The organism is Sulfuriferula sp. (assembly GCF_054605375.1).
In genome coordinates this window covers 1-55746 of the sequence record NZ_JBTSEG010000007.1, presented here as the reverse complement: position 1 = coordinate 55746, position 55746 = coordinate 1, and the positions used below count along the sequence as shown (strand labels likewise).

Below are 55746 nucleotides of genomic sequence, written 5' to 3'. Positions count from 1 at the left end.
GGGTAAATCGCGATGCCAATGCTGGCCCCGGTGCGCACACCCAGCCCGTTGATAACAAATGGCGCAGACAGGGCGTCCAGTATTTTTTGCGCCACCCGCGCAGAATCCTCGGCGGTGCTCAGGCTTGCCAGCAACACAATGAACTCATCGCCGCCCTGCCTGCCAACCGTATCATCCGCGCGCAAGGATTCGGTGAGCCGTTGGGCGACCATTTGCAACAATTGATCGCCCGCATTGTGCCCGAGGATGTCGTTAATGTTTTTGAATTTATCGAGATCGACGAACATGACGGCGAACTGAATACCGGCTCGCTGTGCCCAGGCGATGGTTTGCTGGATACGATCCTGCACCAGGCGCCGGTTAGGTAAATCGGTCAGTGCGTCGTAATGCGCCAGATGCAGAATTTTTGCCTCTGCCGCTTTACGCTCGGTGGTGTCGCGTATGGTTCCAATGAACTGCCTGCGCCCGGTCAGGTAATATTCGGAAACCCGCAAATCAATCGGAAAGCTTTCACCATTGCTCCGCTGTGCGGTGACCTCCCGCCCGATGCCGATCACGTGCGCCTCGCCGGTCCGCAGATAGCGTTCCAGATAGCCGTCATGCTCGCTGTGATAAGGTTCCGGCATCAGGATGGATACATTCTTGCCGGTCAACTCCCCGCTGCTGTAGCCGAACATGCGTTCCGCCCCCGGGTTGACCAGTTCGATCTTTCCGGTAGCGGAGATGCTGACAATACCCTCATCCACATTCTCCAGCACCGCCCGTACACGATTTTCACTGTCCTGCAGCCGCATGATTGCATCGCGTGCTTTGCGTTCCGAGCGTACCAGCCCGAGCACCAGGGGGCTGAGTTGCCAGCGCAGCAAAAAAAGCGCCACAGCGAGTATGCCGGCCATCAGCGGCAACAGGTAGCGAAGCTGGTTCCAGACTGGCGCATACAATTCGGCGCTATCCGTTTTCAGCACCATGCCGAGCCCGAGATCGCCAATCGGGCTGTAAGCCGCCACCACGTTCTGATGGCGATAATCGCGTGTGATACTGAATCCGGTAGCGCCCTCCAGCGCATACACCATCGGCAATGGCACGCCTTTCGACGACCTTTTAGGTAAGGTCATGACATGCGGGTTCAGCGTCGTTGGAAAACAGTGCATATTGGCGCCGGAGGACGCGCACAATGCCAGCTCCGCTGTTTTGCCAGAGCGCCTGACGCCCATGAACATGCCGCTGAGCGTAGACAAAGGTGTCTCCGTGACCACCCTGCCGACGACGCGTCCGGTTTTCATGATGTTCAGATCCGCCCGTAAAAAGAACCTGTCCTTAAACAGCAGTTGCACGTGTCCGGGAAGATTGATGGGAACGGTCAGTACGGGTTGTTGCGTAAAGGAACCTGCGTGCGCCAGTTCTTGCCCGTCCCTGGCAAACAGCGCAACCGCCGAGAGTCCGGTGGCAAGAAAGGATTGGGCACCCCTGTTGAGCGCACCCAGGGCTGTGCCGTCGCCATCATGCATGTCCACGTGCTGTAGTTGATCCATCAGAAAAGGGCGTGTGGCAACCGTCATGCCTTTCTGAAAACTGCGCCGTATTTCTGAGGTTGCTAAAGCCACATGGCCTTGCAGGGACGACTGGAGGCTGCTTCTCAGCAGGTTTTCGGCATGACGCTCCATGACGTAAAACACCATTGCGCCGGCCAGAATGGCGACCACAATCATGATCGCTCCTGCAACAAGGCCAATCCGTTGTTGATCGAACTTTTGTTGTTGCATGCTTCTCTGGTCCAAATAGATAAAGAGAGCAGTAAGGTCTCAATAAACGATGCGGAGCACGGCTTGTGTTGAGCCCGAATAGATGGGGCCAACCGTCGAGTGAATTGCGGACAACCGTAGCATGGAAATGCGCCACAAAACAACACTATTGCAATTGTGGATTTGGGTATCGGCGTATCCGGCAAGGGTAAAGCCGGAACCCGGCCAATCAATCAGGCAGCAGTTTTGGTACGCTTGGCCGCAGTTTTCGGCTTGGCCTTAGGCTTGGCTTTGGCGGCAGGTTTTTTGCGGGTAGCCGGGCCTTTGGCGGCGCGGGCAGCCAGCAGGGGAAGCGCCTCTGCCAGCGTGCAAGTTTCCGGATCGGCGTCCTTGGGCAGGGTGGCATTGATTTTTCCATGCTTGACGTACCAGCCGTATTGGCCGCTATGCAAGGTCACGGGTTTGTCGTCATCTGGATGGTTACCCAGCGGTTTGCCGGCAGGCGCGCCGCCGCGCGGTTCTTTCGCCATGGCCAGCACTTCCAGCGCGCGCGCCAGTTCGATGCTGTAAACATCGTCGGCCTTGGGAATGGATTTGAACTTGCCATCGTGCTGTAAATAGGGGCCGAAGCGGCCAATGTTGGCGACGATGGGCAGTTGGGTGTCGGGGTGCATGCCCACTTCGCGCGGCAGCGACAATAGCTTCAACGCGGTTGGTAGATCGGCGTGTTCGGCGGGCAGCGTTTTCGGCCACGAGGCACGCCGCGGTTTAAGCTTCTTGTCTTCCGGCGTGGCGCCAATCTGCACGTACCAGCCATAGCGGCCATTCAGCAGCAGGATATCCTGCCCGCTGTCCGGGTCTTGTCCCAGTACGGTGGGGCCGTTTTCATTTCCGCCGTGCAGCGGGCGCGTGTAATCGCACTCGGGATACGCCGAGCAGCCGATGAACAGGCCGCGCTTGCTAGCTTGCAGGAACAAACGCGCGCCGCATTTTGGGCAAGGCTCGTCCGGGATCGGGCAGCCGCGCTCGACGTCAGCCTTGGCGGCCAGCGTGCCGGAAAACTCCTGCCAGAAGTCATCCAGCAGCGGGATGTATTTGAGCGTGCCGTTGGACACGTCGTCTAGCCGGTCTTCCAGTTTGGCAGTGAAGTCGTAATCCACGTAGTGGGTGAAATGGGTGGTGAGGAAGCAGTTCACCAGCTGCCCGATCGGCGTGGGCATGAAGCGCTTCTTGTCGAGGATCGCGTATTCGCGATCCTGCAGTGTCGAGATGATGCTTGCGTAGGTAGAAGGGCGACCGATACCGTACTCTTCCAGCGTTTTTACCAGGCTGGCTTCGGTATAGCGCGGTGGCGGCTGGGTGAAGTGCTGCTCGCCGGAGAGTTTATCCACCGGCACGGTTTCACCTTCCGCCAGCAGCGGCAGCTTGGCTTCTTCCTCGCTCTCCTCGTCGTCCTGGTTTTCCTGATAGACGGCGATGAAACCGGGGAATACCAGGGTCTGGCCGGTAGCGCGGAATAGATTATCCGGGCCGCCCACGGCGATATCGAGGCTCACCGTGTCGAATTGGGCCGGGCTCATCTGGCATGCCAGCGTGCGTTTCCAGATCATTTCGTAGAGACGCGCCTGATCGATGGTCAGGAATTTGCGTATCGATTCCGGGCTGCGTGAAATCGCGGTGGGGCGGATTGCTTCGTGCGCTTCCTGGGCATTCTTGGATTTGTTGCGGAAATATACCGGTGCCGCGGGCAGATAGCCGGCGTCGAAATTTTGAGCGATATAGACGCGAATGTCTTCAATGGCTTCGCGTGCCAGATTCACCGAGTCGGTACGCATATAGGAGATCAGGCCGACTGCGCCGCCGCCGATATCAATACCTTCATACAACTGCTGGGCGGTGCGCATGGCGCGATCGGTGGTCATGCCGAGCTTGCGTACGGCCTCCTGTTGCAGCGTGGAGGTGGTAAACGGCGCGGCGGCGCTGCGCGATTTACGTTTCTTTTCCACGCGCGTGACGCTGCCGGTTTCGGCATTGGCGAGGGTATCGAGCACGGACTGCTGCGCATCACCTGTCGCGATACTGAACTGATCGAGTTTTTCGCCTCGATACTGCACCAGGCGTGCAGAAAAAGCCTGCTTGCCCTTGTGGCTGTCGAGGTGGATGGTCCAGTATTCGCGCGCCTGGAATTTTTCGATTTCCAATTCGCGCTCGACGATCAGGCGCAGTGCCGGGCTTTGTACGCGTCCGGCGGACAATCCCGGGCTGATTTTGCGCCACAGCAATGGCGAAAGATTGAAACCCACCAGATAGTCCAGCACCCGTCGCGCCTGTTGCGCGTCTACCAGCGGCATGGCGATTTCCCGCGGATTATCCACGGCATGCTGAATGGCGCTCTGGGTGATTTCGTGAAATTCGATACGGGCGATGGGTTTTTTCGGCGTGATTTTTTTCTCGCGCAGGATTTCCGCCAGATGCCAGGCTATCGCCTCGCCTTCGCGATCCGGGTCAGTCGCCAGCAGGATGCGGTCGGCCTTTTTGGCTGCCCGCACGATGGCGTCGACGTGTTTTTCGTTGCGTTCGATGAGTTGGTATTTCATCGCGAACTCATTGTCCGTATCCACCGCACCGGTTTTCGGCACCAGATCGCGTACGTGACCGTAGCTGGCGAGGATTTCGTAATCATCGCCAAGATATTTTTTAAGGGTTTTTGCCTTCGAAGGCGACTCGACAATAACGAGAAATGACATGTGTATCTGCGCGCCGCAGGGGCGTTAGTGGATGGAGAGGTTATGGCCGTCGTTAAACAACATATCCTCTAGTAATAAGTAGTCCTGGTTCGGGTTTTGACTCCACAACACCATCAGTGCGATCCACTTGATTTTGTCCGGGGTGATTTCATCCTCATCCAAAGCCAGAACGCGATCAATGACCCACTCACGCTGCAACGGGTTGAGGATGCCGGCCTGCTCCAGAAATATCAGCAAACCCCGGCTCTCGGTATCCAGCCGGTTCTGTTCCGGTTCGGCATAAAGCCGGGTCGCACGACACTCCGCCAGACTGGTGGGGTATTCTGTGCTGTTGAGCGTGCCCAGATCAGAAAACCAGTCCAGTGCGTGATCAATTTCATCCCCGTTGAAACCGGCGGCGGTCAATTTGAGCGCTAGCGCATCGCGGTCCGGCGCCAGTTCAACATGCGGATAATTTTCAAATAAGTAAATTAGGATTTCTAACATTATCTTTTTTAAACAATACGTTGGTAGAAACCGCCCGGGAGCGTGGCCACACAGCCCTGCAGCTCCCTTTCCAACAGCATGGCGGAAAGCCTATCGGGCGTCAACCCGCAACGCTCGGCCAGCACATCCAGGCTGACAGGTTCAAATCCCAGCGCAGATAGTAATGGGTCATCTCCTGCAGCGCTGGCGACAGAGGCGGGAATGGCCACCTGCCAGTGCAATTCATCCAGCACGTCCTGCGCCGATTCAACCAGTTTGGCACCTTGCTTTATGAGCGCATGACATCCGCGTGCCACGGGTGAATGGATCGAGCCGGGAATGGCAAACACTTCTCTACCCTGTTCTGCCGCCAGCCTGGCGGTAATGAGCGAACCGCTCTGCAAGGCGGCTTCCACGACCAGGCAGCCCAGGCTTAAGCCACTGATGATGCGATTCCGGCGCGGAAAATTGGCGGCAATAGAAGGCGTGCCGATGGGAAATTCCGAGACCAGCGCCCCACCTTCGGCCAGCTGATGGGCGAGCATCTTGTTGCGCGCCGGATAAACGATATCCAGCCCGGTACCGACCACCGCCAGACTGCCCGCCGCTCCAGCCAGGCCGCCGCGATGCGCGGCAGCATCAATGCCCAGCGCCAGACCACTGACGATGGAAAGTCCGGCTTGGGACAAGGTGCTAGCGAAAGCTTCGGCATTGGACACGCCCTGGGGCGTGGCATTGCGGCTACCGACGATGGCGAACATCGTAGCGCCGAGCAACTCGCGGCGCCCTTTCAGGTACAACAATGGCGGCGGATCGGGGATTTCCAGAAGGCGTGGCGGATAATCGCTGTCGGCCAGGGTAACCAGATGATTGCCGGGCGCATCGAGCCAGCGCAAGGCAGGCTCGATGGCTGCGTCATCCACACCTGCGCGGACGTGCTGGATTACCGGCTGGGCGAGATAGGGTTTCAACGCGCTGCCGGAAGCGGCGTACACTTGCTCCGGGCCGCCAAATGCGCTCAGCAAGGCACGATAGGATTGCCCGCCCAGCCCGTGCGTGAGCGCCAGACCCAGCCACGCGCGGCGTTCAGCCTGGTTCAAGGATTGCGCACAGTATCCAGTATGTTAACCGGGCGATGTATCTGCATCACCAAGGCGTAGGACACCTTGTCAAACACGCGGTATACCATCAGCAGCCCGCTACGGGAATCAGGTAGCCGGACTTTGTCCACCACGTTGCCTTTTTTGTACACGGCCAATACCGTGCCGACATCCAGGCCGTTGCGACTGCCTTGGTTCAGCACCACGGTGGCATACTGTCCCGCTTCGGATACGCCGCCATAGATCGAAATCACGCGGCCTTGAATGCTGGTTGCCGGGGGATGGGGAATATAACGGAACGAGTAGGTATCGGTAGCGGGTTTGAGCCTGTCGCCCGCCTGAATCTCTTCTGTCGCGCTGGTAATCAGGATGCGTTGCGGGTTGCCCGGTGCGACGGTATGCGCGTCGCCCAGATATTCAACCTGATGACCCAGTACTTCCTGAGTGTCAGGATCCTTGAGTTCCTTGCCGGGGCGTAAAATTTTCCAGTTCAGAGTATCGGTTTTACCGTTGGTCGCGTAGGCCTGATCGCCGGTTGCCAGAACCATGCGGTCGTCCTGTGCGCCAATGATGCGAGGTGCGTCTTTGAGCGCGCCTTCGTCCATCACGAAGGGCTGGCTGATGAATGCATTCACCGCTGATGCCGGAATCGACGGGACGCCCTGTTCGGCCTCGGGTTCAACGCGAATCTTGGGCAACAGTTTCACCGTGTCGAGTTTTTCTGTCTTGAGCAGGGAAAGCCGCGGGTTGGCCCCGCTGCGGTCAAGCACAATCACGTCCCCAGGATAAATCCAGTGAGGATTCTGGATTTCCTGCTTGTTCATGCCCCAGATTTGCGGCCACTTCCAGGGATCCTTGAGGAATTTTCCGGAAATGTCCCACAAGGTATCACCCTTGACCACCACATAGCGATCCGGCGCGTCGGGTTGCATTTTAAGCGTGTCGGCATGGCTGGAAAGTGCCATAAAACCAGTCAGAAACAATGATAAAGCGAGCTTGCGCATAACATCCCCTTGGCGCGGATTGAGTTTAGACCTTGTCTATCACAAGTGCCGTGTAGTAATCTGGCAGCTTGAAATTCTAACCCGTGTTTTAACGGTCGATTCGGCAATTAATTTAGAGACTTGATCCGGATTCTGCATGGAATGGTTTATGCAGGCAAGCAATTATGGCGCTATTAAATATTATTCACTACCCTGATCGGCGCTTGCATACCGTCGCCAAACCCGTTGCGCAAGTTGATGAGCGCATCCGCAAACTGGTCGCCGACATGGCACAAACCATGTATGCAGCGCCTGGTATCGGCCTGGCGGCTACCCAGGTCGATGTGCACCAGCAGGTGATTGTGATCGACATTTCGGAAACGTGCGACGATCTGCGCGTATTCATTAATCCTAAATTACTTAAAGCCGACGGCAGTGCAGTGCACGAAGAGGGCTGTCTATCGGTACCCGGCATTTACGATAGAGTTACCCGTGCCGAGCATATTACAGTCGAAGCGCTGGATACGGACGGCGTTTCGTTTACGCTTGACGCCGATGGTTTGCTGGCAGTGTGCATTCAGCATGAAATGGATCACCTGCTGGGCAAGGTGTTCGTGGAATATCTGTCCAGTCTGAAACAGACCCGCATCAAGAACAAACTTAAAAAACATCTGCGCGAAACCATGTGAACGCAGACCTCGCGGTCATCCCAATGAAAATCATTTTTGCAGGCACACCGGATTTTGCGCGGGTCGCACTGACCGCGCTGCACGCGGCGGGCCACACGGTCGCGGCGGTGCTGACGCAGCCTGACAGGCCTGCCGGGCGCGGCATGAAGCTCAAGGCCAGCCCGGTCAAACAGGAAGCATTACGGCTGGGCTTGCCAGTACTGCAGCCCGCTTCCCTGAAGACGCCCGTGATTCAGGATGCGTTGAGTGCATTGAATGCCGAGTTAATGGTGGTCGCGGCTTATGGCCTGATCCTGCCTCAGGCGGTACTGGACATGCCGCGCCACGGCTGCCTGAATATCCATGCCTCGCTGCTGCCACGCTGGCGTGGCGCCGCGCCGATCCAGCGTGCGATCCTGGCAGGCGATGCGGAGACCGGCATTACCATCATGCAGATGGATGCGGGGCTGGATACCGGTGCCATGTTGTGCTGCGATGCCATTCCGATCGCGCCGGACGACACGAGCGCGAGCCTGCATGACAAGCTCGCTGCGCTGGGCGGACAGGCCATCGTTGCGGTACTTGACCAGATGAGTAAGGGCGCACTCGCGCCAATACCGCAGCCGGATGAGGGCGCGTGTTACGCCGCCAAAATCAGCAAAGCCGAAGCCATGCTGGATTTCAGCCGGCCCGCCACCGAGCTGGCACGCGCTGTACGGGCATACAATCCTGCGCCGGGTGCAGCAACCATGCTGCATTGCGCACCGCTGAAAATATGGTCAGCATATATCGCTGCCGGCCAGAGTGGCGTGCCGGGCAGGGTTGTGGCAGTGGATGCACAATCCATTGTGATTGCCTGTGGCACGGGCGCGTTGTGTATTACGGAAGTGCAGCCAGCCGGGGGCAAGCGTCAATCGGTCAGCCAGTTTCTAGCCGGTCACCCGCTGTCGAAAGGCACGCAATTGGGCGATTGAATTTTGCGTCGCGCCCACCATCTAACTGGTGGTCAATTTCGACGGCTGATTAGGAATTCAGACAATGTTTGGCAACTGGTTAAAAACTTCCATCCTGATGGCAGGTATTGTGGTGTTGTTCGGCACAGTAGGTATGTTGCTGGGCGGCCAAAAAGGCATGCTGATTGCGCTGCTGTTTGCCGGAGGGATGAATATTTACGCCTACTGGTTTTCCGGCCAGATGGTATTGAAGATGTACAAGGCCCAACAGGTCGATGCCGCTACTGCGCCCGAGTTCTACGGAATCGTGGCGGATCTGGCCCAGCGTGCCGGGCTGCCCATGCCCAAGGTGTACATTATCGACGAGGCCCAACCAAACGCATTTGCGACCGGACGCAACCCCGAGCACGCTGCGGTGGCGGCGACAACCGGAATAATCCGCCTGCTCAACCATCGCGAACTGCGCGGGGTAATGGCTCATGAGCTTACCCACGTCAAACATCGAGACATCCTGATTTCCACCATGTCGGCCACCGTGGCCGGCGCGATTTCGGCGCTGGCTCAGTTCGGTTGGTTGTTCGGTGGCAGCAGTAACAATGGCGAGCGTAACGTGCATCCGGCGGTGGCAATTATTATCATGATCGTGGCACCCATAGCCGCGATGCTGATTCAGATGGCGATTTCACGTGCGCGCGAATTCGGTGCGGATCAGGGTGGAGCGGAAATTTCCGGTGACCCGGAAGCGCTGGCTGCCGCGTTGCGGAAAATCGAGGCGTATGCGCATGGCACGCCTCTGGAGACGGCGGAATTGCACCCGGAAACCGCGCAGATGATGATCATCAACCCGCTGTCCGGCGACGGCGTCAAGAGTCTGTTTGCCACCCATCCTTCCACCGATGAACGTGTGGCGCGCTTGCTGGCGATGCGCGGTCGAATGTAGTTGTATCTGGCCGCCTGACTAATCAAGACAGCAGGCCGGACACAGGGCGGGCGGCGAGTCGTTTATTGAAAAAATGGCCTGTTGAATTCAGCCTTGTATTTGCGCGTCTCGCCCGATGGTTTCGCGGTGACGCTAAATTTCAGCGTATCGGGCGGTGTAATGCGGAATTCACCCAGATAATAGACTGCGCCCCCCTCTTTGACTTCGCGCATGTCAATTTCAGCCAGCTGCGAGTTGAGGTTGACTACCGTGGCGGTCAACTCGGCAGGTACCGGTTCGGAAACCCCCAGCTTGTTTTTACGCAATACAGCGATCGTGAGCATCCCTCTATTATGGCTGCGTTCGATATGGTAGTTTTTCGCCACCGCCGGTTGCAGTTCATCGGTGGGCATGGCGTTGTAATGGATTTCAACATTGCCATATTTGATTACCTGCTCAGCGGGATTTGCCTGGGCGGCATGGGCTGTAAAAGATAAGGCCATCAGGCTGGCGGCCAAGGTGAAGTTGGCGAATACATTCATGCGGCACTCCTTTTATGGTTATGGTGGTTGATACCAATATAGACAAAATCCACCTGGATGGCTAAGGAAGCTTGCTCCCAATCGCCGCAGATTCCTGTGAGGGCAGGGTTTCCAGCCAACCCCCGATGTCATCCAGCAACTTGCCGGTCGCAGAATTGAAAGCGGACACTGCGCCTGCTGCATTGTAGGTCGGCGCGGGTATATCCACAGTAAACAATTTGCGGGCAACAAGCGTCCGGTGACGTAAATCCGTTACCTCGGCTCGCAGCTCGACACGGACACTGCCGGGGGGGGTGCTGGCTTGATGATAGAACGCCAGCAGGCGGGTATCAAGCAACCAATCGCCTTTGATCCCGCTGCCGCTCGAGGCGACTGTGGCGAAAATGCGATCTGCATCGAGACGCGCCAACAATAGTTCGTTAAAACGTTTGCCAGGACGCTCCGCCCAGCGCGCATATTGATACAGGCCGCGCGTGCCTGGCGCACGGCTAAAGGCAATGCTGTCGGTATTATAAAAAGCATTGGTCGCGGTATCCAGTATCAGCAGTGTGCGCGGATTGGTCGTTGTGGCAAGACTGGGATGCCCCGCGTCCTCAAGCACATAGGAGGTAATGAGCGGCGCATTCTGATTGCCTGCCAGGCTAATGCATCCACTCAGGCTTAGCGTCACCATTGCTGCTATCAGGTAATTTTTCATGCTCATTGTTCTCCCGGCCCGGGTTGGGGTTTGCCCGTACCGAACAGAACGCCGCGTGGATTGGACAGGCTTTGCCCGGCAGTGCTGACGGCGTCGGCACTGTTGCGCAGATCGCGGCTGACTGCGGTAAATTCCATTGTTCCGACTTCTGCGAGCCCCTGCAGACTGTCCGATGCCTGGGTTGTTTGCCGTTGCAGGTTGAGCATGGTGCTGGTGGCTTGCCTGAGTGCGATGTCGGCATTTTTGCTGATGTCTAAAACACTTGTTTCGGCACTATTGGCCGCACGGGAGACGCTTACTCCGGCTGCACCAAATTCATCGGCTGCCTTATGAATACTTAATATTGCGGTATTGAGCGCCTGTTTGTTGTCGGCCAGATTGGTGGAAATCGCCTGTAAATTCTGTATGGTATCGGCAATATTTTTACGGTTGGCATCTGACAGCAGCAAGTTCACCTTGTCCAGCACCTGTGCGCCACTCGATGCCATTTTTGACAGCGCATTGGCTACGTTATCCAGATTCGATTTGCCTTCGGCGATCACCGGGTAATGCTCATCGGGCAATACTTCCGTCAACAGTGGGCTGCTTGCATCGGGATTGCGAATTTCGATAGTCGATAACCCGGTCACAATATTCCGGTTGACGATCGCCTCGGCGTTACTGCGTATAGGCGTATCCTGCGCCACCTTGATGTCCATGCGCACCGCATCCTTCCCGCCGCCGGCGAACTGATAGCTATCCACCGAGCCGACCTTGATGCCGCGCATTTTGACGGCGCTGCCTATATCCAGGCCATCCATGGATTGATGGCTGAAGTAAATGGTGAAATGGCGGTAAGCGACCCGGTCTGCTCCGCCAGCCAGCCAAACCAGCCCCGCAACCAGCAGCAGCACGACGATGAGTACTATGGTACCGACCAGGGTGTAGCGGGCTTCTGCTTCCATTAGTGCTCCTCAATCCGGGCACGCGCAGAAAAATAATCGCGCAGCCAGGGATTATCAATTTGCTGCAGGGTTGCGACTGATCCGTCAGCAAGTACCCGGTGATCCGCCAGTACAATCACACGATCAATAATGGATAAGAGTGTATCCAGATCGTGGGTAATCAGAAAGACGGTGAGTCCCAATCCATCCGACAGCACACGGATAAGCTGATCAAATGCGCGCGCCGATATCGGATCCAGGCCGGAGGTGGGTTCATCGAGGAACAGCAGCTCCGGGTCCAGTGCCAGTGCGCGTGCCAGCGCGGCGCGCTTGCGCATTCCACCCGACAGTTCGCTGGGCATTTTCGTGGCGGCTGATTCCGGCAGCCCTGCCAACGCCAGCTTGAGCCGCGCCAGGCGCATGCATTCGGCTTTATCCAGATTTGTATGTTCGAGCAATGGTACGGCGACATTCTGCGCTACATTGAGTGACGAGAACAATGCGCCGTCCTGAAACAGCATGCCAAAACGCTGACGAAGGCGATTGAGCTGCTCGCCATTTGCCGCCCACACGTCTTCGCCAAACAGGCGGGCGGTGCCTGCTGTCGGTTTAATTAACCCCACCAGCTCCTTGAGCAAAACCGATTTGCCGGAACCGCTGCCGCCGATCAGTGCAACCACCTCGCCACGATTCACTTTCAAGCTCACCCCGTCGTGTATGCTTTGTGTCCCGAATCGGGTCACGATATGATCCAGCTCGATAACCGGTTGGGCAGCCATCAAAAACCCAGCTCGACAAAGGCAACGGCGAACATTGCATTGATAATAATGACCGCAACAATGCTTTGCACCACAGTGGAGGTGGTATTGGCCCCCACGCTATGGGCGTCATGGGCGACGGTCAGCCCCATGCGACAGGCAATCACGCCGATAAACAATGCAAATACAGGTGCCTTGATCAGACCTAACAGAACGGTTTTGAGTGGCAATACCTGATCCAGGCGGGCAATGAATGCGAACGCTTCGATTCCCAGCTGGCGTTCGGCGACCAGCATCCCGCCCAGAATACCCGCCACATCGCCGATGAATACCAGCAGGGGTAATGCAATCAGCAGCGCAAGAATGCGCGGCACCACCAGCACATTGTATGGGGATAGCCCCAGCACGCTGATTGCGTCAACCTCATCGTTGACTTTCATCGCCCCGATTTGTGCAGTCATGGCTGCTCCCGAGCGCCCGGCCACCAGAATCGCCACGATCACCGGCGCCAATTCACGTGACATGGCCAGTGACACTCCGTCCACTACAAAAATGCTGGCGCCGTATTGTTCCGCCTGAATGCCCAGCAGGTAGGCGAAAACCACACCCATCAGAAACATCATGGCGAACGCCAATGGAATGGCATTGACGAATACAGTCTCGATTTGCGCAATAAATTCCTGGCTGCGGAACTCGCCGGGATGACGTAGCAATTGAAATACTTGATGACTTATTTTGCCGACAAAATTGATTGTGCCGCAGATATGTTGCCAGTTTGCCAGGGAGCTGCGCCCGATATGGGCAAGCACGCCTTCCCGTGCCGGCAGTGCGACAATCATGCTGTCGCCAAAATTGCGTGCGACCAGTTCGAATACGGCTGCATGCGTATCCGAAAAATTGACGTGTGTAATTTGTTGCGGATCTGCACCGGCGTTCCGCATGATCTCCAGCAAGCGCAGCGCGCCGCTGGTGTCCAGCGCGGCAAGCTCCGCGCCATCGAGTAGCGTGCCAGCGGCCGGCAAGGCAGGTAATATTGCTGGCGCAAGGTTCGCAAGATTGGACAGCAGCCAGTCACCCGACACGCGTACTACGGTGTTATCCGCCTGATGTTCAGAGCTAATGCCGGGGGCATTCATCGTTTATTGCGCGCGTTCGAACCGATATACCGCAAGGCTGCCAGCCAGATTGGGCAGAATGCGCACCGGCGTTCCTGCGGTCATGACGATACGCTCTCTAATGCGAAAATTCAGCTTGACGCACAGGGCTTCGAAATCGTGCATGGTACAAAGATGCACGTTAGGCGTGTCATACCACTGGTAAGGAATGTCATCCGATACGGGCATTGTGCCACGCAGTACCTGCAGCCGATTTTTCCAGTAGCCAAAATTTGGAAACGTCACGATGCCTTCGCGTCCAACGCGTAACATCTCGCGCAGTATGGCCTCGGTATGCCGCATGGCCTGGAGCGTTTGCGACAGAATAACGTGATCGAAGGAATCGGATTCAAATACCGAGAGCCCCGATTCAAGATCGTTCTGGATGATGTTGACGCCATTTTTCACCCCGGCCAGGATATTGGCATCGGTCAACTCCACGCCATAGCCGCGCACCTGTAGTTTGTCATGCAAAAATTTGAGCAGGCTACCGTCGCCGCAGCCGAGGTCCAGTACTTTGGAACCGGGCTTGACCCAATTGGCGATAGTATGGAAATCATGACGTGTCATGAGGTAACCCTTTCCATATAGGCGCGCACCAGGCTGTGGTAATGCGCATCGGGCATCAGAAAGGCGTCATGGCCGTGGCCGGAGGTAATCTCGGCATAGCTTACGCGACGCTCATTATCCAGCAAGGCCTTGACGATTTCTTGCGAGCGTTCCGGTGCAAAACGCCAGTCGCTGGTGAATGACAGCACCAGAAAATCCGCTTGCGCAGGTTTGAGGGCATCTGCCAGCTTGCCATTGGAATGGTGATGGGTGGGGTCGAAATAATCGAGTGCCTTGGTCATCAGCAAATAGGTATTGGCGTCGAAACTTTCAGCAAACTTGTCGCCCTGGTAGCGCAGATAGGATTCAATCTCGAATTCCACATCGTAGCCGTAATTGAATGCACCGTTACGTAATATGCGGCCAAATTTGCTGCCCATTACATCGTCGGAAAGATAGGTGATGTGGCCGAGCATGCGGGCCAGGCGCAGACCGCGTCGCGGGCGGGTATTGTGCGCGTAAAAATTCCCACCGAAAAAGTCCGGATCGGTAAGGATGGCCTGTCGTGCCACATCGTTGAAAGCAATATTCTGTGCAGTGAGCTTGGGTGCCGAGGCGATCACCAGGCAGTGGCGTATGCGTTGCGGGTGCTGAATGCTCCAGTGCAGCGCCTGCATGCCGCCCAAGGATCCGCCCATGACCGCCGCAAATTGCCGGATACCCAGACTATCCGCCAGCCGCGCCTGACTTTCCACCCAGTCTTCCACCGTTATCAGCGGAAAATGTGAGCCGAACGGTTGGCCAGTGGCCGGGTCAATCGAAGCCGGGCCGGTGGAACCGTGACAGCCTCCCAGGTTATTCAGGCCGATTACGAAGAAGCGCTCGGTATCAATCGGTTTGCCCGGCCCCACCATGTTGTCCCACCAACCCGGCTTTTTGTCATGTTCTGCATACACACCGGCAACGTGATGGTTGCCAGAGAGTGCATGGCAAACCAGGATTGCGTTGGTTTTGTCCGCGTTCAACGTCCCGTAGGTTTCATATACCAGGTCGTAGGATGACAGCACTGCGCCACTTTTCAGAATAAGCGGGGTAGAGAAATGGGCGGTTTGGGGTGCAACAATGCCAACAGATGAAGCAGGCTGCATGTCTGGTTATAATTTAGCCATGTTAGCGAAGATTATAGCCGCATTCCGTCCCGATCCCACAGTCTTGCGCACCCGCTTTTTACAGCGCTTTGCAGGCAAGACGATTATCGTCCATGACGGCCTCAGTATTGGCTGGGTGGGCGAACTGAATAAAGAGGCCGGGGGCGGGGCGCATTTTCGTATTGATGCGCGGAATACGCCGGGCCGCAAACCCACCCCGATTGAATGGGTGGTCCATCACCACATATTGCCGCATAAATTGCCGTTGCCATTGCTGGTAAAAGTGGATGGCGAGCAGTTGTTGATTCGCCATCTTACGCGCGACCATGCTCCGGTTCACCCCTCCGAAATTTACTGGATGCTGGGGGAATTCCCCGGGCGCGCCCATCTGCTGCTGACAATTGGCGGCAAGGGATTTGCTGTCCAGCGCGGAATGCCTGTATCGGATAATGCGGTAGATTTTGACGCCGCATTCAGTGAGCCTGACTGAGGTGTTTCTGTGAACCCGCCACGCTTGGGCATGTTGCGGCATTGGCGGTAATCAGGGCATGCACAATAAAAAACGCCCCTTTCGGGGCGTTTAGCGTTTTGAGTAGACCATAGAGTACCGGCGATAATTTACAGTACTCTATGCTGCTGCCCGCCTACTCCAGTTTTTCGCCGTGCAGGCTGATATCCAGACCTTCGCGTTCCTGATCTTCCGTAACGCGCAGGCCAATGACCATGTCGACCACCTTCAGAATGACGAAGGTCACGACCGCGTCATAAACGATGGTAAAGCCGACACCTTTGGCCTGGATCATGAGTTGGGCAACATTGCCTTCAAGCATGCCGGCAGTACCGCCGATGGCTTTGACAGCAAACACGCCGGTCAGCATGGCGCCCACAATGCCGCCGATGGCATGTACGCCAAAGGCGTCGAGCGAGTCGTCATAACCGAGCATGTTTTTCAGGTATACCGCCGCCCAGAAACACACCACACCGGCAGCAAGTCCGATAAACAGTGCGCCGGAAGGACCGACAAAACCCGAAGCCGGAGTGATGGCAACCAGACCGGCGACCGCGCCTGAGCAGATACCCAGAACGCTGGGTTTGCCTTTGGCCATCCATTCAACAAACATCCAGCTCAACGCTGCAGCGGCAGTGGCGATCTGCGTCGCGGCCATCGCCATACCGGCACGGTCGCTGGCGGCAACGGCTGAACCGGCGTTGAAGCCGAACCAGCCCACCCACAACAATGCTGCGCCAATCACTGTCAGCACCAGGTTGTGCGGAGGCATAGGCTCTTTGCCATATCCCACGCGTTTACCAATCACCAGTGCAGCGACCAGACCCGCCACACCCGCGTTGATATGCACCACCGTGCCGCCGGCATAATCCAGCACGCCATCGGCGCCCAGCCAACCGCCCGGGCCCCATACCATGTGTGCAATCGGTGCGTACACGGCAATCAACCAGGCACTGATAAACCATAAGAGCGCGGAAAACTTCATGCGCTCAGCGAACGCTCCGACAATCAGCGCCGGGGTGATGATCGCAAACGTCATCTGGAAGGTCATGTAAGTTGTTTCCGGAATGGTCGGCGCCAAAGCGTTCACGCTATCCAAACCCAGACCTGACAGGAATACCCGGCTCAACCCTCCCATGAACCCGCTGCCTGGGGTAAATGCCAGGCTGTAGCCGATGATCATCCACAGCACCGTGACCAGGCAGGTGATTGCAAAGCTCTGCATCACCGTGGCCAGCACATTTTTCTTGCGCACCATGCCGCCGTAGAACAAGGCGAGACCCGGGATGGTCATCATGAGCACCAATGCGGTGGAGGTCAGCATCCAGGCATTGTCACCGGAATTGATGAACGCTGCCGGGTTGGGCGCAGCAGCCGGAGCGGCAGTGGCCGGAGGTGCCGCCGCCGGTGCGGCCGCGGTATCAGGTGCCGGAGCCGCTGCCGGGGCAGCAGCGGACGGTGGCGCCGTCGCGTCGTCTGCGCTGGCCATGCCGGATAAGCCCAGCGTGCACAGCATACTGATTGCAATGAGCCATTTCTTCATGTTGCTCTCCCTTAAAGTGCTTCAGGCCCGGATTCGCCGGTGCGGATACGCACGACTTGCTCCAGGTTGAATACGAAAATTTTGCCGTCACCGATTTTGCCGGTGTGTGCGGATTTCTCGATTGCCTCGATCACCTGATCCAGCAGGTCGTCCGCAATCGCCGCTTCGATTTTGACTTTAGGCAGGAAATCCACCACGTATTCCGCACCGCGATATAACTCGGTATGCCCCTTTTGCCGTCCAAAACCCTTTACCTCGGTTACCGTTATGCCCTGCACGCCAATGGTGGACAGCGCTTCACGTACCTCGTCGAGCTTGAACGGCTTGATGATTGCCGTAACGAATTTCATGTTATCTCCTTGGTAAGGACGCGGCAGCCGGGTGCTGCCGCGCCGAAACGGGTTGGATGCTCAATTAGAAAGTCTTTGATATAGCAGCTACGAAATGGCCTTCACCCAGATTTTTTCCATTATTTACATTTGTTCCGGTGGTAATTATGTAACCGGTGTCGCTGGCGTTGGTATCGGTGTAATAGGCAGTCGCGCTCCAGCCAGTGCCGAGGTCTTTAGTCACGCCAAGCTTCCAGTCGGTGTAGGAGTAGATGTCGTTTCCTGTGCCGTCATATTTTTGACGGCCGACGTGCGCATTCAGGGTCCAGGTATCTGCAACAGGCACATTGGCGGACAGATCCAGATAGTAGGAACCATCCGCTTTAGCGACGCCAAACAAGGCATTGGACACGACATATGAAACTTTACCGGTCAACCATTTGTAGGACACGGCACCGTAAACTTCCGTGGTATCCGGCTTGGTTGTTCCAGAGGTATAGCGGCCTGGATAGTAATACTGCAACACGCCTACATCATAGCCAAAGTCACCGATGGACTGCCGGTAACCACCATAAATGTCCCATTCCATGCTGACCGAATTGCTAGGAGCCGCATCCGAAAACCAGCTGATGTTGGAACCCCAGGTACCCAGATATAAGCCGCTCGAATGCGTAAAATCCGCACCGCCCTGGATAGCTGGTTTCTCTGCGGTTTGTGTAATTCCACGATAGACATATTGGCTGGTCAGGCCGACGTTAGCAGTTAAAGTATAAGCAGGTGTTGGCGCAGGGGCAGCATCGGCGGCCAGCGCAGGAATCGCAGCGCAGGCCAAGGTGACGGCCAGAGCGGTTTGAGTGAATTTGTGCATGAGTCTTTTCTCCTTAAAAGGCTTCAAAATCGCAACATTGCAAAATTGCGACAATTCATAAAGCATGCTCCATGCCATATTTTTTATATTTTTATAACAATGACTTAGTCTGGCTGTTCTGCGCAGCTTATTTTTGTATGCACAATTAAAGTGCATATAATTTTCTCTGTGCACTGCGTAAGGGCGTAGTGGATTAGGCCATCTGGCGGATTGATTTATGTGATTTATGTTCGCCAGACTTTAAACATTCAATGGCCGCTTATTTGGTACACTGCTGGGAGTTACTGTCAGGAGAACATAGGATGCTGCCCAACCAGAAACTGCTCGACGAAATCGGCGGGAAAATTAGTCAGGCAATCAGCAATAGCCCGGCCAGGGACATTGAGAAAAATATCCGTGCGCTGATGCAGAGTGCGCTGCAAAAGCTTGATCTGGTGACGCGCGAGGAATTCGACGTACAGCAGGAAGTGTTGCTGCGCACGCGTGAAAAACTCACCGAACTGGAAACCCGCCTGGCACAGCTGGAATCTCTGACTCCAGTCTCCGATCACCCGCAACAGCTGGAGCCCTGACTTTCCTGATGGGTATCGCCGTTCTCCACAGCCGGGCGCTGTCCGGCATGGACGCACCCGAAGTAGTGGTGGAAGCGCATCTCGCCAACGGCCTGCCCAGTTTTACGATCGTCGGTTTGCCCGAGGCCGAGGTCAAAGAAGCCCGCGACCGGGTGCGCGCCGCGATCCAGAACGCACGCTTCGAATTCCCGGCGCGGCGCATCACTGTCAATCTCGCCCCGGCAGACTTGCCCAAGGAGTCCGGGCGTTTTGATCTACCCATCGCGCTCGGTATCCTCGCCGCCTCCGGGCAGATTCCCGCCAATAAGCTGAAGGACTATGAATTCGCAGGAGAGCTGGCGCTGACTGGCGAGTTGCGTCCGATTCGTGGCGCCTTGGCGATGACGCTGGGCGCGGTTTCCAGCGGACGTGCTTTTATCCTCCCCACTGCCAGCGCACAGGAAGCAGCGCTAGTGGAAAATGCTGTCGTCCATCCCGCAGATTCATTGCTGGCGGTATGCGCCCATCTTGCCGGGCAGACGCAACTGCCATTACAAGCAGCCCCACCAGCCGGATTCCCGCTTGCATCTGCACAGTATCCGGATTTCAGCGAGGTTAAAGGTCAGTTAGGCGTGAAGCGTGCATTGGAAGTGGCTGCGGCTGGAGGTCACTCGGTGCTGATGGCTGGGCCGCCGGGCACCGGAAAATCCATGCTGGCGGCCCGCTTTCCCGGCATTCTGCCTGGCATGAGTGAACAGGAGGCGATCGAATCGGCTGCATTGCTTTCCTTGAACGGGGGTTTTCGCATTGAGCACTGGAAGCGCCGCCCCTACCGCAGCCCGCACCACACCGCCTCGGCAGTGGCGTTGGTAGGCGGCGGCGGAATCCCGCGCCCGGGCGAGATTTCCCTGGCGCACCACGGCGTGCTGTTTCTCGACGAGCTGCCGGAATTCCCGCGCAGCGTGCTGGAAGTCTTGCGCGAACCGCTGGAATCCGGGCGCATCACCATTTCACGCGCCGCCCGGCAAGCGGATTTCCCGGCGCGCTTTCAGTTGATCGCGGCAATGAACCCATGCCCATGCGGCTATCTCGGTCATCCGGCAGGCAAATGCCGATGCACACCGGACCAGATTGCGCGCTATCGCGGGCGGATCTCCGGTCCGCTGCTGGATCGCATCGATATACAGATCGAGGTGCCTGCACTCTCGCACGAGGATTTGTTGCGCCAGTCCGAAGGTGAAGCCAGCGCCACAATACAGGCCAGAGTAGCAGCTGCCCGCGCCCGGCAGATTGCGCGTCAGGGCAAGCCCAATGCCGAACTGGGCAGCAAGGAAATTGATGTCCACTGTGCACCGGATGCAGCTGGTGAGGCCTTGCTCAAACAGGCTATCGCGCGTTTTCATTTGTCGGCTCGCGCCTACCATCGCATCCTCAAAGTGGCGCGCAGTGTGGCTGACCTCGCGGGCAGCGAGCGAATCGCAACTCAACATATTGCAGAAACCATTCAGTATCGGCGACTGATGACCGGCTGACACATCGGGTAATGCCCGATAGGGATACACAACAATCAAAAACTTTTCATCACAGGGCTGGATTGCCTCTAAGCCAGGCATGATCTGCCACTGATTTTCACAAACCAAACAGGCAATACAACCGATGACATCACACGCACTCGAAGGCTGGCTGGAAGAAAAACGCTCGGTGTATCTATACCGTGCCGTCGCTGTGGCCGAATCCGGCACACCGCGCCAAACTCTGTTCAATGAGCTGGCTGACGCCGCAGAAGGTCAAGCCAATCTGTGGGCCACGGAAATCCGCAAAGAAGGCGGTAACCCACCCACCGCTTTTCATCCTGATATACGTACACGATTTGTCGCCTGGCTGTTGCCCAGATTGGGAACGCGCGCCATGCGCCATGTTCTGGCCGCGATGAAGGTACGTGGTATGTCGCTGTATTTCAAGCCCACTGCCACCCACGGCATGCCGACCTCGCTGGCCGAGGTCGGCACACGCCATCAGGGACACGGCGGCAACGGCAACCTGCGCGCAGCCGTATTCGGCATTAATGACGGTCTGGTGTCCAATGCCAGTCTGATTCTGGGTGTGGCTGGGGCAGCGGCCAATAGCCAGATCATTTTGCTGACCGGTGTGGCCGGTTTGCTGGCCGGCGCATTTTCGATGGCGGCGGGCGAATACATTTCAATGCGCTCGCAACGCGAGATGTTTGAATATCAGATCGGTCTGGAGCGCGAAGAACTGGATCAATATCCGCAGGAAGAAGCCGCCGAACTGGCGCTGATTTATGCCGCCAAGGGCATCCCCGAAGCCGAGGCGAAAAAGCTTGCCGATACTTTGATTGCCGATCCGACCCGGGCACTGGATACGCTGGCGCGCGAGGAATTGGGACTCAACCCGGATGAACTGGGTTCGCCATGGGGCGCGGCCATTTCCTCGTTCATTTCGTTTTGCGCAGGTGCGGCCATTCCGCTGGCACCCTTTCTCGTCACCAGCGGCAACCCGGCGCTACTGGCGACGGTGGTGCTGACTGCTGCGTCGCTGTTTGCAGTGGGCGCCACGCTGAGCCTGTTCACCGGCCGCCACGCCATGCTGGGCGGCTTGCGCATGCTGGTTATCGGCGGCGCAGCGGGCGCGGCGACCTACTTCATCGGTAGACTGGTAGGGGTCGGTCTGGGGTAATCACTGTTTTGAAGCGGAAGGTGTGTTCGATTTATCCGTTAGCTGAGCGCTTTTTGGCTGCGGTGACCGCTTCTTTCAGGCTGTCGCGCAGGCGTTTTCCTTCATCCAGCAGATAGCGCTGGTAGTCATCGAGATCGCCATCAAACGGCTCCACGCCACCGCGCGTGACCAGCCAGAATTCATCGCACACGGCACGCAATAGCGCGCGGTCGTGGCTGACCAGCATGACGGTGCCTTCAAATTCGTTGAGCGCCATGGCGAGGGCCTCGCGGGTGGCAAGGTCAAGGTGGTTGGTCGGCTCGTCCAGCAGCAGCAGGTTGGGGCGCTGCCACACGATCATGCACAGCACCAGTCGCGCTTTTTCGCCGCCACTCATGGTGCCCACGGCTTGCTTGACCATATCGCCACTGAAATTGAAGGTGCCCAGAAAGCTGCGCAGATCCTGCTCGCGCGCGTTGACGCGGCCATTGGTCGAGGTTTCTTTTACCAGCCGTATCATGTGTTCCAGCGGCGTATCCGCCGGGCGCAACACGTCCAGTTCCTGCTGCGCAAAGTAGCCGATATTCAGTCCGCGCCCCTCGGTCAGCTCGCCGCCGGTGGCTGTCAAAGCGCGCGCCACGGTTTTCACCAGCGTCGACTTGCCCTGCCCGTTGGCGCCCAAAATACCGATGCGCTGACCGGCGAATACCGAGCGGCTGACGTTTTCCACAATGACCGTGGGCGGCGTACCAGCGGGTGCATCTTCCGGTGGGGGATAGCCGCAGCTGACATTTTGCATGGACAGCATCGGGTTGGGCAGGTTGGCCGGTTCCTTGAACTCGAAGGTAAAGTCGGCACTCGCCAGTAACGGTGCAATACGTTCCATGCGATCCAGCGCCTTGACCCGGCTCTGCGCCTGCTTGGCCTTGCTGGCCTTGGCTTTGAAGCGGTCAATGAACTTTTGCAGGTGCGCGATTTTGTCCTGCTGTTTCGAAAACGCAGCCTGTTGCAGTGACATCTGCTCTGCCAGCATGTCCTCAAACGTGCTGTAGTTGCCGCCGTAGCGGGTGAGCCGCGCATTATCGATATGCAGCGTCACTTGCGTCACCGAATCCAGGAATTCGCGGTCGTGGCTGATTACCACCATGGTGCCGGTATAGCGCTTGAGCCAGGCCTCCAGCCATACCAGCGCATCCAGATCAAGGTGGTTGGTGGGCTCGTCCAGCAGCAGCAAATCGGATGGGCACATCAACGCACGGGCCAGCTGCAGGCGCATGCGCCAGCCGCCCGAAAAGCTGTTGACCGGGTTATCCAGTTCGCTGGTTTTAAAGCCCAGCCCGAGGATGAGCGCTTGCGCCCTGGCCTGCGCATCGTGGGCACCGGCATCGTATAGCTCCATGTAGGCATGCGCCATGCGCTCGCCGTCTTCGCTGGCCTCGGCTGCATCGACTTCGGCTTGTGCTGCGGTCAGCACCGTGTCGCCCTCGATGACAAAGTCGGTCGCGCTGTCGCCGGTTTCGGGCATATCCTGCGCCACCTGCGCCATGCGCCATTGCGTGGGCATGGAAAAATCGCCTTTATCTTCATGCAGCGTGCCGTTGAGCAGCGCGAACAGTGTGGATTTGCCTGCACCGTTGCGCCCGACCAGGCCGACTTTTTCGCCCGGATTCAGAGTGACGGATGCGTTATCCAGCAGCACTTTGGAGCTGCGGCGCAAACTGAGGTTTTTAAGAATGATCATGCGTACGGTATACCAGCCTGTTTGAAGAGTGCAGCAATAAAAAACGGGGCCAGATGCCCCGTAATTTAGTGCGCAGATGACGCCTATAATACTTGTTTCAGCGACGACAGGCAGTAATCAATATTTTCCGCACGGCTGGCATGCCCCATCAGGCCGAAGCGCCACACCTTGCCTGCCAGGTCGCCCAGACCCGCGCCGATTTCCAGATTGAACTCGTTCAGCAGGCGGGTACGCGTCGGCGCGTCGTTCACGCCTTCAGGGATATATACGGTATTCAATTGCGGCAAACGATAGTCCTTATCCACCACGAATTTCAGCCCCATGGCCTCAAAGCCGTCGCGCAGCATTTCGTGATTGTGGGCATGACGCGCCCAGCTGTTTTCGATACCCTCCTCGGCCAGCATGACCAGGGCTTCGTGCAGGCCATAGAGCGGGTTGATCGGCGCGGTATGGTGATAAGTACGCTTGCCCTCGCTGCCCCAGTAACCCAGCACCAGATTGAGATCGAGAAACCAGCTTTGCACCGGCGTTTTGCGCGCCTTGAGTTTGGCGATGGCGCGTTCGCTGAATGTCACAGGAGACAGGCCGGGGGTGCAGGACAGGCATTTCTGGCTGCCGGAGTACACCGCGTCGAGCTCCCATTCATCCACCATCACCGGGATGCCCCCCAGCGAGGTGACCGCATCGACAATGACCAGCGCGCCGTATTTGTGCGCAATGGCGGCCAGCGCCTGGGCGTCGGAACGCGCGCCGGTCGAGGTCTCGGCATGCACAAAAGCGAGCACTTTGGCGTCCGGGTTGGCGGCAAAGGCTTCTTCCACCTTGGCGGTATCCACCGGCGCGCCCCAGGCATCCTCCACCACCACCGGCACGCCGCCGGTGCGCTTCACGTTTTCCAGCATGCGTCCGCCGAATACGCCGTTTTTGCATACGATGACTTTGTCACCCGGTTCCACCAGGTTGACGAAGCACATCTCCATGCCCGCTGATCCGGGTGCGGAAACCGGCATGGTGAGCGCGTTGCTGGTCTGGAATGCGTAACGCAGCAACGTCTTCATTTGCTCCATCATGTCCACAAATGCCGGGTCAAGGTGACCAATGGTGGGACGTGCCATGGCGTCGAGAATGCGCTGCGGTACATCAGAAGGCCCCGGCCCCATCAGGGTGCGGTGTGGTGGAATAAATGAAGGGATATCGGGTTTTTGCATAATTGACCTGTTTATTATCGGGTGTGTGTAAAAATGTGAGCGGTAGCCTAACCTTGCATTTTATCCTAACTGAAGCGTTGAAAATACCATGTTAAACATGGGGTTGTTATTTGGCGCGCTTGACACCGCAACGGCGTGCACGCTAGCTTGCCGGACAGGCAGGCACTCCGGTTAGATGACTTGACACCTGTTCCGTGGAGGACAGAATGCAAAAAACACTACGCTTTTCGATATGTTTCCTGATTGCGCTGGCCAGCCATTTAGTGTGGGCGGATGCAACTTCCATCAAGGATCTGGTACCCGCCGATACCCGGGTAGATATGTGTCATCCTGCCCCTGAGTCAGGCGCAAACCAGTACATCGTGGGTTACGGCAGCTTGATGGAGCAAGCCTCGCGACAGCGTACCGTGCCGGATGCGGGGGAGGCAGTGCCGGTGCGTGTGCAGGGGTTCAGGCGCGCCTGGATTGCACGCGGTTCGGCAACGGGTTTCAGCACCACCTATCTGGGCGTATCGGAGGATGGACATTCACGCATGAATGCCGTCCTCTTTTCCCTGCCGGATGAGGCTGCCGTTGCTGCCATGGACAGGCGCGAGAATGGCTATTGCCGGGTCCGGATCGGCACAACGCAAATTGTGGCATTGGAGCCATCGCCGATACCGGCTGGAGAACGCTGGATTTACGTCAATAAACCACAAAATACGGCGTGGCCTTCGCGTATTTATCCCATTGTTCAGTCGTATGTGGACATATTCCTGTCGGGATGTCTGGAAGTCGAGCGCACATTTCAGCTGCAGGATTTTGCGCGACAATGCATTACCACGACTCAAGGCTGGTCCAGTCATTGGGTGAACGACCGTATTTATCCGCGCCGGCCGTTTATTTACCAACCCAATGCAGGCGCGATTGATGCATTGCTGAAACGTGAATTGCCGACGCATTTCCGCAGGATCAGGATTGAATGAGAGTGGTTGGCAGGTGCCCTATACCCACTTCCGGTGCTGGAATCAGCTGGATGATGATTGCATGAGCGGGCGCATCGCTGTCAACAAGCTGGAAAACAGTTTGGGATGCGCCTTTTCCTGTTCCGCCAGCAGCAGCTTCATGCTTTGACGCTGCATCGGCATGGCGAAGCAGGCCGGACAATTTTCAGGCACCACGGGCAGTGCAGCCTGTTTGGCGAAGGCGGCGGTCTGGCGTTCACGCACATACACGAATGGCCGGATCACGCGCACATCGCCGGCATCGTTGGTGTAGTGCGCCTGCATGGTGCGCAGCTTGCCGCCGAAGAAGGCGGACATGAAAAAGGTTTCGGCCAGATCGTCCAGATGCTGCGCCAGCGCGAGTACGTTGTAATGGTTTTCACGCGCGACGCGATACAGTATTCCACGCCGCATTCTTGAACAGTAGGCGCAGAAGGAATCGCCGTCCATGTTGCGCTTGGCTTCTTCCAGTACCGGCTGGCTCTCGAAAAAATACGGCACGCCCAGCCCCGCCAGATAGGGTTTCAGCACGCTGGGGTCATAGTCGGGTGATTGCGGATCCACAGTACAGGCGGCGAGTTCGAATTTCACCGGCGCGCGGCGTTGCAGATCGAGCAGCACATGCAGCAGCGACAGCGAATCCTTGCCGCCGGAAATGCCCAGCAGGATGCGGTCACCGTCGCGGATCATGGCGAAATCGCCGATGGCCTTACCGGCTGCCGAGAGCAGGGAACGCGGCGGTTTGACGGATTGGGTGGGAGTGCCGGTCATATTGAGCACGCTTTGCCGCTTCATGATTTGGTCTCGTGAAATTGCAGGCGGTGCAGGTGGGCATAGGCGCCGTTTTTGTCCAGCAGCTCACGGTGGCTGCCGATTTCGATGATGCGGCCCTGCTGCATCACGGCGATACGGTCGGCGTTTTCGATGGTGGACAGGCGGTGCGCGATGACCAGTGTGGTGCGGCCCTGCATCAGGGTTTCCAGCGCGGCTTGGACGTGGCGTTCGGACTGGGTATCGAGCGCCGAAGTGGCCTCGTCGAGGATCAGCACCGGCGCATCTTTCAGCAGTGCGCGCGCGATGGCGATACGCTGGCGCTGGCCGCCGGAGAGTTTGACGCCGTTCTCGCCGACCATGGTTTGCAGGCCGTGCGGCTGTTCGCGGATGAACTCCATGGCGTGCGCGGCTTCGGCGGCGCGGATGATGTCGGCCTCGCTTGCACCGGCTTGCGCGCCATAGGCGATATTGGCCGCAATGCTGTCGTTGAACAGCACCACGTCCTGCGACACCAGCGCGATATTGGCGCGCAGGCTGGCCAGCGTGATGTCGGTAATGACGCGGCCATCGAGCAGAATCTGTCCGGCATCCGCTGTGTAAAAGCGCGGGATCAGGTTGACCAGGCTGGTCTTGCCGCTGCCCGAGGCGCCGACCAGCGCGACCGTTTCGCCGGGACGGATGGCGAGGCTGATATCGTTGAGTGCCGGAATGGGTTTGTCCGGGTAGGCCAGGGTAATGTGGCGGAATTCCAGTGCGCCCCGGGCGCGGCCAATCACCTGGGTGCCGGTGTCGGTTTCGGTGTCGCGGTCGATCAGCTCGAATACCACTTCCGCCGCGGCCAGGCCGCGCTGCAGTTGCTCGTTCACCCCGGTGAGGCGTTTGACCGGCCCGAAAATCATCAGCATCGCAATCATGTAGGAGACGAAGCCGCCCACGGTGAGTTCGCCGCGCTGCGCCTGCTGGGTGGCGATGTACACCACCAGCGCCACGCCCAGCGCGGCAACCAGCTGTACCACCGGGCCATTGGCAGCTGCAGCGGAAATGCCTTTCATGAAATAGCGCCGGGCATTGTTCACCGCCGTGCCAAAACGCTTTAATTCGTACTCTTGGCCGCCAAATATTTTGACGACCTTGTGCGCGCCGACCGACTCTTCCACCACGTGGGTAATTTCGCCCAGATTTTGCTGGGCCTGACGATTGATACTGCGCAGGCGGCCACTCACCGTGCGAATAATGAAAATAGCGATCGGGGCGATAGCGATAATAATAAGCGTGAGTTTCCAGTTCAGCCACAATAACCAGGCCAACAACCCGACGATAATGAGGGTATCGCGCACCAGCAAGGTCACCGCGCTGGTGGCCGATTGGGTGACCTGGGTGACATTGAACACGATATGCGCGATCAGCGTGCCGGTGGAGCTGTCGTCGTAAAAGCGCGTCGGCATCGCCACCAGCTTGCGAAACATCGCCGTGCGCAAGTCCATCACCAGGCGGCTGCCGACCCAGTTCATGCCATACGTCGCAGCAAAGTCGGCCAGCCCGCGCACCACAAACAGCGCAATCATCACCAGCGGAATCAGCCGGATCATGTCCGGATCTTTTTTGACGAAGCTGCCGTCCAGCAGCGGCTTGAACAGCGCCGGGATGGCCGGCTCGGCGGCCGCCGTTACCGCCATTGCCAGCAGCGCCCCGGCGAACATTTTCCAGTACGGACGGACGTGGCGCAGCAGGCGCAGATAGAGAGCCACACCGGTATGGGGAGTTGAGGTCATAAAGCCATTTTCAGTTTTCGTCCGCCGGCGACGCTGAATCCTTCGCGTTCGTAGAATGCCAGCGTGCGGTCAAATTGCGGCAGTTGCGGCGTGGTCACTTCCAGGCGTTTCCATTGCCTGGTGCGGCCGAATGCCCTGGCAGCCTGGATCAGCTGTAGTCCGACTTGCCGGGAACGCTGCAGTGGGCGCACGTACAGTTCAGGAATGGTTCCGTAGGCGCCTTCGGCATATAGCGCAAAGCTTTCGCACAAGGTAAGAAATCCGACTTCCGTGCCAGCCGTTGCGTCGCGTGCGACCAGCACATGGTATTTCTCCTGTTCGAGAAATGTCCTGAGTCGAGCCGTGGTTTCTTCCAGGTTGAAATGGAAAGCCTGGTTGCCCGTGGCACGCATGATTTCATTCAGCAACTCGCCCACCATTTCAGCGACGACGGGCGCGTCGGCAGCGCAGGCATGGTCGATGCGGATGGAAGATTTCATTCGGGTTATTCCCCAAATACCTGCTGCGCCAGCCCCCATTTTGCCGCCAGTGTCTCGGTGGCATTCTGGATTTCCTCGGTTCTGGCCGGGTGGTTGTAGAACATGCCTGCGAAGCGCGCCAGCGCGTCGTCGTGGCCGAACTGCTGGGCGATGACGTGGAGCATTTCGCCGGCTTCGGCCCCCACCACTTCCGCGCCGAGCAATGCGCCGCTGTCCATGTCGGCAATCAGGCGCACGAAGCCGTCGGTGTCGTCCTGGCCGAGCGCACGCGGGTTGGTTTCGAACGCGGCAAAGCCGACGGCGGGCTCCAGTTCGGCGTCTTCGGCGTCGTCCTCGTTCATGCCGATGCGGCCCAGTTCGACGGCCGAGTAAACCAGTTCCGGCACGGCGCCGGCATCCCGCTGGCGCGAACCGGGGCTGAGGATATTGGCGATGGCCACAGCGGCATCGGCCAGCGCCTGGTTGGCGGTCATGCGCGGATTGGCGACGTCGCCGATGGCGTAGATGTGCGGCACGCTGGTTTGCAGATGGGCATTCACTTTGACGAAACCCTTGGCGTCGAGCGTCACGCCGGCTGCATCGGCAGCCAGATTGTCGGTATGCGGACGGCGCCCGGTGCCGAGCAATACCCAGTCCACGGTTTCCACGCTGCCGTCGCCGAGGGTGAGCTTGACGCCGTCCGGCAATATTTCCACGCACTGCGCGCGGCAGCCGGTACGCACCTTGATATCGTGCCGGGCCAATGCTTCGTACAGGATTTTCAGTGCCGGCTGCGAGTAGGCGCTGCCGGCCAGCGGTTTGCTGTTGGCGATCCACAATATGTCACGGCCGAGCTGGCTGAGGATGAACGCGAATTCGGTACCGATCACGCCGCTGCCGACCAGCGCCACGCGCCTGCCCGCGGGCGGCGCATGGTCGAACAGGTCATCGGTGGTCAGCACGCGGCCCGGGGTGAGCGGATAAGCGTCGGGAACCAGCGGGCTGGAACCGGTGGCGATGATGATGTGTTGGGCGTTAAGGCTGGTTTCGCCGACGGCGACGGTGTGGGCATCGACGAAGCGTGCTGCGCCATTGAAGGCGCTGATGCCGAGGCGCTTCATGTAGTCGGTGTAGCTGTCGCGCACGGTTTCCACGACTTTTTTCTGGTGTTGCCAGGCGCCGTCGAGTTCTGCGCTCAGCGTCCCGCTGATGCCGCGTTTGGCAAAACCTTTGCTCGCCGCCACCAGTTGTGCAGTGTGATGCCAGTCTTTCTTGGGCACGCAGCCGCGGTTCAGGCAGCAGCCGCCCCACTCCGCTTTTTCGATGATGGCGACAGACAGACCGCGCAAGGTGGAGAGGACGGCGGCGCGGTAGCCGCCCGGGCCGGAGCCGATTACAAGGAGATCAAATTGTTGCATGGTTTATTCCTGTGGATCGAATTGCAAATATGGTGCGGTAGTTATTGTGCGCGTTGAGTCACCCGCTTATGTTAAATACGACATAAACAAGGTGGCCAAACCCAAAAAGATGAAAAATCCCCCGCTGTCGGTGACGGCGGTAATCAATACGCTGGAACCGATGGCCGGATCGCGCCCCAACTTGTGCATCACCATTGGAATGGCGACGCCCATGATTGCTGCGAGCAACAGGTTGAGTGTCATCGCACCCATCATCACCAGCCCGAGCGCCGGTTTGCCGTAGAGCATGTAGGCAAACAGGCCGACCACACTGCCCCATATCAGGCCGTTTAACCCAGCCACGCCGAGCTCTTTTGTAAACAGTTTTTTTGCGCTGTCGGGGTGGATTTGACCGAGCGCGAAGGCACGCACGATCATGGTAATGGTCTGGTTGCCGGAGTTGCCGCCAATGCCGGCGATAATGGGCATCAGTGCAGCCAGCGCCACCAGCTTTTCAATGGTGTTATCGAACATGCCAATCACGCGCGAGGCGATGAATGCGGTCACCAGATTGATGGCGAGCCAGGCCCAGCGGTTTTGTACGGATTTCCATACGCTGGAAAAGATGTCTTCCTCTTCGCGCAAGCCGGCAATGGACAACAGGTCACTGTCGGATTCCTGGCGGATGTAGTCCACCACTGCATCAATGGTGAGACGTCCTACCAGCCGGTTGCGTGCATCCACCACGGGCGCGGATACCAGATCGTAGCGCTCGAATGCCTGGGCAGCATCGGTTGCCTCGTCCTCGGGATGAAAGGTCACCACTTCATCGGCCATGACATCGGCCACATTGGCGTCCGGGCTTTGTAGCAGCAGGCGCTGCAGCGGCATGACGCCGCGCACCGCGCCATCGCGATCCACCACGAACAATTTGTCCGTATGATCCGGCAATTCCTTCAGCCGGCGCAGGTAGCGCAGCGCGACTTCCAGTGTCACATCGGCGCGGATGGTGACCATGTCATAGTCCATCAGCGCGCCTACCCTGTCTTCCGGGTAGGACAACGTGGATTGCAGACGCGCGCGTTTTTGCGCGTCGAGGGATTCCATCAATTCCTGGATCACATCCTGCGGCAGGTCGGGTGCGAGGTCGGCGATCTCGTCCGTATCCAGCGTTTCGGCGGCCGCAAGCAACTCGTCGCTGTCCATGCTCTTGATGAGCGACTCGCGCACCGCATCGGAGACTTCCAGCAGAATTTCGCCGTCGTGCTCGACCCGGACAAGTTCCCACACCAGCAGGCGATCGTCGCGTGGCAGCGCTTCCAGCACCCGTGCCACGTCGGCCGGGTGCATGTCGTCCAGCAGCGCATGCAGTTCGGCCAGATGCTGCTTGTGCACCAGACTCTCAACCAGATCCTGGCGCGGCATATCCTGCTTGTGCACCAGGTTTTCTACCAGATGGTGCTTGCGTAGCAGCGAGACGACCTGATCCAGGTTGTCTTCGGTACTATCGTGCGCTTTGGTATTTTCCGGTGAGTCGTCCATGAGCTGAGACGTATGTTAAACAGGCGTGGCTAAAGCCGTGATTGTACGGGAACTTGGCTGAGGGCAGAAAGCACTCTGCCTTTTTATAGGGCAGTGAAGTTACCCATAGGAATTAAAACGGCTTGAAATGAACTCGGCGGGTACCGAGTATCGCTTGTTCGGTGTGCAGATTCTGCAGGATATCCAGCCCGAATCCCAGCATGTGTTCAGGCTCAGGGTGCTGTTTCCCCGGGCCAGCTGGAGGGGCGCAGTGCGGCTGCTGCGTTCACCCGTGGCCAGCAGGCTGACCAGACGCGCGCTGACCGGATGCAGTACATTTGAGACGCTGGTTCGAATTTGAATAAATTCGTCCGCCGTACCAAATGCAGCGCCGCTTTTTTGTTTTGCCCCATCCGGTTAGAATTCAGCCAGTCTCAACCATTCCGAATCCAGCCAACATGCCGACCAGCAAATTCACCCCGGGCGATAAGGCCAACATTCTTTCCGAGGCGCTGCCCTACATCCAGCGCTTTTTCGATAAAACCATCGTGATTAAATACGGTGGCAATGCGATGACCGACCCCAGGTTGATGGAAAGTTTCGCCCAGGACGTGGTCCTGCTCAAGCTGGTTGGGATGAATCCGGTAGTCGTGCATGGAGCCGGACCACAGATTGGTGAATTGCTGAAGCGCATCGGTAAACAAAGCGAATTCATCCAGGGCATGCGGGTGACCGACGAGGAAACCCTGGATGTGGTGGAAATGGTGCTGGGGGGGCTGGTCAATCAGGATATTGTCACCCTGATCAATAAACACGGCGGCAAGGCGGTCGGGCTCACCGGCAAGGACGGCAATTTCATTCATGCCAAGAAAATGCTGGTGGAAAGCAAGGAAGAGCAGGGCAAAATGCTGGATATCGGCCAGGTGGGTGAAATTACCAGCATTGACCCGCAGATTATCCAGCTGCTTGACTCGGGCGATTTCATTCCGGTGGTTGCCCCGCTGGGCACGGATGCCCAGGGCAACGCGTATAACATCAATGCAGACGTGGCTGCAGGCAAGCTGGCCGGGGTGCTAAAGGCCGAGAAAGCCATCTTCCTGACCAACACAGTCGGCGTGCTGGATCAATCGGGCAAGCTCCTTACCGGTCTCACCCCCAAGCGCATTGATGAGCTAATCGCCGATGGCACCATTTCCGGCGGCATGATACCCAAAGTGGGTTATGCGGTAGACGCAGTCAATAGTGGTGTGGAATCCGCACACATCATTGACGGGCGGGTTGAACACGCGCTGTTGCTGGAAATCCTGACCAAGGATGGCGTGGGGACGCTGATTACGCGCGCCTGAGATTGTCGCCCACCTGCGCCTTGGCATACCAGGCATTCAGCCGCGCATCATCAAGGTCAACGCCGGGCAGGTAATCGCTTTCGGTAATGGGTAGATACGGCCCATGTTTCACTTCAAAAATCACCCCCCCGGCATCCAGTGACAATACGCCGTGCCAGATGCCTGTGTCATGTTCCAGCACCTGTGTTTCTTCACCCAGCACGGCACGTGCGATCACCGTGCCGCTATCGTCGAAATGCAGCACAATGAAACGTCCGCGCAGCGCGGTGAGCAGCTCCCAGGTCTGCAGATGGCGGTGCGGGCGGATGCAGGTATCCGGCTCCATGGCAATGGCCAATCGCTGGATCGGATCGCTTAAATCCTCATGCAGATTGTGGTTGGCGCGCTTGCGTGGTGAATGTTGTGCCTGTTGCGCAAGCGAGGTCAGCATGGTGTTGTCGAGTTGTTTCAAATGCAGTTTCCTAATGCAAAGTATGGGCCGGGCTGAAAAGCGGGACATCGTTGCGGTGGGCGCTTACCGTGAGGAACACCGCGCGCGGCAAGGGTGAAAATGCTGCCTGATGATTTTGATTGACTGCATCGTAGCACTCCGATTCGGCACCGATCAGCGCAGCGAAATAAACTTCGAGCTCCTGCGGATCGACGCGCAACTCGCCAAACGGATCATGTTCGTCGTGCGGTTTCCAGAACAGTGCCGGATCCCAGTCGTGGTACTGGATTGCCGGGTGCAGGAACCAGTCTTTGAGCTTCATCTCCAGGCTAGTCATGGCAGTCTCCTTGAAACGAGGAAGGACTATCAATATAGACTGTATCAGGCGTACACGCGAGTCAGCAGCGGCAACTCGTGGCGGCGCGCATTGGCAGCCAGGAAATCGCCGCGCAGCATGTAATCGCCGCGCACCTGCGATTCGGCATTGAGTTCCGCCATGCACTCGGAAGGTTCGCCGATCAGCGTGGCAAACAGCACCTCCAGCTCGCGCGGCTCCACTTTCAGCGTGCCGAACGGATGACGCGCGTCGATTTCTTTCCAGAACAGGCGCGGTTCCCAGTTGTGTGCCTGGACGGCGGGTTCCTGATACCAGCGGATGAGTTTTTCTTCGAGCAGGCTCATGTGTATTTCCAGTAAAATCGGAAAAATCCGAAGAACCGATTATATGCCGAGGAAGCCATGCGTTACTGGTTAATGAAATCCGAACCATCCGATGTGAGTATTGATGACCTTGCCGGACTGCCCGCGCAGACGGTGGCCTGGTATGGGATTCGTAATTATCAGGCACGCAATTTCATGCGCGACCAGATGCGGGTGGGAGACAAGGTGCTGTTCTATCATTCCAGTTGTGCCGAACCAGGCATCGCCGGACTGGCGGAAGTCAGCCGATTGGCTTATCCGGATGAAACGCAGTTCGACCCGAAGAATAAATATTTTGACCCCAAGGCGACGCGGGAAACCCCACGCTGGTTCAATGTGGATGTGCAGCTGGTGAAGAAAACCCGGCTGATGCCGTTGAAGGAAATTCGCACGGTAGCGGCGCTCGCCAGTATGCGTATTTTGCAAAAAGGCAATCGGCTGTCGATTACGCCGGTGGACCCGCGTGAATACGACTGCATCGTGAGCAAATTATAGTGATGGCAGCATGCCCCGGCGAACGCTTGCGCCTGCTCCATTTCTGGTCATCCATGCCCGCGCAGCGGGTGAGGCTGGCGCTGGCGTACAAAGGTGCCGATCACGAGCTGGCGGCGCTCGGTCACGACGACGATGCGACGTTTTTTGAGCTGGGCATCGCCCACGCTGATCTGGTGTTATGTCTGGCGGACGGTAGTCTGCATACGGATTCGCTGGCAATACTGCGCCAGCTGGATGGCTGGGTTGGCGGCAAGCCGGTTTTTGATGGCCTGATTGAAACGGCCGCCTGGCAGGCGCTGCTGGATTGGCGGCAATCCGCCGGGCATTTGCTGGACAGGCTGTATGCGCCGGTGGCGCCCGCCTTCGCCGATATCGGCAGTGATCCCGCGATACAGGCGGCCTATAAAGCGCAAATCGAGCACCGCTATAACATGAGCGTGGAAGCGCTGTCCAACGACCGCTACGATGGCTTCAGCCAGTTTGCCGCGCAGTCCAGGCTGGTTGAACTGGCCCGCCATCTGGGCCAGCAGCGTTTCTATGCGGGTGGCAAGTTCAGTGCCTGCGACCTGCTGTTGGCGTGCGATCTGTTTCCGCTACAATTACTGGATGGCGTGACCATGCCGCTGGATTTGATGTATTACATCGAACGCGTGGAAAAAATTTGCGGCGCAAGCCTGCGTGATGGACTTATCATGCAACATTAAGGAGCTGAATATGACATTCATAGAACTATTGACTTACGTTGGTGGGCATTCCAAATATGACATCATGGATGGCGACGCTGTAGCCACCCTGGAGGCGGCACGTAACGGTTCACACAAAAACCCGGTGGCCGGCAAAGTGATTGCCGACATGTACCTGAACAGTGGCCTGGCCACCCCTGCGGACGCCATTGAGCGCGCTCAGGCAATCAAGACACTGGGGCCGATCCGGCTGTTCTACATGAAAGACGACGCGCCGGTGGAGGGTTTTCGTATGGTAGAGGACGTCGTGCACAAGATAGATGGCGCGTTCAACGAAGAAGCCATGCGCCTGAAAGCGCAGATCTAGGCTTACTGCGTGACGCCGTACCTCCTACACTACCTTGCACTGGGTTTGACATAACGAACGAAGGGGAACGGTATGCGCATACTATGGATGCTGGTTTTGTTGACATTGGCAGGCAGTGTATTTGCGGCCGATTATGCACGCGAGAAAAAATGGGCTGACGAAATCCTTCCCGGGATCGTGGTGGGCAATCCGGTCTATCTGGAACAGCCTAATGGGCACAAGTTCCTGACGCTCTACACCCCTGTCAAAGATGCCAAGGCGGCGCTGGTGATCGTGCATGGGCTCGGTATTCATCCGGACTGGGGTTTGATCGGCGTCTTGCGCAGCCAGTTGCCGGATCATGGTTATACCACGCTATCAGTGCAGATGCCGGTGCTGGATAACGCTGCCAAGGCCGCGGCTTATACGGCGACATTTCCTGATGCGGTGCAGCGCCTGAAGCTGGCGGTGGATTTTCTCAAGGCCAAGGGCTATGGCAAAATCGGTTTTGTTTCGCACAGCATGGGCTCGCGCATGAGCTATGAATACCTGTCCGCCAAGCCCGATCCAGCGATCAAGGCATGGGTGGCCATCGGCATGCCGATCAGCGCGGATTACCGCAAGGTGAACATGCCGGTGCTGGACTTGTATGGCCAGAACGATCTGCCCGACGTGCTGAACAACGCGGCGGCACGCAAAGCGACACTGCAGGGCAAACCGGGCTCGGAGCAGATGCAGGTGGCGCGTGCGGACCATTTTTTCACCGATATGGATACACAGCTGGTGGATATCGTGGCGACCTACCTGAACCAGCAGTTCAAGTAGTCAGGCGGGCCACTGCTTCGCGGTATTTCTCGGCGGTTTTCGCCGCCACTTCAGCCGGCAATGCTGGTGCAGGCGCCTGCTTGTTCCAGCCCGAAGCCTCCAGCCAGTCGCGCACGAACTGCTTGTCGTAGCTGGGCGGATTGCTGCCGGGCTGATACTGGTCGGCCGGCCAGAACCGGGAAGAATCCGGGGTCAGCACTTCGTCGATCAGGTACAGCTTGCCCGCGGTATCCAGACCAAACTCGAACTTGGTGTCGGCAATGATGATGCCGCGGGTAAGCGCATACTGCGCCGCCTGGGTATACAGGGCAATGCTGGCGTCACGCACCTGGGCGGCGATGCCGGCACCCAGCAGTTGTTCGGCGCGGGCGAAATCGATGTTCTCGTCGTGTGCGCCCATCGCCGCCTTGGTGGAGGGAGTGAAAATCGGCTGCGGCAGTTTGCCTGCCTGTTGCAGGCCGGCGGGCAGCGCGATGCCGCATACGCTGCCATGGCGCTGATATTCCTTCCAGCCCGAACCGGCCAGATAACCGCGCACAATGGCTTCCACCGGCAACGGTTGCAGGCGCTTCACCACCATGGCGCGGCCTGCCACCTGATCGCGCTCGTTTTCCGCCACCACCGATTCCGGCATGTCGCCAGTCAGGTGGTTGGGGATGATGTGCCCCAGCTTGCCGAACCAGAAATGCGAGATTTCCGTCAGCACCGCGCCCTTGCCCGGGATCGGTGTGGGCAGCACCACATCGAAGGCGGACAGGCGGTCGCTGGCGACAATCAGCAGGCGCTGGTCGTCTACCGCGTAAACATCGCGCACCTTGCCGCGCGATAGCAATTGCAGGGAGGGAATAGCGGATTCGAGCAGCGGCGTGGTCATGGCGGTAGCAGTCGTGGCAAAACCCGCATTATACCGTTCAGTCCTGATACAGGCTGCTGTGCTGATAAGCCGCCCGGATGTGGCGCAGTGCCACCAGCAGCATGGCGGAGATGGGCAATGCCAGCAGCACGCCGAAAAAACCGAACACTTCGCCGAACGCCAGCAGCGCAAAAATCACCATCACCGGATGCAGGCCGATGCGTTCGCCGACCAGGCGCGGCACCACCACATAGCCTTCCACCAGCTGGCCGATGCCGAATACCACCCATACCGGGACCATGCCGGACAGGCTGGAAAACTGCACCAGTCCGGCCAGGGTAGCCAGCGCCATGCCCGAGATCGCACCCATGTATGGCACGAACACCAGCAGCCCCGCCAGAATGCCGATCGGCAGGGCGTAATCCAGCCCGGCGATCCACAACCCTGTGGTGTAGAACACCGCCATGATGAGCATGACCGAGAGCTGGCCGCGCAAGAACTCCGACAATACCGCATCGATTTCCGTGGCCAGCTGGCGGACTTTGGCGTGCCAGCGCCGTGGCACCAGCCCATCTGCCCAGTCAATCATCACATCCCAGTCGCGCAGCAGATAAAAGAACACCACGGGTATCAATACCAGGTTGGCGACCAGGCTGACGATGCCCAGCGTGCCGGTTTTCAGCCATCCAGCCGCACTGCCCGCGGCGTTGCCTGCGCCTTGCAGGTGATTGGCAAGCAACACTTTGAGCCCGGCGGCGTCAGGTAAGGTCACGCCCAGATGCGTCTGCAACCATGGCGCGGCGCTATTTTGCAGCCAGTCCACATATTTCGGCAGGCTGGCAAGGAAATGACCGGTCTCGGTTTGTATCATCGGCACCAGGATCAGCGCCAGCAGGAAAAATACCAGCCCCAGCACGATGATCACGATACCTGATGCCGCCCCGCGCGGCAGTTTCAGCCGCTCCAGCCGATCTGCCAGCGGGTGGCAGATATAGGCCAGAATCGCCGCCAGCAGAAATGGCGTAAGAATGGGGGAAAGCAGATACAGCAGCCCGCCCGTGACAAGCACGGCGGCGAGTATCCAGGCAAAATCGCGGTTCGGTTGGGTAGCATTCATTTGCGGTAAAATAGCACGAATTTTCCAATCGAAACGCGAGCCCGCCGTGACTTCTCCCAACAAACCCTCCCTTTCCTATCGTGACGCAGGCGTGGATATCGACGCCGGCGATGCCCTGGTAGACCGCATCAAACCCTGGGCAAAGCGCACCATGCGCCCGGAAGTGCTGGGCGGCATCGGCGGCTTCGGCGCGCTGATGGGCCTGCCCGCCAAATACAAAAACCCGGTGCTGGTGTCCGGCACCGACGGCGTCGGCACCAAGCTCAAACTCGCCTTCATGCTGAACCGGCACGACACCGTCGGCATCGACCTGGTCGGCATGAGCGTCAACGACATCCTGGTGCAGGGCGCCGAGCCGCTGTTCTTCCTCGACTACTTCGCCTGCGGCAAGCTCGATGTGGACGTGGCGGAACAGGTCATCAAGGGTATCGCCCAGGGTTGCGAGCAGGCCGGTTGCGCGCTGATCGGCGGCGAGACCGCGGAAATGCCGGGCATGTACCCGGCCGGCGAATACGACCTGGCGGGCTTCGCCGTGGGCGTGGTGGAACGCGAAGCGGTGATCGACGGCAGCACCATCTGCCCCGGCGACGCGGTGCTCGGGCTGGCCTCCAGCGGCGCCCACTCCAACGGCTACTCGCTGATCCGCAAAATCCTCGAAATCAGCGGCGCCGACGTGGACGCCGACTTCCATGGCCGTCCGCTGGGTGACGTGCTGATGACCCCCACCCGCATCTACGTCAAACCGCTGCTGGCCCTGATGCAGGCCATGCCGGTCAAAGGCATGGCGCACATCACCGGCGGCGGCCTCACCGGCAACGTGCCGCGCACCCTGCCCGAACACCTGATGGCGGATATCGACGTCCAGTCGTGGGACATGCCGCCGCTATTCCACTGGATGCAGAAACACGGCGGCGTGGCGGACAGCGAGATGCATCGTACCTTCAACTGCGGTATCGGCATGGTGGTGGTGGTGGCCGCTGAACACGCCGAGGCTGCGATGCAGAACCTGGCTGCTGCAGGGGAGACGGTTTACCGGATCGGGGAGATCCGCGCGCGCGGCGAGGGAGAGGCGCAGACGGTGGTGCGGGTTTGGTTTTGATATAGAGCATATTCAGGCAATGATACGAAGTGGCTGAATTCCGTATGCGATGCACTTCACGACAGGGGAAAAAATTGTTAAGAGGGCTGGTACTTATCTAGACCTGACCCCGTGCTTTGTGCGTGCTTTGTAGACCTGACCCCGTGCTTTGCCGTGCTTTGTTTCACAATTTGTTGGGAAACCAAAAAAAAAGCTTAAATTGAGTCCCCCGTGTTACTTCAATGATGCAATTACCCAGACCCCCACTTCAGAAGCAGCATTAGGTTATTGATCTTATTTCGAAGTTACCTTAAACTAAGATCAACGATCTAATCTTGTGAGGGTTCCATGCTTGAAATAGCGAAAGCAGATATTGTTGCTCGTCTAAAATTCGATAATCCTTGGTGGCTATCTGTATCTACGGAAAAAATCCAGTACGAAGACAAGCCAAGGCGAACGTACTTTGACTCCTTCTTCAAGTCCATCTCTGACAAAAGCGTCCGCCGCGCAATAGTCTTAATGGGGCCTAGACGAGTCGGAAAGACCGTTATGGTTTATCACGCCATAAGAGGCTTGATTGATCATGGCGTTGATCCAACGAAAGTTCTCTATCTTTCCCTTGAAACGCCGATCTATACGGGGCTGTCATTAGAGCAAATCCTTGGATACTTTCAGGAACTGTTTTCACATAAGCGAGAATCTGAATTATTCGTGTTTTTCGACGAAATTCAGTATCTTAGAAATTGGGAAGTTCACTTAAAGTCCTTAGTTGACTCATATTCCGAGTACAAGTTTGTAGCAACAGGGTCTGCTGCTGCTGCGTTGCGCCTTAAGAGCAATGAGTCTGGCGCTGGTCGGTTTAGCGACTATATCTTGCCACCACTTACGTTCGCCGAATATTTGAGATTTATCGAGCGTGATGATGAACTAATTGAAGTAACTACCCTTGATGAAAAATTTGGGGCCTATGACTACGTGGCCAGAGACATATCCGAGCTGAACGTGGAGTTTATAAATTACTTGAATTTTGGTGGGTACCCTGAAGCCGTATTTTCCAAATCCATTCGAGAAAATCCTAGCCAGTATATTAAAAGTGACATTATTGATAAGGTTTTGTTGAGGGATCTTCCTAGTCTCTATGGAATTAGCGATATCCAAGAACTAAACCGACTTTTTACTACGCTTGCGTACAACACCGGGAATGAGGTCAGCCTAGAAAAGCTATCACAATCGTCAGGTGCAGCTAAAAATACGATTAAAAGATACCTTGAATATCTTGAAGCCGCATTTCTAATTAGACGCGTGGAGCGGATAGATCAGAACGCCAAGCGCTTTAAGCGAGCTATGTGTTTCAAAGTGTATCTAACGAATCCGTCAATGCGGGCAGCGCTTTTCGGCCAACTAGATCCCGACTCAGACGCTATGGGGTCGCTCACCGAAACCGCTATATTTAGCCAATGGCAGCATAACAAACAGATCGAACTCTATTACGCTCGCTGGAACTCTGGTGAGATCGATATTGTTCATATGCAGGGCTCCAGTCAGAAGCCCCAATGGGCTGTCGAGGTTAAATGGAGCGACAGGCCTTATGTCTCGCGTGGCGAGCTGGACAATTGCGTCGAGTTTGTTCGACGCAATCCCCATATTAGTCAGCCGTTGCTGGTAACCAGTCGCACTATATCCGACGAAGACACGGAGTACCTTGGCGTTCATTTTGACTTCCGCCCCGCGGCCATTTATGCCTACACGCTCGGTGCAAATATCCTTCGTCAACTTAATTCTAGCCATGCTAAGTCTCAGCGAGCAAGTACGTTTGAATGAATTGCCTCGAAGCTCCCTGAAGTTATTCGCTTCTGGGCGCCCCGTTACGCAATCAAAACGGAGAGACGCCAGCCCGGTAGGGCGCAATCGTTATTGCGCCGAATGAAATTGAAATGGGGTTCGCAGGAATGGGTGACTTGTCGCCCAACTCGCAAAACATCCGGTGCAATGCGCTTTGCTTATTGACACCCTACATTAGCTGTAGCACGTCAGGGGTGACACGGGAGAGGGAGCGCCGCCGCATTAAACCAATGCCCGCAAGTACAGCCCGGTAGGGCGCAATCATTAGCGCCGAATGAAAAACTCGATTCCGCACGTGTACGTGATGGCTTGAAGGAGTGTGCGAATGGCTAGAAGAAGAAAAGAATCCAGACTCGATCTGCTAATCGCCGCTCCTTGGCAAATTTCCACGATTTTAGCATTCATAATATTAGTGGGAACACGCTGGATTTCTCCTTCCATGGTAGGAGGAAATCAAGTCCTCGGTTCCTTCATGATTGCGTTAAAACCTTTCGGCTATTTCGTAGCAGGCGTCTTTGGCCTTATTGCAGGCATCAATTATTTTCGCCATAGAAAGAATTTTTCTTCTCCTCAAAATGTACCTCCCATGCATCATGTTAAACCAAGGGTGGCGTTTGTTGATGTGAACAAATTCGATGATCGCGTTGCAAAAGTTTGGGAGGTATCCTCTGACCGCTCCCCTTTCAAGCAGCCAGAATCAAAACCAGAAGAATGGTCTCTTTCCCTGTTGAAGCAACTGGAATGGAAGCGTTTTGAAGAATTATGCGCAGCTTTTTATCGTGAGGTAGGGCTTCGTGCAGAAACGATTAGATGCGGTGCTGACGGGGGAGTGGATGCCAAACTTTTTAGAGGTGATACTCCGGAGCCTGAATCAATCATTCAGTGCAAGGCATGGAATTTCCGGCCAGTCGGGGTTAAGCCCGTTCGGGAGTTGTTTGGTGTTATGGCTCATCAAAAAATAGGCCGTGGCATCTTTATGACAACCAGCACCTATACAAAAGAAGCCATAGAGTTTGCTAAAGAAAATCCTATCTTTCTTATTGATGGGGAAAAATTCTTCCGCATGATTGGTACGCTTCCGAGCGAAGCCCAACGAAAATTGCTCTCCGTGGCTACGGATGGCGACTACCTAACACCAACTTGTCCATCTTGTGGTACCAAGATGGTTGGGCGGAATGGGTCAAAAGGAAATTTCTGGGGGTGTCTAAATTACCCACGGTGCAAGCAAACCTTTGTTATGAGGGAGACTCCTGTTTGAGGTAGCGGTCAATGACAAGGGTCAATGGTATTCAGACCATGACTTTTGTCTTGTCAGTCCGGTAGGGCGCAATCGTTATTGCGCCGAATGAAAACATAAAACATCCGGTGCAATGCGCTTCGCTTATTGGCACCCTACTTCCCGCCTTACGCAGGTTAATTTTCCGAGTTAGGCCTAGCGGAAGGAATGCCAGGGTCAGGATACGAGGTCTTGCATTAACACATGCCAATGAGCTAAAGGTGGCGAGTGTTGTGATATTCCAAAAAATAATGGCGTGCCTATTCGACGTGTATTGCTTGAACATAGTTTGCCGGGGGTAGCCCGGCAGCTAGTCACCTTTTCTTGTTTGGCCAAGAAAAGGTAATCCAAAAGAAGGCCACCCCACTACGCTGCCCCTTCGCGGCGCAGAAGGGGAATGTCATTCGCACGGTGGTTGCCTGCCAATATTCACCCTGGTTCTGCCAGTAACTTCTCAAGCATCCCCTCCGCCTGTCGCGCATAGCTGCCGCCGAACAGATTGGCGTGGTTGAGGACGTGGTACAGATTGTAAAGGTTTTTGCGTATTGCATAACCTGCGTCCAGCGGCCAGGCTGCGCGGTAGGCGGCGTAGAAATCTGCCGGGAAGCCGCCGAACAGTTCGGTCATGGCAATATCCGCTTCGCGGTCGCCGTAGTAGACGGCGGGGTCGAAGATGACCGGCTCACCCGCTTGCATATAGCCGTAGTTGCCGCTCCACAGGTCGCCGTGCAGCAGCGAGGGTTGCGGCTGGTAGCCGTCGAACAGGCCGTCGAGTTTACCCATCAGGCGTTCGCCTTGGATTTGCAGGATTCCGCCGAAGCCGTTGCGTGCGGCCAGTTCGAGCTGAAATCCCAGGCGTTGCTCGCGCCAGAAGTCTAGCCAGTTGTCGGTCCAGGTATTGGGCTGCGAGGTGGCGCCGATGATGTTGCCGGAGGCGAAGCCAAAGTGGGGTGCGCTGGTCCGGTGTAGCGCGGCGAGTTGTTGTCCGAGTTGTGCGGCGCTGCCGTGGCCACCCAGGTCCAGCCATTCCAGCACCAGGAACGCTTCGTTACCCGCCACACCGCTGGTGACGGGATGCGGCACGCGCAGGGTGTGGCTGGCGGCGAGTGCGGCGAGACCGGCTGCTTCCGCCTCGAACATGGGCAGTTTGGCCGCGCTGTTGGTTTTAACGAAATAACGCATTGCGCCATTCTCGATGCACCAGGCGGTGTTGATGCAACCGCCGCCGACCGGAGTGGTGCGCTGGATGGGGAATGCTGCGCCAGTGGCGGCCTGGATGCCTTGTGCTACGCTTTGCCACAGGCTCATCGGGCTGTGCTTTGGGTCAGCACCACGTCGGGCCGGATATCAAAAACCAGTGCGGCATGCGCGTTGCGCAGCGCGGCTTCGGCCGCTGCGGGGGTGGCAGCGCGGCTGAAAATGAAGCCGAGGTAGCTGGCGCCTTCCGGAGCGGGTGCGATACGCTGGCCGGGGACGGCGGTAATGCGGATGTCTTCGATGTGAAGCACTTCGCGTGCGGTTTCCAGCCCACTCACATTTTGGTAAATGCCGCGCGCGGGCACCGGAATCATCATCACGCCACTGGCGTCGCCATGCTCCGGTTGGGCAATCGGCAGCCCCAGCGCGTGGCACAGGATGAGCTCTTCCAGCGTCATGCCCAAGCGCCAGCGTAACATGCGCCCGCACAGGCCGCCGATGGAGCGCGCGGCGATTTCGAGCAACCACACGCCGGCGTCGTTCACGCGCATTTCGGCGTGAATGGCACCGTGGCTGAGTCCGGCGGCAGCGCAGACGCGTTGCACGCTGTCGGCGATGGCGGTCTGTAGCTCACTGGACAGACGCGACGGCGTGACGTAAATACTTTCTTCGAAATACGGGCCGTCCAGCGGGTCGGGTTTGTCGAACAGCGCCAGCACGCGCAATTGGCCGTTTTCCAGCAGGCCTTCTAGTGCGTGTTCGCTGCCGGGGATGAAGCTTTCGACGATCAGGCCCAATGCGCCGGCGTCGCGGTCGGCGCCCGACTGGATGCGGCTGACCCGGCGCACTTGCTGCAATAAATCCCCGGCATCGTCAGCGCGGATCACGCCGCGGCTGGCGGACAGTCGGCGTGCCTTGACTACCACCGGATAGTGCAATTGCGCTGCCAGTGCGCGTGCTTCTGCTGCGCTGGCGAGGTGATGAAACGCCGGACAGTTGAGGCCGTTGTGCTGCAGCAGCTTTCGGAAAGCGAGTTTGTCGCGCGTGGGGCGTACCGCCTCCGGCGCATTGCCGGGCAGGCCGAGTTTTTCGCGCAGCACGGCGGCCAGCTCCACGCCCGCATCGTCCACCGCCAGTACCGCATCCACGCGCCGCCCCAGCGATGTCAGCAGTTGCGTAGCGGCGGCCTCGGGCTGGTCGAAATGCAAGGACAGGATCGGGCTCAGCCCGCGCTGCGGGGCGAGCTGATGGCAATGGTCGGCGGCACTGACCACTTCCACGCCCAGCTTGTGCGCGGCATCGAGGAAATCCTGATTGCGGTAACTGGTAATGGGGAGCAACAGCAGGACGCGCAGCATGGTTTAAAACGATTGCAATTGCTGGTCGGTGGGTTCGGCGCAGCAATACCACGGCTCGGACAGATGGGCAATGGTCTCGCCGAAGTCGGCGTGTTCCAGCGTTGGAGCGGGCAGCCCTGCGGCGCCATGAGCGAGCTGCCAGATGGCGCGGAACACCTCGCTGCGCGGCGCGTTTTCCATCCGCATCGCGGTGCTCATCACCTGCTGCTGCAGTGCGTCCACGCGTGGGTCGTCATGCTGCCATGGGTAGCCCAGCAATTCCGGGTCGAAGGTTTCGAGCCGATCGCTGAAACCGGGCAGGTGCAGCAGATAGGAGCCCTGCGGTACCAGCAGGCGGATGGCGAGTTGCACCGGCGGCACCGCTTGCACCAGTTTCAGGCGCAGCAGTTCGCCGAGCAGGTCGATGTAGCCGGTCAGCGTGGTCCACGGATTGAACGGCACAAAGGTGGGCGCGAGAAAAATGCCGTTCGCGCGGCACAGGCCGAGTGCGCGCTCGAAACCAGCGCGGGTGTGATTTTTGTCCAGATATTCAAGCACCGCATCGTCCACCGATTCCACCGCACTGGTGATGAACAGGCAGCCATCGTCGCGCAGCCTGGGCAGCAGATCGGCGTGGTCAAGCAGGTGCTGGATCTTGATGGTGGCGTCGAAACTGAGGTTGGGAAAGCGCTGGTGCATGGCTTCCAGTACGCGCAGCGCGTGGGTAGGGCCATTGAAAAAATCCGGGTCGCCGAAGGAGATGTGCTGCGCGCCCGCCACCACCTGCTGTTCGATGTCGGCCAGCACCACGTCCACCTGTACCGTGCGGAATTTTCCCTGATACACCGGCACCACCGGGCAATGCCGGCACAGGTGCTTGCAGCCGCGCGTGGTTTCGGTAAAGCCGACAATTTTTTTGCCGCCATCGGGCAGGTTGAGATGAGCGTAGCGAGTGAGCTTGGGCAATCCGCTGCGATCCGGCGGCAGAAATTTCACTTGCGCGAGCTGCACCATCGGCGTGTTTTGCGCACTGATATCGCCATCGCGCAAGCGTTCCGCCAGCGCCACCAGGTCCGGCTCGGATTCGCCGCCGAGCAGGGTATGTACGCCCAGCCCGCGCAGCAGGTCGGCGTTCATCGGCGCATACAGGCCGTACATGGCAAGGTGCGCGCCGGGCGCCAGTTCGCGGATTTTCGGCAGTGCGGCGATGGCGATGCGGGTGGCGGTATGCATGCCCAGATGGATGGCCACCAGTCCGGCGTCGCGCAGGGTGTCGGGCTCCAGTTTTTGCAGTGTCAGATCGAGACAGGCGACTTCGCAACCGGCCGCTTTCAGCAATGCTGCGGGGGCCGCCAGGTTAAAGGATTGGCGTCCCAGCTCGTAAGGATTGATCAACACCACTTTGAATGTTGCGGCAGCGGTGCTGGTTTCGCCCCAGTCTATGGCGAAATAGTCATTCATGATTATTTGGTCTTGGGACGATCATCAAAGCTGGGGATAGGCTCGCGCGAGGCACCTGCTTTTGCCATGTTCTCCAGATAGCGTTCCCACAGCGTGTCCTGATTCTGGCCCAGCTCATAAAGATAATCCCAGGAAAAAATGCCGGTGTCGTGGCCATCCGAGAAAATCGGCTGCACGGCGTAACTGCCCACCGGTTCGATGCCGGTGATTTCGACATTCTGCTTGCCCACCTGTAATACTTCCTGCCCATGACCATGCCCGCGCACTTCTGCGGAGGGTGAATACACGCGCAGAAATTCATACGGTAAGTGAAAACGTCTGCCATCGCCGAAGGCGATTTCCATCACCCGCGATTTCTGGTGCAGCTTGATTTCAGTGGGTTGAGGGGTGTTTTTGTCCAGTCCTGCCATATAAACTCCGCTGGATGGGATGCTAGTGTGGTGCGCCCAGCAGGATTCGAACCTGCGACCCTTGGCTTCGGAAACCAATACTCTATCCATCTGAGCTATGGGCGCGAGAGCAGGCAAGAATAGCGATTTTCGCACTCAGCGTCTATATCAGGTGCTTTTGCCAACGCCACTTTTGCCGCTATAATCCGCGTTCTAAACTATTTTTTCCGCTAAAAGTTAAGGAAGCAAGCATGAGCGATGATCAGGCCACGATGACCAAAACAACGCCGCAACAATTTTTTGTTGCGCTCTGGGCGGGAATGTTTGCGCCCATTATTGCCATAGCGCTCATACTCGGCCTGATAGCCAAGATCCAGGGCAGCCATGGTGAGAAGGATTCACTTGAGTTCAATAGCAAGGCTACGCTGGCGCGTATCCAGCCGGTGGGCCAATTGAATATTGTCGATGCCAGCGCACCGCGCGTGGAAATGGAAGGCAAGCAAGTGTTTGATGCAGTATGTACGGCTTGCCATACACCGGGCGCGCTGGGCGCACCCAAGTTCGGCAACAAGGCTGACTGGGCGCCGCGTATCAAGCAAGGTTATGCAACGCTGATCAAGCATGCGGAAGAAGGTATCCGCCAGATGCCACCGCGCGGCGGCAACCCGGATCTGTCTGATATTGAAATCGCCCGCGCCGTGGCCTATATGGCGGATGATGCCGGTGCAAAATTCACACCGCCCGAAGGCGCCGCCCCTGCACCGGGTGCCGCACCAGGCGCTGCGCCCGCCCCGGCAGCTGGAGCAGCACCTGCTGCTGCACCCGCAGCGGCAAAATAAAGATGAGCATTGTGTGATGTTTAAACATTCGCGCTGTGCCGGCTTTGTCTGACACTGCGCTCATGTACAAGTGTTGTCCCGAGTGCGGAAGCGCCAGACTGCGTGGATCTTCCATCCGCACAGGGGACACGCTGGTGCAGCGAATAATCTTCACACCGTTTCGCTGTCGCGAATGTCGTGCACGGTTCTGGATTTATAGTCCGTTCAAAATTGCCTTTCTGGGTATTGTGCTGCTGGGGATGGCATTTTTGCTGGTGCGCGGCCAGATGAATTCCACTCCCGCATCGGCCACGGGTGCCCTTGCGGCGGCAGACAAGCAGTTTGCCAGGCTGTCGGCACAGGCGCTCAAGGGTGATACGGACGCGCAGCTCAGGCTGGGTAAAATGTATGCCAATGGCGAGGGTGTGATTGTGGATGTCACCAAGGCCGCCATGTGGTTTGCCAAAGCTGCGCGGCATGGCAATAGCGAGGCGCAGTTTCAGTATGCCTCTGCTTTGCTGGACGGGCGCGGCGTGGTGCAGGATTATCAGGCCGCCCTGAAATGGATCGAGATGCCGGCCCGGCGCGGTAATCCGCAAGCCCAATACCGGTTGGGTCAGATGTACCGTTTCGGTATCGGCACACCGATCGACAAGGTCAAGGCCTATATGTGGTTCAATTTGGCCGCTGCTCAGGGTATGGAAGACGCAGCCAGGGCGCGCGAAAGCGTCGTCGGGCAGTTGAAACCGGAAGAAATAGCCAGGGCGCAGGCGGATGCGCACCGTATCAACGAGCAGATATATCCCAAAACGGGTACAACAACTTCCACTCCTACTTCGCAGCCAGCATTGCCTTGAGTTGCGCCAGCCGCGCATTACCCTGCTGACGCTGTTCCACGGGATCGGCGTCATCTCCGGTCTTGCGCACATCTTCCTGCGAAATTTCGCTGATGAAGCGTGAAGGTTCGCAACTCTGAAACTCTCCGGCGCGTTTGCGCTTCTTGCAAAAACTGATGGTCAGCGAGCGCTGGGCGCGGGTGATGGCGACATACATCAGGCGCCGTTCTTCTTCCAGCGTGCCATTTTCCACTGCGTCGCGGTGCGGCAGGATGTCTTCTTCGGCGCCGACCAGAAATACGTGGCCGAATTCCAGCCCTTTGGCCGCATGAATGGTGGACATGCGCACCGCGTCGACCTCGGTATCGTCGCGGTTCTCGAGCAGCGTGATGAGGGCGATGGTCTGGGTCAGGGCGATGACGTCCTTGCCGTCCTCCTCGCCTTTCTTGCCGAGCCAGCCGACGAACTCCAGCACATTGTTCCATTTGCTCTGGGCGCTACGGGTTTCCTCGCTGTCAAACAGATAGGCTTCGTAATTGATTGCTTTCAGCAGATCGGCCATGATCTCGGCAGCAGGCGTCTTGCGCACGCGGAATTCCAGCGCGTTGATGAAATTGCAGAACTCGATCAACGGTTCCAGCTGGCGTGCCGGAAGCTGGCTCTGGAAGCCCGCCTCGAAGGCCGCCTCGAACAGGCTGGCATGGCGCTGGCCGGCATACTCACCGAGTTTTTCCAGGGTTGCCGCACCCACCCCGCGTTTGGGCGTGGTTACGGCGCGGATGAAGGCGGGGTCATCGTCGCTGTTGGCCAGCAGGCGCATGTAGGCGGTGATGTCCTTGATCTCGGCCTTTTCGAAAAATGATTGTCCGCCCGACATGGCATACGGCACTTTTTCATTGCGCAGAAACTGCTCGAATGGCCGTGCCTGGTAGTTGCCGCGGTACAGGATGGCGTAATCGCCATAGCGTGTGCGGTGCTCGAATTTATGCGCCAGCAGCCGCATTACCACGTTCTGCGCCTCTTCCTCTTCGTCCTTGGCGGACATGACGTGCAGCGGGTCGCCATTGCCATGCTCGCTCCACAACTGCTTGTCATAGAGACGCGTGTTGTTGGCGATGACGCTGTTGGCAGCGCGCAGGATGCGTATCGTGGAGCGGTAATTCTGGGTCAGCTGGATGACTTTCAGGCGCGGGTAATCCTCGTGCAACTGGTGCAGATTTTTAACGTCCGCGCCACGCCAGCCGTAGATCGCCTGGTCGTCGTCGCCGACTGCGGTGAAAGCGCCGGACACGCCGGTGAGCAATTTGACGATCTGATACTGACAGGCATTGGTATCCTGGTATTCGTCCATCAGCAGATAGCGCAGTTTTTTGCGCCATTTTTCCAGCGCCTCGGCATCGCTGGCGAATAATTCGGCAGGCAGCCGGATCAGATCGTCGAAATCCATTGCCTGGTAGGCTTTGAGCGTGTCCTGGTAACGCAGATAAACCCTGGCGTAGGTGGCATCGATATCGGTTGCGGCCGTGTCCAGCGCGGCAGCGGGTGAAACCAGTGCATTTTTCCATGCCGAGATGCGCCATTGCGCGCGGCGGATTTCCTGTTTGTCGGTAGTTTTCAGTATCTCGTTTACAATCTGCATTGCATCGGCAGCGTCGAGGATGGAGAACTGCGGTTTGTAGCCGAGCCGCCCCGCCTCCTGGCGCATGATTTGCACGCCGAGCGCGTGGAAGGTACAGACCGTCAATCCCTTGGCAGGCTTGCCCTGCAGCAGTTTGGTAACGCGTTCCTGCATTTCGCGTGCGGCTTTGTTGGTAAAGGTGATGGCCGCAATGTGCTGCGGCGCGTAGCCACATTCTTCGATGAGGTAGACGATTTTCTGGGTGATGACCCGGGTCTTGCCCGAGCCGGCACCGGCCAGCACCAGCAGCGGGCCATCCAGATATTTGACCGCTTCGCGCTGGGGGGGATTGAGATGGGACAGCATGAGAAACCACAACAGAACAGGCCGGCAATTCTAACATGAGCATCTACGCTATCGGCGACTTGCAGGGTTGTTTTCAGGCTTTGCAGCTATTACTGGACAAGGTTCAATTCGATCCGGCACAGGATCAAATCTGGCTGGTGGGCGATCTGGTCAACCGCGGTGCTGATTCGCTTGCGGTATTGCGTTGGGCCTGCGCCATGGGAGAGCGTGTGACGGCAGTGCTGGGCAACCACGATCTGCATTTACTGGCGGTTGCCGAGGGGTTTGTAAAGCCGCATCGCAATGACACGCTGGGTGGTATTCTCACCGCACCCGATCGTGAAGAGTTGCTTGCCTGGTTGCGTCACCGGCCCATGGCGCACATGGCCGAAGGCTATTTCATGGTACATGCGGGATTATTGCCGCAGTGGACCACGGCCCAGGCATTGCAGTTGGCCATCGAAGTGCAGGACAGGTTGCGTGCGCCCAATTATCGCGGATTTCTGGCGCATATGTACGGCAATCATCCGGACCACTGGGATGAAAATCTGCACGGAATCGAGCGTTTGCGTCTTATCACCAATGCCATGACCCGGCTGCGTTTTTGTACACCGGAAGGCGTGATGGAATTCAAGACCAAGGGTAGTCCGGCGCAGCCGCCAGCGGGGTGCATGCCATGGTTTCAGGTGCCGGGGCGAGCCAGTGCCGGCAGTCCGATTGTATTTGGCCATTGGTCGGCATTGGGTTTGCGTGTGGAAACCGATTGCATGGCGCTGGATACCGGCTGCCTGTGGGGTGGTCGTCTCACGGCGCTGCGTCTGGAGGACAGGCAGGTGTTTCAGGTGGAGTGCGCCGGACAGGCAGGGATAACACGCTGGCAATAGCCGTTTGTGCCTGTAGCGCCAGTTCGCGGCGGGTCTGGTGTGCCCCCGTGATGCAGGGACAAAAAGTCAGTTCGGCGGTGATGCCGCGTGCGGCTGTGATGCGCAGAATCGATTCCGCAAAAGTCATGTCGCCCACCCAGACTGGCGCCCTATGCGGATGGCCGGCCTGATCAACGTAGCGAATCGCCACCGGACACAGATGTGAATTGCTGGCACAGGCGGCCTGCAACAGCGCCGGTTTGAATGGGTTGAGGGCGCTGCCGTCGCCCGTAGTGGATTCTGGAAACAGGGCAACGTTATCCCCGGCATGCAGCAGTTCGGTAAAAAGGGCGCTAATTCGTCCCGCATCCCGGCGGCGTTCACGCTCGATAAACAGTGTGCCGGATTGTGCCGCCAGCCAGCCCAGTACCGGCCATCCACGTACTTCGGATTTGGCTACAAAATGTGCCGGGCACTGTGCAAGTACCAGGAATGGATCCAGCCAGGATAAATGGTTGGCGGCGAACATGACGCCGCCAACCATCTGCGGCAAGTCGCCGGAAACGCACACGCGGATACCCAAGGCGGCAAGCAAGGCCCGCGTCCAGCGCATCGTCAAAGACTGGCGCAGCGTGCGGCTTGCCCACGGGAATATCCCGGCCAGTATCAACAATCCCGCCAAGACCACTAAAACGGCGCCACCCAGGCGCAATACACGCAGCATTGGCTGTTTCCATCAAGCGAAAACCCAATTGTGCCCGGAGCGTCGCTCGATTGCAGCCTTATTTGCTCATGAAGTGGCGCGCATAGAGTTGATTCATCTGCCTGATGGATAGCAGCAGCATCAGATCGGCGGTATTAAAGTCGGCATCCCAGGCCGGTTCACCGCATACATAAGCACCCACGCGCAAATAGCCCTTGATGAGTGGAGGCGTAGCCACTTGGCGGCCGCAATCGAGCTGGTCCAGCGCCAGCGGGTGGCGCGGAAATACATGCCATTCCACCGGTGCCAGGCGGGTTTGCGCAAGCGTGTGGTACAGGCTGGCTGCCGTATGGCCACCATCATCCATGCTGACACTGGCGCAGCCAATCAGATAGCTGTAGTTACGTGTGCGCAAATAATCCGCCAGACCCGACCACAGCAGCGTGATGACTGCCCCGCCCCGGTAGTCCGGGTGTACGCAGGAGCGGCCGATTTCCACCATGCCCGGGCGCAAGTGCGCCAGACGCGTCAAGTCGAATTCCTGCTCGGAATAGTAACCGCCAATTTGCTTTGCGCGATGCGGCGCGAGGATACGATAAGTACCGATGACCTCGCCGCTGCTGTTGTCGCGTACCAGCAAATGGTCGCAAAAATCGTCGAAGATATCTTCGTCCAGACCGGCTTCGCGCGATGTCAGCCGTGCGCCCATTTCCTCGGCAAAAATCTTGTAACGCAGGCGCTGAGCTTCGCGCACCTCGCCGATATCGCGCGCAAGCGATACACCCAGGCGCGGTTTGCTGCGGGCTTGGGTATGGATTTGTGGGTCAAGCATGCTGTGCACTCCATTTTGATGGTTATGGAATGCACGATAAGGCGTGTAAGTGACGCGGAAATGACAGGAAAATGAAAATTCGGTGACCCGGAAACAAGTCTGACGCCTGTTCCACGGTCACCGGATGCGTGCTGAAATCAGCGTGTGACGCGGGTGGTACTGCCTTCGCTCAACACACGCACGCGGTCGCCGGGACGAAAATACTCATCCGCTCCCTGGGTAACGGCAATGGTGCGGCCGGAATCGAGTCTGACCGTGATTTCCAGGCCTTTTTGCCGGGTCACGCCTTCCTCGACTGCCGAGCCTGCGAATCCGCCGGCTACGGCACCGAGAACCGCGCCTGCGATGCTGCCGTTACCGCGCCCGAGCTGGCTACCGGCGAGGCCACCCACTACCGCCCCGGCGCCCGCCCCGATCGGAGTTTTGGTGCCTTCAATATTGACATTGCGTACATCGACTACGACACCTGTTTGTACTTGCTGCACGCTGCGCGCCTGGTTGCGGCTGTAGTCATTGCTGCCCAGCCCGCTGGCACAGCCACCCAGTATCAGTGCGGCAAGCAGAGCCAATGCCGCGAATTTGAATATGTTCATGATGAAGGCTCCCATAGAAAATAAACCAGCTACTGCGAAGACAACACAATACAAGCTTAGTTCTAGTCCATCGCATAACCAAACTGCGAGTGAAATAGCGCGCCAATTTCATCACGGCTGTGCTGGTGATTCTGTGCACCTTGCCGGGCAATCTTCAACGCGCCCATCAGGCTGGCAAGCCGCCCGGTAGTGGCCCAATCCATCCCCTTTTCAATACCGTATAACAGTCCGGCGCGATAGGCATCGCCGCAGCCGGTAGGATCCACGACGGCGGCTGGCCTGGCGCACGGAATCTCGATCACGCTGCCTTCGGCATGGATGCTGGAGCCGAGTTCACCGCGCGTCACGATGAGGGCACGCACCTGCTGGGCAAGCTCGTCCAGGGACTTTCCGGTGCGCGTTTGCAGGAGCTCGGCTTCGTAGTCGTTGAGAGTGACGTAATCGGCCAGTTCGACAAAATGCACCAGTTCTTCGCCATTGAACATCGGCATGCCCTGACCCGGGTCGAAAATGAACGGAATGTTCGCGGTATGAAATTGTTCCGCGTGCTGCAGCATGCCATCGCGACCATCCGGCGAAATGATGCCCAGCGTCACGCCAGTGGCATCCGTTACCTGGTTCAGGTGCGATTGATTCATTGCGCCGGGATGGAACGCGGTGATCTGGTTATCCGACAGGTCGGTGGTGATGAAAGCCTGTGCGGTAAAGCTGCCGGGCACCGAACGGATGTGAGTCCGGGCGATGTCCAGGTCATCCAGACGGGTTGCGTAAGGCGCGAAATCGTCGCCGCAGGTCGCCATGATCAGCGGGTCGCCGCCGAGCAGCTTGAGATTGTAGGCAATGTTGCCTGCGCAGCCACCGTATTCGCGGCGCATTTCCGGTACCAGGAACGACACGTTCAGGATATGGATTTTCTCCGGCAGGATATGGTTCTTGAAGTGATCCTGAAACACCATAATGGAATCAAACGCGAGCGAGCCGCAAATCAGAGCAGACATTGGATGGTCCGTGGCAGTGAAATAATGCGCGAATTATAACAGCGCCCGCCTGCCCTGCTTTCATCAAAGCTTCACCCAGTGTTAACCATGCTGTCGCAAGCGCGCCTTAGTCTGCTGAATATGAAAAAGGCCCTGCGCGTGCTGTTGTGGAGTATCCCGTTGCTATGCCAGTCACACGATGTACTGGCATGGGGGCTTTACACCCACGTATTTTTTGCGCAGTGGCTGATGTGGGGCGTGCCGCTGCTGGACTCCAAATTACGCCGCGCTGCATTGCGTTATCCCAAGCTGGTGATGGCCGGAGCGTGTTTGCCTGATCTTGCGCTGGTTGGCAAGCATGTGGGTACGCAGGCTTTTAACAATACGCATGACTGGGATGGCGCGCTACGCATGATGCACGAAGCGGATACCGACATGCAGCGTGCGCTGGCGCTGGGTTTCCAGAGCCACTTGCTGGTCGATGTGATTGCTCACCACCATTTTGTGCCCGCCCACGAACATCTATGGCTGAATCTGCCGGTGCTCACGCATGCGGCTTCCGAGTGGGCAATGGATGCGCATATACAACCGCATTTGCTGGCGACGCCGTCCAGCCTGTTGCGCGACAGCCAGTATGAAATCAGCCAGCATATCGCCCGGCATTTTGCGCTGGATATCACCACAGCACAGCGTGCTTTGAAACTGCTGGCGCGTGCTGATAGCGTATTGCGCGGCAGTCGCCTGCCGCAATTGTTGTATCGAAGTTCCGCCCGGCTGGATAGGCGTTTGTCCCGGCGCTTTGATTATTTCGTGGCACAGACCACGCGCAGGTTAGGTGAAATCAATCAGTTGAGCGAAGGGTTCAGCCCGCTGGCCGATGCCAACGGCGGCTGCCCGGCGATTGCCAGGGATAGGCTGGCCTATTTCACCATCGGGCAAATCCGGCGCGGCCAGCCGTTGCCCGGCGATTGCTTTTACAGCACCAGCGAAGTCATGGCCACGATACCGCCCAACGCGATGCCAGCCAGTACGTCGGTAGGGTAGTGCAGGCCCAGGATCAGGCGTGAAACAGCAACCAGCGTGGTAAACGGCAATACCAGCCAGATCAGG

The 55746-nt window shown here is 57.7% G+C and carries 56 protein-coding genes, 1 tRNA gene and 1 pseudogene (1 of these 58 only partly in view); 20 read left to right on the top strand and 38 right to left on the bottom strand.

What is annotated here, in order from left to right; all coding sequences use genetic code 11:
- From ACYCZJ_RS06115 to ACYCZJ_RS06095, 5 genes are all read right to left on the bottom strand, one after another.
- Positions 1-1763 carry the 5' portion of a putative bifunctional diguanylate cyclase/phosphodiesterase gene (locus tag ACYCZJ_RS06115; protein ID WP_461553336.1) on the bottom strand. 916 nt of this gene lie to the left of the window's left edge, so the window shows 1763 of its 2679 coding nt (coding positions 1-1763); its start codon is at positions 1761-1763; its stop codon lies off the left edge, out of view.
- Positions 1764-1975: 212 nt separating this feature from the next.
- Positions 1976-4489, bottom strand: a complete 2514-nt coding sequence (gene topA, locus ACYCZJ_RS06110) for a type I DNA topoisomerase (RefSeq protein ID WP_461553335.1) — start codon at positions 4487-4489, stop codon at positions 1976-1978.
- A gap of 24 nt (positions 4490-4513) precedes the next feature.
- Entirely contained in the window at positions 4514-4975 is a 462-nt protein-coding gene (locus tag ACYCZJ_RS06105) for a Smg family protein (protein WP_461553334.1), read from the bottom strand.
- A gap of 8 nt (positions 4976-4983) precedes the next feature.
- On the bottom strand, positions 4984-6054 hold the full coding sequence (gene dprA, locus ACYCZJ_RS06100; protein ID WP_461553333.1) for a DNA-processing protein DprA: 1071 nt from the start codon (positions 6052-6054) through the stop codon (positions 4984-4986).
- Complete coding sequence (locus ACYCZJ_RS06095) at positions 6051-7058, bottom strand: LysM peptidoglycan-binding domain-containing protein (RefSeq protein ID WP_461553332.1); 1008 nt, start codon at positions 7056-7058, stop codon at positions 6051-6053. Before ACYCZJ_RS06095 ends, dprA begins: the two co-directional genes overlap by 4 nt.
- A 164-nt stretch (positions 7059-7222) precedes the next feature.
- Here ACYCZJ_RS06095 and def point away from each other — a divergent pair, with 164 nt between their 5' ends.
- From def to htpX, 3 genes are all read left to right on the top strand, one after another.
- Positions 7223-7726, top strand: coding sequence for a peptide deformylase (def, locus tag ACYCZJ_RS06090; RefSeq protein WP_461553331.1), 504 nt, complete (start codon positions 7223-7225; stop codon positions 7724-7726).
- Positions 7727-7749: 23 nt separating this feature from the next.
- A complete protein-coding gene (gene fmt / locus ACYCZJ_RS06085; protein ID WP_461553330.1) occupies positions 7750-8679 on the top strand; it encodes a methionyl-tRNA formyltransferase in 930 nt (309 codons plus the stop codon).
- Between the two features lie 64 nt (positions 8680-8743).
- Positions 8744-9598 (top strand): zinc metalloprotease HtpX, encoded by an 855-nt coding sequence (gene htpX / locus ACYCZJ_RS06080; protein WP_461553329.1) that lies wholly within the window; start codon positions 8744-8746, stop codon positions 9596-9598.
- 62 nt (positions 9599-9660) lie between these two features.
- Here htpX and ACYCZJ_RS06075 read toward each other — a convergent pair whose 3' ends face one another.
- The 7 genes from ACYCZJ_RS06075 to metX all read right to left on the bottom strand — a co-directional run bounded on the left by ACYCZJ_RS06075 (position 9661) and on the right by metX (position 15348).
- Positions 9661-10119 carry a DUF4426 domain-containing protein gene (locus ACYCZJ_RS06075; RefSeq protein ID WP_461553328.1) on the bottom strand — a complete coding sequence of 153 codons (459 nt, stop codon included), beginning with the start codon at positions 10117-10119 and terminating at the stop codon, positions 9661-9663.
- Between the two features lie 61 nt (positions 10120-10180).
- Positions 10181-10822, bottom strand: coding sequence for an ABC-type transport auxiliary lipoprotein family protein (locus ACYCZJ_RS06070; RefSeq protein WP_461553327.1), 642 nt, complete (start codon positions 10820-10822; stop codon positions 10181-10183).
- Complete coding sequence (locus ACYCZJ_RS06065) at positions 10819-11760, bottom strand: MlaD family protein (RefSeq protein WP_461553326.1); 942 nt, start codon at positions 11758-11760, stop codon at positions 10819-10821. The genes ACYCZJ_RS06070 and ACYCZJ_RS06065 overlap by 4 nt, the downstream gene beginning before the upstream one ends.
- A complete protein-coding gene (locus tag ACYCZJ_RS06060; RefSeq protein ID WP_461553325.1) occupies positions 11760-12518 on the bottom strand; it encodes an ABC transporter ATP-binding protein in 759 nt (252 codons plus the stop codon). The genes ACYCZJ_RS06065 and ACYCZJ_RS06060 overlap by 1 nt, the downstream gene beginning before the upstream one ends.
- The gene (locus tag ACYCZJ_RS06055; RefSeq protein ID WP_461553324.1) at positions 12518-13633 is read right to left on the bottom strand and encodes an ABC transporter permease; all 1116 of its coding nucleotides are present in this window, start codon (positions 13631-13633) and stop codon (positions 12518-12520) included. The genes ACYCZJ_RS06060 and ACYCZJ_RS06055 overlap by 1 nt, the downstream gene beginning before the upstream one ends.
- 3 nt (positions 13634-13636) lie before the next feature.
- The gene (gene metW, locus ACYCZJ_RS06050; protein ID WP_461553323.1) at positions 13637-14221 is read right to left on the bottom strand and encodes a methionine biosynthesis protein MetW; all 585 of its coding nucleotides are present in this window, start codon (positions 14219-14221) and stop codon (positions 13637-13639) included.
- The gene (gene metX / locus ACYCZJ_RS06045) at positions 14218-15348 is read right to left on the bottom strand and encodes a homoserine O-succinyltransferase MetX (protein WP_461553322.1); all 1131 of its coding nucleotides are present in this window, start codon (positions 15346-15348) and stop codon (positions 14218-14220) included. The genes metW and metX overlap by 4 nt, the downstream gene beginning before the upstream one ends.
- Before the next feature lie 19 nt (positions 15349-15367).
- Between metX and ACYCZJ_RS06040 the strand changes: the two genes are divergently transcribed.
- Positions 15368-15838 carry a hypothetical protein gene (locus ACYCZJ_RS06040; protein ID WP_461553321.1) on the top strand — a complete coding sequence of 157 codons (471 nt, stop codon included), beginning with the start codon at positions 15368-15370 and terminating at the stop codon, positions 15836-15838.
- Between the two features lie 154 nt (positions 15839-15992).
- Here the strand turns inward: ACYCZJ_RS06040 and ACYCZJ_RS06035 are convergent, their stop codons facing one another.
- The 3 genes from ACYCZJ_RS06035 to ACYCZJ_RS06025 form a co-directional block, all read right to left on the bottom strand.
- Positions 15993-17399, bottom strand: coding sequence for an ammonium transporter (locus tag ACYCZJ_RS06035; protein ID WP_461553320.1), 1407 nt, complete (start codon positions 17397-17399; stop codon positions 15993-15995).
- Between the two features lie 11 nt (positions 17400-17410).
- Positions 17411-17749 carry a P-II family nitrogen regulator gene (gene glnK / locus ACYCZJ_RS06030; protein WP_124703621.1) on the bottom strand — a complete coding sequence of 113 codons (339 nt, stop codon included), beginning with the start codon at positions 17747-17749 and terminating at the stop codon, positions 17411-17413.
- A 64-nt stretch (positions 17750-17813) separates the two neighbouring features.
- Positions 17814-18662 (bottom strand): TorF family putative porin, encoded by an 849-nt coding sequence (locus tag ACYCZJ_RS06025; RefSeq protein ID WP_461553319.1) that lies wholly within the window; start codon positions 18660-18662, stop codon positions 17814-17816.
- Positions 18663-18898: 236 nt separating this feature from the next.
- Between ACYCZJ_RS06025 and ACYCZJ_RS06020 the strand changes: the two genes are divergently transcribed.
- The 3 genes from ACYCZJ_RS06020 to ACYCZJ_RS06010 all read left to right on the top strand — a co-directional run bounded on the left by ACYCZJ_RS06020 (position 18899) and on the right by ACYCZJ_RS06010 (position 21844).
- Positions 18899-19168, top strand: coding sequence for an accessory factor UbiK family protein (locus tag ACYCZJ_RS06020; protein WP_461553318.1), 270 nt, complete (start codon positions 18899-18901; stop codon positions 19166-19168).
- 8 nt (positions 19169-19176) lie between these two features.
- Positions 19177-20679 (top strand): YifB family Mg chelatase-like AAA ATPase, encoded by a 1503-nt coding sequence (locus ACYCZJ_RS06015; protein ID WP_461553317.1) that lies wholly within the window; start codon positions 19177-19179, stop codon positions 20677-20679.
- A 124-nt stretch (positions 20680-20803) separates the two neighbouring features.
- Positions 20804-21844, top strand: a complete 1041-nt coding sequence (locus tag ACYCZJ_RS06010; protein WP_461553316.1) for a VIT1/CCC1 transporter family protein — start codon at positions 20804-20806, stop codon at positions 21842-21844.
- A gap of 31 nt (positions 21845-21875) precedes the next feature.
- Here ACYCZJ_RS06010 and ACYCZJ_RS06005 read toward each other — a convergent pair whose 3' ends face one another.
- Positions 21876-23564 (bottom strand): ABC-F family ATP-binding cassette domain-containing protein, encoded by a 1689-nt coding sequence (locus tag ACYCZJ_RS06005; protein WP_461553315.1) that lies wholly within the window; start codon positions 23562-23564, stop codon positions 21876-21878.
- A gap of 83 nt (positions 23565-23647) precedes the next feature.
- Positions 23648-24772, bottom strand: a complete 1125-nt coding sequence (locus ACYCZJ_RS06000) for a pyridoxal-phosphate-dependent aminotransferase family protein (protein ID WP_461553314.1) — start codon at positions 24770-24772, stop codon at positions 23648-23650.
- A 206-nt stretch (positions 24773-24978) separates the two neighbouring features.
- Here ACYCZJ_RS06000 and ACYCZJ_RS05995 point away from each other — a divergent pair, with 206 nt between their 5' ends.
- Positions 24979-25737, top strand: coding sequence for a gamma-glutamylcyclotransferase family protein (locus tag ACYCZJ_RS05995; protein WP_461553313.1), 759 nt, complete (start codon positions 24979-24981; stop codon positions 25735-25737).
- A 42-nt stretch (positions 25738-25779) separates the two neighbouring features.
- On the opposite strand, the gene ACYCZJ_RS05990 is transcribed toward ACYCZJ_RS05995, so the two are convergent.
- From ACYCZJ_RS05990 to mgtE, 5 genes are all read right to left on the bottom strand, one after another.
- Positions 25780-26550: an ATP-binding protein gene (locus tag ACYCZJ_RS05990; RefSeq protein ID WP_461553312.1), complete on the bottom strand. Its 771-nt coding sequence runs from the start codon at positions 26548-26550 to the stop codon at positions 25780-25782.
- A complete protein-coding gene (gene msbA / locus ACYCZJ_RS05985; protein WP_461553311.1) occupies positions 26547-28301 on the bottom strand; it encodes a lipid A export permease/ATP-binding protein MsbA in 1755 nt (584 codons plus the stop codon). The genes ACYCZJ_RS05990 and msbA overlap by 4 nt, the downstream gene beginning before the upstream one ends.
- On the bottom strand, positions 28298-28780 hold the full coding sequence (locus tag ACYCZJ_RS05980) for a GNAT family N-acetyltransferase (RefSeq protein ID WP_461553310.1): 483 nt from the start codon (positions 28778-28780) through the stop codon (positions 28298-28300). Before ACYCZJ_RS05980 ends, msbA begins: the two co-directional genes overlap by 4 nt.
- Before the next feature lie 5 nt (positions 28781-28785).
- Positions 28786-30177 carry a dihydrolipoyl dehydrogenase family protein gene (locus ACYCZJ_RS05975; RefSeq protein WP_461553309.1) on the bottom strand — a complete coding sequence of 464 codons (1392 nt, stop codon included), beginning with the start codon at positions 30175-30177 and terminating at the stop codon, positions 28786-28788.
- A gap of 66 nt (positions 30178-30243) precedes the next feature.
- Positions 30244-31698, bottom strand: a complete 1455-nt coding sequence (mgtE, locus tag ACYCZJ_RS05970; protein ID WP_461553308.1) for a magnesium transporter — start codon at positions 31696-31698, stop codon at positions 30244-30246.
- Between the two features lie 437 nt (positions 31699-32135).
- Between mgtE and argB the strand changes: the two genes are divergently transcribed.
- Positions 32136-33023 (top strand): acetylglutamate kinase, encoded by an 888-nt coding sequence (argB, locus tag ACYCZJ_RS05965; protein ID WP_461553307.1) that lies wholly within the window; start codon positions 32136-32138, stop codon positions 33021-33023.
- On the opposite strand, the gene ACYCZJ_RS05960 is transcribed toward argB, so the two are convergent.
- From ACYCZJ_RS05960 to ACYCZJ_RS05950, 3 genes are read right to left on the bottom strand one after another with little or no spacing between them, the layout of a single operon-like run.
- Positions 33010-33474 carry a WbuC family cupin fold metalloprotein gene (locus ACYCZJ_RS05960; RefSeq protein WP_461553306.1) on the bottom strand — a complete coding sequence of 155 codons (465 nt, stop codon included), beginning with the start codon at positions 33472-33474 and terminating at the stop codon, positions 33010-33012. The two genes, argB and ACYCZJ_RS05960, sit on opposite strands and share 14 nt — an antisense overlap.
- A 10-nt stretch (positions 33475-33484) precedes the next feature.
- Positions 33485-33790, bottom strand: coding sequence for a hypothetical protein (locus ACYCZJ_RS05955; RefSeq protein WP_461553305.1), 306 nt, complete (start codon positions 33788-33790; stop codon positions 33485-33487).
- A gap of 44 nt (positions 33791-33834) precedes the next feature.
- A complete protein-coding gene (locus tag ACYCZJ_RS05950) occupies positions 33835-34134 on the bottom strand; it encodes a hypothetical protein (RefSeq protein WP_461553304.1) in 300 nt (99 codons plus the stop codon).
- A gap of 57 nt (positions 34135-34191) precedes the next feature.
- Between ACYCZJ_RS05950 and ACYCZJ_RS05945 the strand changes: the two genes are divergently transcribed.
- The 4 genes from ACYCZJ_RS05945 (at position 34192) to ACYCZJ_RS05930 (ending at position 36501) form a co-directional block, all read left to right on the top strand.
- Complete coding sequence (locus ACYCZJ_RS05945) at positions 34192-34647, top strand: EVE domain-containing protein (protein WP_461553303.1); 456 nt, start codon at positions 34192-34194, stop codon at positions 34645-34647.
- A 2-nt stretch (positions 34648-34649) separates the two neighbouring features.
- Positions 34650-35351, top strand: coding sequence for a glutathione S-transferase family protein (locus ACYCZJ_RS05940; RefSeq protein ID WP_461553302.1), 702 nt, complete (start codon positions 34650-34652; stop codon positions 35349-35351).
- A gap of 10 nt (positions 35352-35361) precedes the next feature.
- The gene (locus tag ACYCZJ_RS05935) at positions 35362-35697 is read left to right on the top strand and encodes a hypothetical protein (RefSeq protein WP_461553301.1); all 336 of its coding nucleotides are present in this window, start codon (positions 35362-35364) and stop codon (positions 35695-35697) included.
- A gap of 72 nt (positions 35698-35769) precedes the next feature.
- Positions 35770-36501, top strand: coding sequence for a DUF3530 family protein (locus ACYCZJ_RS05930; protein WP_461553300.1), 732 nt, complete (start codon positions 35770-35772; stop codon positions 36499-36501).
- Here the strand turns inward: ACYCZJ_RS05930 and ACYCZJ_RS05925 are convergent.
- On the bottom strand, positions 36494-37375 hold the full coding sequence (locus ACYCZJ_RS05925) for a phosphoribosylaminoimidazolesuccinocarboxamide synthase (RefSeq protein WP_461553299.1): 882 nt from the start codon (positions 37373-37375) through the stop codon (positions 36494-36496). The two genes, ACYCZJ_RS05930 and ACYCZJ_RS05925, sit on opposite strands and share 8 nt — an antisense overlap.
- 37 nt (positions 37376-37412) lie before the next feature.
- Positions 37413-38471, bottom strand: a complete 1059-nt coding sequence (locus ACYCZJ_RS05920; RefSeq protein WP_461553298.1) for an AI-2E family transporter — start codon at positions 38469-38471, stop codon at positions 37413-37415.
- Positions 38472-38490: 19 nt separating this feature from the next.
- On the opposite strand from ACYCZJ_RS05920, the gene purM reads away from it, so the two are divergent.
- The 3 genes from purM (at position 38491) to ACYCZJ_RS05905 (ending at position 42649) form a co-directional block, all read left to right on the top strand.
- Complete coding sequence (gene purM, locus ACYCZJ_RS05915) at positions 38491-39570, top strand: phosphoribosylformylglycinamidine cyclo-ligase (RefSeq protein WP_461553396.1); 1080 nt, start codon at positions 38491-38493, stop codon at positions 39568-39570.
- 327 nt (positions 39571-39897) lie between these two features.
- Positions 39898-41370 carry an ATP-binding protein gene (locus ACYCZJ_RS05910; protein ID WP_461553297.1) on the top strand — a complete coding sequence of 491 codons (1473 nt, stop codon included), beginning with the start codon at positions 39898-39900 and terminating at the stop codon, positions 41368-41370.
- A gap of 346 nt (positions 41371-41716) precedes the next feature.
- The gene (locus ACYCZJ_RS05905; protein ID WP_461553296.1) at positions 41717-42649 is read left to right on the top strand and encodes a restriction endonuclease; all 933 of its coding nucleotides are present in this window, start codon (positions 41717-41719) and stop codon (positions 42647-42649) included.
- A 447-nt stretch (positions 42650-43096) separates the two neighbouring features.
- On the opposite strand, the gene ACYCZJ_RS05900 is transcribed toward ACYCZJ_RS05905, so the two are convergent.
- The 5 genes from ACYCZJ_RS05900 to ACYCZJ_RS05880 all read right to left on the bottom strand — a co-directional run bounded on the left by ACYCZJ_RS05900 (position 43097) and on the right by ACYCZJ_RS05880 (position 47177).
- Positions 43097-43975 (bottom strand): fructosamine kinase family protein, encoded by an 879-nt coding sequence (locus ACYCZJ_RS05900; RefSeq protein WP_461553295.1) that lies wholly within the window; start codon positions 43973-43975, stop codon positions 43097-43099.
- Positions 43972-45222, bottom strand: coding sequence for an ATP-grasp domain-containing protein (locus ACYCZJ_RS05895; protein WP_461553294.1), 1251 nt, complete (start codon positions 45220-45222; stop codon positions 43972-43974). Before ACYCZJ_RS05895 ends, ACYCZJ_RS05900 begins: the two co-directional genes overlap by 4 nt.
- Positions 45223-45225: 3 nt before the next feature.
- Positions 45226-46662: a CUAEP/CCAEP-tail radical SAM (seleno)protein gene (locus ACYCZJ_RS05890; RefSeq protein ID WP_461553293.1), complete on the bottom strand. Its 1437-nt coding sequence runs from the start codon at positions 46660-46662 to the stop codon at positions 45226-45228.
- Between the two features lie 2 nt (positions 46663-46664).
- Positions 46665-47072, bottom strand: coding sequence for a gamma-butyrobetaine hydroxylase family protein (locus tag ACYCZJ_RS05885; RefSeq protein WP_461553292.1), 408 nt, complete (start codon positions 47070-47072; stop codon positions 46665-46667).
- Positions 47073-47100: 28 nt separating this feature from the next.
- Positions 47101-47177: transfer RNA gene (locus tag ACYCZJ_RS05880), tRNA-Arg, on the bottom strand.
- Positions 47178-47302: 125 nt separating this feature from the next.
- Here ACYCZJ_RS05880 and ACYCZJ_RS05875 point away from each other — a divergent pair.
- Together ACYCZJ_RS05875 and ACYCZJ_RS05870 are read left to right on the top strand one after the other, a co-directional pair.
- Positions 47303-47890, top strand: a complete 588-nt coding sequence (locus ACYCZJ_RS05875; RefSeq protein ID WP_461553291.1) for a c-type cytochrome — start codon at positions 47303-47305, stop codon at positions 47888-47890.
- A 134-nt stretch (positions 47891-48024) separates the two neighbouring features.
- Positions 48025-48726, top strand: a complete 702-nt coding sequence (locus ACYCZJ_RS05870; RefSeq protein WP_461553290.1) for a tetratricopeptide repeat protein — start codon at positions 48025-48027, stop codon at positions 48724-48726.
- On the opposite strand, the gene ACYCZJ_RS05865 is transcribed toward ACYCZJ_RS05870, so the two are convergent.
- Positions 48701-50689: a UvrD-helicase domain-containing protein gene (locus ACYCZJ_RS05865; RefSeq protein WP_461553289.1), complete on the bottom strand. Its 1989-nt coding sequence runs from the start codon at positions 50687-50689 to the stop codon at positions 48701-48703. The two genes, ACYCZJ_RS05870 and ACYCZJ_RS05865, sit on opposite strands and share 26 nt — an antisense overlap.
- 35 nt (positions 50690-50724) lie before the next feature.
- Between ACYCZJ_RS05865 and ACYCZJ_RS05860 the strand changes: the two genes are divergently transcribed.
- A complete protein-coding gene (locus ACYCZJ_RS05860) occupies positions 50725-51552 on the top strand; it encodes a symmetrical bis(5'-nucleosyl)-tetraphosphatase (protein ID WP_461553288.1) in 828 nt (275 codons plus the stop codon).
- Here ACYCZJ_RS05860 and ACYCZJ_RS05855 read toward each other — a convergent pair.
- The 4 genes from ACYCZJ_RS05855 to ACYCZJ_RS05840 form a co-directional block, all read right to left on the bottom strand.
- Positions 51473-52255 (bottom strand): lysophospholipid acyltransferase family protein, encoded by a 783-nt coding sequence (locus ACYCZJ_RS05855; RefSeq protein WP_461553287.1) that lies wholly within the window; start codon positions 52253-52255, stop codon positions 51473-51475. The genes ACYCZJ_RS05860 and ACYCZJ_RS05855 overlap by 80 nt on opposite strands.
- Positions 52256-52313: 58 nt before the next feature.
- Entirely contained in the window at positions 52314-53066 is a 753-nt protein-coding gene (locus ACYCZJ_RS05850; RefSeq protein WP_461553286.1) for a GNAT family N-acetyltransferase, read from the bottom strand.
- A gap of 137 nt (positions 53067-53203) precedes the next feature.
- Positions 53204-53659 carry an outer membrane lipoprotein gene (locus ACYCZJ_RS05845; RefSeq protein WP_461553285.1) on the bottom strand — a complete coding sequence of 152 codons (456 nt, stop codon included), beginning with the start codon at positions 53657-53659 and terminating at the stop codon, positions 53204-53206.
- 62 nt (positions 53660-53721) lie between these two features.
- Positions 53722-54657 (bottom strand): carbohydrate kinase family protein, encoded by a 936-nt coding sequence (locus ACYCZJ_RS05840; RefSeq protein WP_461553284.1) that lies wholly within the window; start codon positions 54655-54657, stop codon positions 53722-53724.
- Between the two features lie 87 nt (positions 54658-54744).
- Here ACYCZJ_RS05840 and ACYCZJ_RS05835 point away from each other — a divergent pair, with 87 nt between their 5' ends.
- Complete coding sequence (locus ACYCZJ_RS05835) at positions 54745-55680, top strand: zinc dependent phospholipase C family protein (RefSeq protein ID WP_461553283.1); 936 nt, start codon at positions 54745-54747, stop codon at positions 55678-55680.
- Here the strand turns inward: ACYCZJ_RS05835 and ACYCZJ_RS05830 are convergent.
- Positions 55680-55730 (bottom strand): annotated as a pseudogene (locus ACYCZJ_RS05830) (hypothetical protein); the annotation flags it as partial. The gene ACYCZJ_RS05835 and the pseudogene ACYCZJ_RS05830 sit on opposite strands and share 1 nt — an antisense overlap.
- Between the last annotated feature and the right edge of the window lie 16 nt (positions 55731-55746).

Bases quoted from the DNA above. Each gene is read 5' to 3' on its own strand.
- ACYCZJ_RS05905 (WP_461553296.1), top strand. From the start codon at position 41,717: ATGGCTAGAAGAAGAAAAGAATCCAGACTCGATCTGCTAATCGCCGCT.
- ACYCZJ_RS06005 (WP_461553315.1), bottom strand. From the start codon at position 23,564: ATGATCATTCTTAAAAACCTCAGTTTGCGCCGCAGCTCCAAAGTGCTG.
- ACYCZJ_RS05845 (WP_461553285.1), bottom strand. From the start codon at position 53,659: ATGAACATATTCAAATTCGCGGCATTGGCTCTGCTTGCCGCACTGATA.
- ACYCZJ_RS06020 (WP_461553318.1), top strand. From the start codon at position 18,899: ATGCTGCCCAACCAGAAACTGCTCGACGAAATCGGCGGGAAAATTAGT.
- ACYCZJ_RS06065 (WP_461553326.1), bottom strand. From the start codon at position 11,760: ATGGAAGCAGAAGCCCGCTACACCCTGGTCGGTACCATAGTACTCATC.
- ACYCZJ_RS06010 (WP_461553316.1), top strand. From the start codon at position 20,804: ATGACATCACACGCACTCGAAGGCTGGCTGGAAGAAAAACGCTCGGTG.
- ACYCZJ_RS05930 (WP_461553300.1), top strand. From the start codon at position 35,770: ATGCGCATACTATGGATGCTGGTTTTGTTGACATTGGCAGGCAGTGTA.
- ACYCZJ_RS05975 (WP_461553309.1), bottom strand. From the start codon at position 30,177: ATGCAACAATTTGATCTCCTTGTAATCGGCTCCGGCCCGGGCGGCTAC.
- metW (WP_461553323.1), bottom strand. From the start codon at position 14,221: ATGACACGTCATGATTTCCATACTATCGCCAATTGGGTCAAGCCCGGT.
- ACYCZJ_RS05855 (WP_461553287.1), bottom strand. From the start codon at position 52,255: ATGCTGCGTGTATTGCGCCTGGGTGGCGCCGTTTTAGTGGTCTTGGCG.
- ACYCZJ_RS05885 (WP_461553292.1), bottom strand. From the start codon at position 47,072: ATGGCAGGACTGGACAAAAACACCCCTCAACCCACTGAAATCAAGCTG.
- ACYCZJ_RS06015 (WP_461553317.1), top strand. From the start codon at position 19,177: ATGGGTATCGCCGTTCTCCACAGCCGGGCGCTGTCCGGCATGGACGCA.
- ACYCZJ_RS05875 (WP_461553291.1), top strand. From the start codon at position 47,303: ATGAGCGATGATCAGGCCACGATGACCAAAACAACGCCGCAACAATTT.
- ACYCZJ_RS06105 (WP_461553334.1), bottom strand. From the start codon at position 4,975: ATGTTAGAAATCCTAATTTACTTATTTGAAAATTATCCGCATGTTGAA.
- ACYCZJ_RS05910 (WP_461553297.1), top strand. From the start codon at position 39,898: ATGCTTGAAATAGCGAAAGCAGATATTGTTGCTCGTCTAAAATTCGAT.
- ACYCZJ_RS05935 (WP_461553301.1), top strand. From the start codon at position 35,362: ATGACATTCATAGAACTATTGACTTACGTTGGTGGGCATTCCAAATAT.
- htpX (WP_461553329.1), top strand. From the start codon at position 8,744: ATGTTTGGCAACTGGTTAAAAACTTCCATCCTGATGGCAGGTATTGTG.
- ACYCZJ_RS05925 (WP_461553299.1), bottom strand. From the start codon at position 37,375: ATGACCACGCCGCTGCTCGAATCCGCTATTCCCTCCCTGCAATTGCTA.
- ACYCZJ_RS06060 (WP_461553325.1), bottom strand. From the start codon at position 12,518: ATGGCTGCCCAACCGGTTATCGAGCTGGATCATATCGTGACCCGATTC.
- ACYCZJ_RS06040 (WP_461553321.1), top strand. From the start codon at position 15,368: ATGTTAGCGAAGATTATAGCCGCATTCCGTCCCGATCCCACAGTCTTG.
- ACYCZJ_RS05990 (WP_461553312.1), bottom strand. From the start codon at position 26,550: ATGAAGCGGCAAAGCGTGCTCAATATGACCGGCACTCCCACCCAATCC.
- ACYCZJ_RS05840 (WP_461553284.1), bottom strand. From the start codon at position 54,657: ATGTCTGCTCTGATTTGCGGCTCGCTCGCGTTTGATTCCATTATGGTG.
- metX (WP_461553322.1), bottom strand. From the start codon at position 15,348: ATGCAGCCTGCTTCATCTGTTGGCATTGTTGCACCCCAAACCGCCCAT.
- ACYCZJ_RS05835 (WP_461553283.1), top strand. From the start codon at position 54,745: ATGCTGTCGCAAGCGCGCCTTAGTCTGCTGAATATGAAAAAGGCCCTG.
- glnK (WP_124703621.1), bottom strand. From the start codon at position 17,749: ATGAAATTCGTTACGGCAATCATCAAGCCGTTCAAGCTCGACGAGGTA.
- ACYCZJ_RS05950 (WP_461553304.1), bottom strand. From the start codon at position 34,134: ATGAGCCTGCTCGAAGAAAAACTCATCCGCTGGTATCAGGAACCCGCC.
- ACYCZJ_RS06095 (WP_461553332.1), bottom strand. From the start codon at position 7,058: ATGCGCAAGCTCGCTTTATCATTGTTTCTGACTGGTTTTATGGCACTT.
- mgtE (WP_461553308.1), bottom strand. From the start codon at position 31,698: ATGGACGACTCACCGGAAAATACCAAAGCGCACGATAGTACCGAAGAC.
- ACYCZJ_RS05980 (WP_461553310.1), bottom strand. From the start codon at position 28,780: ATGAAATCTTCCATCCGCATCGACCATGCCTGCGCTGCCGACGCGCCC.
- ACYCZJ_RS06035 (WP_461553320.1), bottom strand. From the start codon at position 17,399: ATGAAGAAATGGCTCATTGCAATCAGTATGCTGTGCACGCTGGGCTTA.
- argB (WP_461553307.1), top strand. From the start codon at position 32,136: ATGCCGACCAGCAAATTCACCCCGGGCGATAAGGCCAACATTCTTTCC.
- msbA (WP_461553311.1), bottom strand. From the start codon at position 28,301: ATGACCTCAACTCCCCATACCGGTGTGGCTCTCTATCTGCGCCTGCTG.
- ACYCZJ_RS05890 (WP_461553293.1), bottom strand. From the start codon at position 46,662: ATGAATGACTATTTCGCCATAGACTGGGGCGAAACCAGCACCGCTGCC.
- ACYCZJ_RS06075 (WP_461553328.1), bottom strand. From the start codon at position 10,119: ATGAATGTATTCGCCAACTTCACCTTGGCCGCCAGCCTGATGGCCTTA.
- ACYCZJ_RS05895 (WP_461553294.1), bottom strand. From the start codon at position 45,222: ATGCTGCGCGTCCTGCTGTTGCTCCCCATTACCAGTTACCGCAATCAG.
- def (WP_461553331.1), top strand. From the start codon at position 7,223: ATGGCGCTATTAAATATTATTCACTACCCTGATCGGCGCTTGCATACC.
- ACYCZJ_RS05920 (WP_461553298.1), bottom strand. From the start codon at position 38,471: ATGAATGCTACCCAACCGAACCGCGATTTTGCCTGGATACTCGCCGCC.
- ACYCZJ_RS06070 (WP_461553327.1), bottom strand. From the start codon at position 10,822: ATGAGCATGAAAAATTACCTGATAGCAGCAATGGTGACGCTAAGCCTG.
- ACYCZJ_RS05995 (WP_461553313.1), top strand. From the start codon at position 24,979: ATGCAAAAAACACTACGCTTTTCGATATGTTTCCTGATTGCGCTGGCC.
- ACYCZJ_RS05850 (WP_461553286.1), bottom strand. From the start codon at position 53,066: ATGCTTGACCCACAAATCCATACCCAAGCCCGCAGCAAACCGCGCCTG.
- ACYCZJ_RS06025 (WP_461553319.1), bottom strand. From the start codon at position 18,662: ATGCTTTATGAATTGTCGCAATTTTGCAATGTTGCGATTTTGAAGCCT.
- ACYCZJ_RS05940 (WP_461553302.1), top strand. From the start codon at position 34,650: ATGGCAGCATGCCCCGGCGAACGCTTGCGCCTGCTCCATTTCTGGTCA.
- fmt (WP_461553330.1), top strand. From the start codon at position 7,750: ATGAAAATCATTTTTGCAGGCACACCGGATTTTGCGCGGGTCGCACTG.
- ACYCZJ_RS05865 (WP_461553289.1), bottom strand. From the start codon at position 50,689: ATGCTGTCCCATCTCAATCCCCCCCAGCGCGAAGCGGTCAAATATCTG.
- ACYCZJ_RS06000 (WP_461553314.1), bottom strand. From the start codon at position 24,772: ATGCAAAAACCCGATATCCCTTCATTTATTCCACCACACCGCACCCTG.
- ACYCZJ_RS06055 (WP_461553324.1), bottom strand. From the start codon at position 13,633: ATGAATGCCCCCGGCATTAGCTCTGAACATCAGGCGGATAACACCGTA.
- ACYCZJ_RS05900 (WP_461553295.1), bottom strand. From the start codon at position 43,975: ATGAGCCTGTGGCAAAGCGTAGCACAAGGCATCCAGGCCGCCACTGGC.
- topA (WP_461553335.1), bottom strand. From the start codon at position 4,489: ATGTCATTTCTCGTTATTGTCGAGTCGCCTTCGAAGGCAAAAACCCTT.
- ACYCZJ_RS05860 (WP_461553288.1), top strand. From the start codon at position 50,725: ATGAGCATCTACGCTATCGGCGACTTGCAGGGTTGTTTTCAGGCTTTG.
- ACYCZJ_RS05955 (WP_461553305.1), bottom strand. From the start codon at position 33,790: ATGACTAGCCTGGAGATGAAGCTCAAAGACTGGTTCCTGCACCCGGCA.
- ACYCZJ_RS05945 (WP_461553303.1), top strand. From the start codon at position 34,192: ATGCGTTACTGGTTAATGAAATCCGAACCATCCGATGTGAGTATTGAT.